Source organism: Streptomyces sp. NPDC002742, assembly GCF_042888885.1.
Classification (GTDB): Bacteria; Actinomycetota; Actinomycetes; order Streptomycetales; family Streptomycetaceae; genus Streptomyces.
Genome location: NZ_JBIAQF010000003.1, coordinates 1 through 57,671, shown reverse-complemented (window position 1 = coordinate 57,671; position 57,671 = coordinate 1). Strand labels below are relative to the sequence as shown.

41 protein-coding genes (1 of these 41 running past the window's edge) are annotated in these 57,671 nt (G+C 71.2%); 24 read left to right on the top strand and 17 right to left on the bottom strand.

The features are described 5' to 3' along the window. The 8 genes from ACFYW8_RS05540 to ACFYW8_RS05505 form a co-directional block, all read left to right on the top strand. Nucleotides 1-971 carry the 3' portion of an ABC transporter substrate-binding protein gene (locus tag ACFYW8_RS05540; RefSeq protein ID WP_389068246.1) on the top strand. Its footprint begins 445 nt before the window's first position, so only the last 971 of its 1,416 coding nucleotides appear in the window; its start codon lies beyond the left edge, outside the window; the stop codon is at nucleotides 969-971. A 7-nt stretch (nucleotides 972-978) separates the two neighbouring features. After that, nucleotides 979-2,319 carry a carbohydrate ABC transporter permease gene (locus ACFYW8_RS05535; RefSeq protein WP_389068244.1) on the top strand — a complete coding sequence of 447 codons (1,341 nt, stop codon included), beginning with the start codon at nucleotides 979-981 and terminating at the stop codon, nucleotides 2,317-2,319. After that, nucleotides 2,316-3,227 (top strand): carbohydrate ABC transporter permease, encoded by a 912-nt coding sequence (locus ACFYW8_RS05530; protein WP_365870262.1) that lies wholly within the window; start codon nucleotides 2,316-2,318, stop codon nucleotides 3,225-3,227. The genes ACFYW8_RS05535 and ACFYW8_RS05530 overlap by 4 nt, the downstream gene beginning before the upstream one ends. A 151-nt stretch (nucleotides 3,228-3,378) precedes the next feature. Beyond that, complete coding sequence (locus ACFYW8_RS05525; RefSeq protein WP_389068240.1) at nucleotides 3,379-5,685, top strand: CDP-glycerol glycerophosphotransferase family protein; 2,307 nt, start codon at nucleotides 3,379-3,381, stop codon at nucleotides 5,683-5,685. A 123-nt stretch (nucleotides 5,686-5,808) separates the two neighbouring features. Continuing rightward, nucleotides 5,809-7,968 (top strand): CDP-glycerol glycerophosphotransferase family protein, encoded by a 2,160-nt coding sequence (locus ACFYW8_RS05520; RefSeq protein WP_389068237.1) that lies wholly within the window; start codon nucleotides 5,809-5,811, stop codon nucleotides 7,966-7,968. Nucleotide 7,969: 1 nt separating this feature from the next. Next, a complete protein-coding gene (locus ACFYW8_RS05515; protein WP_389068235.1) occupies nucleotides 7,970-10,180 on the top strand; it encodes a CDP-glycerol glycerophosphotransferase family protein in 2,211 nt (736 codons plus the stop codon). A 158-nt stretch (nucleotides 10,181-10,338) separates the two neighbouring features. Further along, nucleotides 10,339-11,595: a hypothetical protein gene (locus ACFYW8_RS05510; RefSeq protein ID WP_389068800.1), complete on the top strand. Its 1,257-nt coding sequence runs from the start codon at nucleotides 10,339-10,341 to the stop codon at nucleotides 11,593-11,595. An 84-nt stretch (nucleotides 11,596-11,679) separates the two neighbouring features. Further along, on the top strand, nucleotides 11,680-13,365 hold the full coding sequence (locus ACFYW8_RS05505; RefSeq protein WP_389068232.1) for a hypothetical protein: 1,686 nt from the start codon (nucleotides 11,680-11,682) through the stop codon (nucleotides 13,363-13,365). A gap of 33 nt (nucleotides 13,366-13,398) precedes the next feature. On the opposite strand, the gene ACFYW8_RS05500 is transcribed toward ACFYW8_RS05505, so the two are convergent. Further along, a complete protein-coding gene (locus tag ACFYW8_RS05500) occupies nucleotides 13,399-13,812 on the bottom strand; it encodes an organic hydroperoxide resistance protein (protein ID WP_365870268.1) in 414 nt (137 codons plus the stop codon). Nucleotides 13,813-13,936: 124 nt separating this feature from the next. Between ACFYW8_RS05500 and ACFYW8_RS05495 the strand changes: the two genes are divergently transcribed. Beyond that, nucleotides 13,937-14,434, top strand: coding sequence for a MarR family winged helix-turn-helix transcriptional regulator (locus ACFYW8_RS05495; protein WP_389068230.1), 498 nt, complete (start codon nucleotides 13,937-13,939; stop codon nucleotides 14,432-14,434). Here the strand turns inward: ACFYW8_RS05495 and ACFYW8_RS05490 are convergent. Beyond that, nucleotides 14,328-15,917: a hypothetical protein gene (locus tag ACFYW8_RS05490; RefSeq protein WP_389068228.1), complete on the bottom strand. Its 1,590-nt coding sequence runs from the start codon at nucleotides 15,915-15,917 to the stop codon at nucleotides 14,328-14,330. The genes ACFYW8_RS05495 and ACFYW8_RS05490 overlap by 107 nt on opposite strands. Before the next feature lie 93 nt (nucleotides 15,918-16,010). Here ACFYW8_RS05490 and ACFYW8_RS05485 point away from each other — a divergent pair, with 93 nt between their 5' ends. The 4 genes from ACFYW8_RS05485 to ACFYW8_RS05470 all read left to right on the top strand — a co-directional run bounded on the left by ACFYW8_RS05485 (nucleotide 16,011) and on the right by ACFYW8_RS05470 (nucleotide 21,128). Beyond that, on the top strand, nucleotides 16,011-17,291 hold the full coding sequence (locus ACFYW8_RS05485) for a glycosyltransferase 87 family protein (protein WP_389068225.1): 1,281 nt from the start codon (nucleotides 16,011-16,013) through the stop codon (nucleotides 17,289-17,291). Between the two features lie 44 nt (nucleotides 17,292-17,335). Then, nucleotides 17,336-18,931: a glycosyltransferase family 2 protein gene (locus ACFYW8_RS05480; protein ID WP_389068223.1), complete on the top strand. Its 1,596-nt coding sequence runs from the start codon at nucleotides 17,336-17,338 to the stop codon at nucleotides 18,929-18,931. 139 nt (nucleotides 18,932-19,070) lie between these two features. Continuing rightward, nucleotides 19,071-20,063: a UDP-glucose 4-epimerase GalE gene (gene galE, locus ACFYW8_RS05475; protein WP_389068221.1), complete on the top strand. Its 993-nt coding sequence runs from the start codon at nucleotides 19,071-19,073 to the stop codon at nucleotides 20,061-20,063. Nucleotides 20,064-20,168: 105 nt separating this feature from the next. After that, entirely contained in the window at nucleotides 20,169-21,128 is a 960-nt protein-coding gene (locus ACFYW8_RS05470; RefSeq protein ID WP_389068219.1) for an ADP-ribosylglycohydrolase family protein, read from the top strand. A 40-nt stretch (nucleotides 21,129-21,168) separates the two neighbouring features. Here the strand turns inward: ACFYW8_RS05470 and ACFYW8_RS05465 are convergent, their stop codons facing one another. Next, the gene (locus ACFYW8_RS05465) at nucleotides 21,169-21,825 is read right to left on the bottom strand and encodes a TetR/AcrR family transcriptional regulator (RefSeq protein ID WP_389068217.1); all 657 of its coding nucleotides are present in this window, start codon (nucleotides 21,823-21,825) and stop codon (nucleotides 21,169-21,171) included. A 175-nt stretch (nucleotides 21,826-22,000) separates the two neighbouring features. On the opposite strand from ACFYW8_RS05465, the gene ACFYW8_RS05460 reads away from it, so the two are divergent. Next, nucleotides 22,001-22,921 (top strand): ABC transporter permease, encoded by a 921-nt coding sequence (locus ACFYW8_RS05460; protein ID WP_365870278.1) that lies wholly within the window; start codon nucleotides 22,001-22,003, stop codon nucleotides 22,919-22,921. 1 nt (nucleotide 22,922) lies between these two features. Continuing rightward, nucleotides 22,923-23,747, top strand: a complete 825-nt coding sequence (locus ACFYW8_RS05455; RefSeq protein WP_389068798.1) for an ABC transporter ATP-binding protein — start codon at nucleotides 22,923-22,925, stop codon at nucleotides 23,745-23,747. A gap of 114 nt (nucleotides 23,748-23,861) precedes the next feature. Here ACFYW8_RS05455 and ACFYW8_RS05450 read toward each other — a convergent pair whose 3' ends face one another. The 4 genes from ACFYW8_RS05450 to ACFYW8_RS05435 form a co-directional block, all read right to left on the bottom strand. Next, on the bottom strand, nucleotides 23,862-25,013 hold the full coding sequence (locus tag ACFYW8_RS05450; RefSeq protein ID WP_365870279.1) for a glycosyltransferase: 1,152 nt from the start codon (nucleotides 25,011-25,013) through the stop codon (nucleotides 23,862-23,864). Then, nucleotides 25,010-28,045, bottom strand: a complete 3,036-nt coding sequence (locus tag ACFYW8_RS05445) for a CDP-glycerol glycerophosphotransferase family protein (RefSeq protein ID WP_389068215.1) — start codon at nucleotides 28,043-28,045, stop codon at nucleotides 25,010-25,012. The genes ACFYW8_RS05450 and ACFYW8_RS05445 overlap by 4 nt, the downstream gene beginning before the upstream one ends. Nucleotides 28,046-28,082: 37 nt before the next feature. Further along, the gene (locus ACFYW8_RS05440; protein ID WP_389068212.1) at nucleotides 28,083-28,592 is read right to left on the bottom strand and encodes a GtrA family protein; all 510 of its coding nucleotides are present in this window, start codon (nucleotides 28,590-28,592) and stop codon (nucleotides 28,083-28,085) included. Between the two features lie 256 nt (nucleotides 28,593-28,848). After that, complete coding sequence (locus ACFYW8_RS05435; protein WP_389068209.1) at nucleotides 28,849-33,789, bottom strand: NAD-glutamate dehydrogenase; 4,941 nt, start codon at nucleotides 33,787-33,789, stop codon at nucleotides 28,849-28,851. Nucleotides 33,790-34,414: 625 nt separating this feature from the next. Between ACFYW8_RS05435 and ACFYW8_RS05430 the strand changes: the two genes are divergently transcribed. Then, on the top strand, nucleotides 34,415-34,981 hold the full coding sequence (locus tag ACFYW8_RS05430; protein WP_261709550.1) for a DJ-1/PfpI family protein: 567 nt from the start codon (nucleotides 34,415-34,417) through the stop codon (nucleotides 34,979-34,981). A gap of 154 nt (nucleotides 34,982-35,135) precedes the next feature. On the opposite strand, the gene ACFYW8_RS05425 is transcribed toward ACFYW8_RS05430, so the two are convergent. Both ACFYW8_RS05425 and ACFYW8_RS05420 read right to left on the bottom strand, forming a co-directional pair. Continuing rightward, a complete protein-coding gene (locus tag ACFYW8_RS05425) occupies nucleotides 35,136-35,801 on the bottom strand; it encodes an HAD family hydrolase (protein WP_389068207.1) in 666 nt (221 codons plus the stop codon). Nucleotides 35,802-35,858: 57 nt separating this feature from the next. After that, on the bottom strand, nucleotides 35,859-36,374 hold the full coding sequence (locus ACFYW8_RS05420; protein WP_389068205.1) for a DUF6912 family protein: 516 nt from the start codon (nucleotides 36,372-36,374) through the stop codon (nucleotides 35,859-35,861). Nucleotides 36,375-36,720: 346 nt separating this feature from the next. Between ACFYW8_RS05420 and ACFYW8_RS05415 the strand changes: the two genes are divergently transcribed. Continuing rightward, a complete protein-coding gene (locus ACFYW8_RS05415) occupies nucleotides 36,721-37,470 on the top strand; it encodes an Rv3235 family protein (protein ID WP_389068203.1) in 750 nt (249 codons plus the stop codon). Nucleotides 37,471-37,616: 146 nt separating this feature from the next. Here the strand turns inward: ACFYW8_RS05415 and secA are convergent, their stop codons facing one another. Next, nucleotides 37,617-40,460 carry a preprotein translocase subunit SecA gene (gene secA, locus ACFYW8_RS05410; RefSeq protein WP_365882320.1) on the bottom strand — a complete coding sequence of 948 codons (2,844 nt, stop codon included), beginning with the start codon at nucleotides 40,458-40,460 and terminating at the stop codon, nucleotides 37,617-37,619. A gap of 245 nt (nucleotides 40,461-40,705) precedes the next feature. Between secA and ACFYW8_RS05405 the strand changes: the two genes are divergently transcribed. Next, nucleotides 40,706-41,272 (top strand): GNAT family N-acetyltransferase, encoded by a 567-nt coding sequence (locus ACFYW8_RS05405; protein WP_389068199.1) that lies wholly within the window; start codon nucleotides 40,706-40,708, stop codon nucleotides 41,270-41,272. A gap of 191 nt (nucleotides 41,273-41,463) precedes the next feature. Then, nucleotides 41,464-42,717, top strand: coding sequence for a winged helix-turn-helix domain-containing protein (locus tag ACFYW8_RS05400; protein ID WP_389068196.1), 1,254 nt, complete (start codon nucleotides 41,464-41,466; stop codon nucleotides 42,715-42,717). A 93-nt stretch (nucleotides 42,718-42,810) separates the two neighbouring features. Here ACFYW8_RS05400 and ACFYW8_RS05395 read toward each other — a convergent pair whose 3' ends face one another. The 7 genes from ACFYW8_RS05395 to mtnA all read right to left on the bottom strand — a co-directional run bounded on the left by ACFYW8_RS05395 (nucleotide 42,811) and on the right by mtnA (nucleotide 51,770). Beyond that, on the bottom strand, nucleotides 42,811-43,557 hold the full coding sequence (locus ACFYW8_RS05395) for a response regulator transcription factor (RefSeq protein ID WP_365882326.1): 747 nt from the start codon (nucleotides 43,555-43,557) through the stop codon (nucleotides 42,811-42,813). A gap of 205 nt (nucleotides 43,558-43,762) precedes the next feature. Next, the gene (gene hpf / locus ACFYW8_RS05390) at nucleotides 43,763-44,455 is read right to left on the bottom strand and encodes a ribosome hibernation-promoting factor, HPF/YfiA family (protein ID WP_389068194.1); all 693 of its coding nucleotides are present in this window, start codon (nucleotides 44,453-44,455) and stop codon (nucleotides 43,763-43,765) included. A gap of 315 nt (nucleotides 44,456-44,770) precedes the next feature. Then, complete coding sequence (locus tag ACFYW8_RS05385; RefSeq protein WP_389068191.1) at nucleotides 44,771-45,697, bottom strand: ComF family protein; 927 nt, start codon at nucleotides 45,695-45,697, stop codon at nucleotides 44,771-44,773. Nucleotides 45,698-46,006: 309 nt separating this feature from the next. Continuing rightward, nucleotides 46,007-47,851 carry an LpqB family beta-propeller domain-containing protein gene (locus ACFYW8_RS05380; RefSeq protein ID WP_389068795.1) on the bottom strand — a complete coding sequence of 615 codons (1,845 nt, stop codon included), beginning with the start codon at nucleotides 47,849-47,851 and terminating at the stop codon, nucleotides 46,007-46,009. After that, entirely contained in the window at nucleotides 47,841-49,925 is a 2,085-nt protein-coding gene (gene mtrB, locus ACFYW8_RS05375) for an MtrAB system histidine kinase MtrB (protein ID WP_389068188.1), read from the bottom strand. The genes ACFYW8_RS05380 and mtrB overlap by 11 nt, the downstream gene beginning before the upstream one ends. A 1-nt stretch (nucleotide 49,926) precedes the next feature. Continuing rightward, nucleotides 49,927-50,616 (bottom strand): two-component system response regulator MtrA, encoded by a 690-nt coding sequence (gene mtrA, locus ACFYW8_RS05370; protein WP_315903753.1) that lies wholly within the window; start codon nucleotides 50,614-50,616, stop codon nucleotides 49,927-49,929. 8 nt (nucleotides 50,617-50,624) lie between these two features. Next, nucleotides 50,625-51,770 carry an S-methyl-5-thioribose-1-phosphate isomerase gene (gene mtnA, locus ACFYW8_RS05365; protein ID WP_365882335.1) on the bottom strand — a complete coding sequence of 382 codons (1,146 nt, stop codon included), beginning with the start codon at nucleotides 51,768-51,770 and terminating at the stop codon, nucleotides 50,625-50,627. Between the two features lie 140 nt (nucleotides 51,771-51,910). On the opposite strand from mtnA, the gene ACFYW8_RS05360 reads away from it, so the two are divergent. Genes ACFYW8_RS05360 through ACFYW8_RS05340 form a run of 5 tightly spaced genes read left to right on the top strand, consistent with a single transcriptional unit; the run spans nucleotide 51,911 to nucleotide 57,485 of the window. Further along, nucleotides 51,911-53,227 carry a hypothetical protein gene (locus ACFYW8_RS05360; RefSeq protein ID WP_389068184.1) on the top strand — a complete coding sequence of 439 codons (1,317 nt, stop codon included), beginning with the start codon at nucleotides 51,911-51,913 and terminating at the stop codon, nucleotides 53,225-53,227. Between the two features lie 4 nt (nucleotides 53,228-53,231). After that, nucleotides 53,232-53,990, top strand: coding sequence for a DUF4129 domain-containing protein (locus tag ACFYW8_RS05355; RefSeq protein WP_389068182.1), 759 nt, complete (start codon nucleotides 53,232-53,234; stop codon nucleotides 53,988-53,990). Next, on the top strand, nucleotides 53,987-55,177 hold the full coding sequence (locus tag ACFYW8_RS05350; protein ID WP_389068179.1) for a DUF4350 domain-containing protein: 1,191 nt from the start codon (nucleotides 53,987-53,989) through the stop codon (nucleotides 55,175-55,177). The genes ACFYW8_RS05355 and ACFYW8_RS05350 overlap by 4 nt, the downstream gene beginning before the upstream one ends. Beyond that, a complete protein-coding gene (locus ACFYW8_RS05345) occupies nucleotides 55,177-56,175 on the top strand; it encodes an AAA family ATPase (protein ID WP_389068177.1) in 999 nt (332 codons plus the stop codon). The genes ACFYW8_RS05350 and ACFYW8_RS05345 overlap by 1 nt, the downstream gene beginning before the upstream one ends. Then, entirely contained in the window at nucleotides 56,175-57,485 is a 1,311-nt protein-coding gene (locus ACFYW8_RS05340; protein ID WP_389068175.1) for a DUF58 domain-containing protein, read from the top strand. Before ACFYW8_RS05345 ends, ACFYW8_RS05340 begins: the two co-directional genes overlap by 1 nt. Nucleotides 57,486-57,671 lie beyond the last annotated feature (186 nt).

Here is a 57,671-nt window from a genome sequence, read left to right as displayed (position 1 = left end):
AGCCCGTCGGTCCGGACGCGCAGGCGCAGTTGACGAAGAACTACGCGCAGGGCTGGCAGGACCTCGGCAAGGTCGGCGGCAAGCAGTACGCCGTGTACTACAAGGCCGCCAACAAGTCGCTGGTCTGGTACAACACCAAGGTCTTCGAGAACGCGGGGGCCAAGGAACCCAAGACCTGGAAGGAGTTCCTGGCCACCGCGCACACGGTCTACGACTCCGGCGTCACCCCGGTCTCGGTCGGCGGCGCCGACGGCTGGACCCTCACCGACTGGTTCGAGAACATCTACCTCTCCCAGGCGGGACCCGAGAAGTACGACCAGCTCGCCCAGCACAAGATCAAGTGGACGGATCCGTCCGTGAAGGACGCGCTGACCACGCTGGCCCAGTTGTGGGGCGACAAGAACCTCATCGCGGGCGGCCCGGACGGCGCGCTCCAGACGGAGTTCCCGGCCTCGGTCACGCAGACGTTCACCGGCGGCGACCAGCCCAAGGCGGGCATGGTCTTCGAGGGCGACTTCGTGGGCGTCAACATCGCGGAGACCAAGGCGAAGATCGGGACGGACGCGAAGGTGTTCCCGTTCCCGGCGGTCGGCGACAAGGCGCCGGTGGTCAGTGGCGGTGACGCGGCCGTCGTCCTGAAGGACTCGAAGGCGGCCCAGGCGCTGCTGACCTTCCTCGCCTCGCCGGACGCGGCGACCGTCCAGGCCAAGCTCGGCGGCTATCTCTCCCCGAACAAGAACGTGGCCGACTCCGCCTATCCGAACGCCGTCCAGCAGGCCATGGCCAAGGCGCTGATCGCGGCCGGCGACGACTTCCGCTTCGACATGTCCGACCAGGCCCCGCAGGCCTTCGGCGGAACGCCCGGCAAGGGCGAGTGGAAGGATCTCCAGGACTTCCTGAAGAACCCGAAGAACGTGGCGGGGACGCAGGCGAAGCTCGAATCGGACGCCGCAGCGGCCTACAAGGGCTGATCCGGACATGACGTCGGCAACGGCCGGAGGCACCGCACCGGTGCCCCCGACCCGTACGCGCAAGAGCGTGACCGGGACCCGCAGGACCGTGGTGGCGCTGTTCCTGCTGCCCGCTCTGGTGCTGCTCGGCGCGCTCGTGGTCTACCCGATCGGGTACTCGGTCGTCCGCAGCTTCTACGACCAACAGGGCGACGGGTTCGCCGGGTTCGACAACTACAAGGCGCTGTTCACCGACGACGGCATCCGCACCGCGCTCAAGAACAACATCATCTGGGTGGTGTTCGCCCCGACGGTCGCGACCGCGCTGGGGCTGGTCTTCGCGGTGCTCACCGAACGGGTGCGCTGGGGAACGGCGTTCAAGCTGGTCGTCTTCATGCCGATGGCGATCTCGATGCTCGCCGCCGGCATCATCTTCCGGCTGGTGTACGACCAGGACCCGGACAAGGGAGTCGCGAACGCGGTGTGGGTGGGGGTGCACGACACGTTCGCCCCGGCGTCGGCGTTCCCGAAGGCCCACCCCGGCCGGGAGTCGCCCCTCACGGCCGACAAGGGCGGGTTCATCACCCGGGACGCCGTGCACACCGGGCGGTCCGTCGCCCTGCCGCTGGTCGGCGTCGCCCCGGACCGGATGCCGGACAGCGCGAAGAAGGCGGTGCGGGCGGCCACGGATCCCGGCCGGGTCAACGGCACGGCCTGGCAGGACTTCACCCGCGGGAAGGGCGTCGGCAGGCTCGGCCAGGTCGACCCGAGCGAGCTGGGCTACTCCGGGATGAAGATCGAGGCGGTCAAGGACGGCACGGTCGTCGACTCGGCGAAGGTGGGCGACGACGGCACGTTCTCGCTCTCGGGCAAGGCGGACGGGGCACGGCTGCGGCTGCCGGCGAGCAACTTCGCTGAGCCGTACAACGGGGTCGACTGGCTGGGCCCGTCCCTGGTCACGCCGGCCATCATCGGCTCGTACGTCTGGATGTGGGCGGGCTTCGCGATGGTGCTGATCGCGGCGGGGCTCGCGGGTGTGCCGCGTGAACTCCTGGAAGCGGCCCGGGTCGACGGGGCGAACGAGTGGCAGGTGTTCCGCCGGGTGACCGTGCCGCTCCTCGCGCCGGTGCTCGCGGTCGTCGCCGTGACCTTGATGATCAACGTGCTGAAGGTCTTCGACCTGGTGTTCATCATCGCGCCCGGCTCCTCCCAGGACGACGCGAACGTGCTGGCCCTGGAGCTGTACCGCAAGGGCTTCTCGGAGGGCAGGCCGGGCGTGGCGAGCGCCATCGCGGTGTTCCTGCTCCTGCTGGTGATCCCGGTGATGGCCTTCAACGTGCGTCGGCTCAGGCGGGAGGTGCGGCGATGAGCACGCATGCCGGACAGTTGGCGAAGACGGTGCCCGCGACGGCCGTGAACAGGGCGCGGCCCTCGCTCGGTTCACGGATCGCGAGCGGGCTCGGCAGCAGTGTCGTACGCGTCTTCCTGGTGCTCGTCGGCCTGTTCTGGCTGGTGCCGACGATCGGGCTGCTGCTGTCCTCGCTGCGCAGCCCCGAGGACATGAGCGGCAGCGGCTGGTGGAAGGTGTTCAGCGCGCCCTCGCAGCTCACCGTGGACAACTACCAGAAGCTCCTGGAGAACAGCGACATCACCAACTCGCTGCTCAACACGGTGCTGATCACGGTTCCGGCGACACTGCTGGTCGTCGTGATCGGCTCGCTCGCGGGCTACGCCTTCGCCTGGATGGAATTCCCGGGCCGCGACTGGTGGTTCCTCGGCGTGGTCGGTCTGCTGGTCGTGCCGGTCCAGGTGGCGCTGATCCCGATCGCCGAACTCTTCGGGAAGATCGGCGTCTTCGGGTCGATCACCGGCGTGGTCCTCTTCCACGTCGGATACGGCCTGCCCTTCGCGGTGTTCCTGCTGCGGAACTTCTTCGCGGAGATCCCGCGGGAGCTCCTGGAGGCGGCCCGGCTGGACGGCGCGGGTGAACTGCGCCTGTTCACGCGGGTCGTGATGCCGCTCGGTGGTCCCGCCATCGCCTCGCTGGGGATCTTCCAGTTCCTGTGGGTGTGGAACGACATGCTGGTCGCGCTGGTGTTCTCCGACTCGGGGAGCCAGCCCATCACGGTCGCGCTCCAGACGCAGGTACGCCAGTTCGGCAACAACATCGACGTGCTGGCGCCCGGCGCCTTCATCTCGATGGTGATCCCGCTGGCCGTGTTCTTCGCGTTCCAGCGGCAGTTCGTCTCCGGAGTGATGGCGGGCGCGGTCAAGTAGAGGGCCCCCGGCGGCGTTTGAGGGGCGGGCCGGACACCGGCCCGCCCCGCGCCGTTCACCCGGCATCCCCCGGATGCCACATCTGGCGTAACCAAGTCACCCCTTCGGCCGTTTCCGGGCAGGTATGCCCGCGCCGACCCATGGATGTCCGTTGCCCAGGTTCAGTGTCATCGTCCCCGTGTACAAGGTTCAGGCGTACCTGCACGAGTGCCTTGAATCAGTGCTCGAACAGTCCTTTCCGGATCTCGAACTCATCGCGGTCGACGACTGTTCGCCCGACGCGTGCGGGGCGATCATCGACGAGTTCGCGGCCCGCGACGCCCGAGTCCTGGCCGTACATCTGCCGGAGAACGTGGGGCTCGGACGCGCCCGCAACGCCGGTCTCGAACGCGCCACCGGCGACTACCTGATCTTCCTGGACAGCGACGACACTCTCACTCCGCACGCGCTGCGCGCCATCGCCGACCGGTTGAAGGGGACCGGCGAACCGGACGTCCTGGTCTACGACTACGCCCGTACGTATTGGTCGGGCGAGGTCGTACGGAACCAGGTCTCGGCGCAGCTCTCCGAGGAGGGCCCGGCACCGTTCAGGCTGGACGAGCGGCCCGGACTGCTCCGGCTGCTGATGGTGGTGTGGAACAAGGCGTACCGCCGGGAGTTCGTCGAGCGCGCGGGCCTCACCTTCCCGCCCGGCTACTACGAGGACACGCCCTGGACGTATCCGGCGCTGATGTCCGCCGGGACGATCGCCACCCTCGACCGGGTCTGTGTGCACTACCGCCAGCGGCGGCACGGCAGCATCCTCGGCACCAGCAGCCGCAGGCATCTCGATGTGTTCGAGCAGTACGACCGTGTCTTCGCGCATGTCGACGCCCACCCGGAGCTGGACCGGTGGCGCCCGGTGCTGTTCCGGCGCATGGTCGACCACTTCGGCACGGTGTTCGCGAAGCGGGGCCGGCTGCCGCGCGCGGCCCGGGCCGAGTTCCTGCGCAAGGCCCGTGAGCACTACCGCCGTTACCGCGTACCGGGCGCGCCGGCCGACCCGCGTACCCGGTTGCGGCACGCGCTGGTCGGGCTCGGCACGCATCGCACGTACCGGCTGCTCTCCTTCCTGTCACGGGTCCGCAAGAGAGCCGTGCGACCGGCCGCCGGGCTGCTGCGCGCGGTGCGCGGCGCCGCGCTCCAGTTCCACTACCGCGTGCAGCTACGCCTCCCGCTGCGCGCCGACCGTGCCGTCTTCTCCAGCTACTGGGGCCGGGGCCACGGCTGCAATCCGGGGGCCCTGGAGTCCGCGTTCCGCAGTTTCGCGCCGCACATCCGAACGGCGTGGGTCGCGGACCTCGAACACCACCACACCGTCCCGGCCGCGACGGGCCGGCTGCGTCCCGGCACGGCGGCGTACTGGACGGCGCTCGCCCGCTCCAAGTACCTGGTGAACAACGTCAACTTCGACCGACGGCTGGTCAAACGCCCCGGCCAGATCATGATCCAGACACAGCACGGGACGCCGCTCAAGCGGATGGGGCTCGACCTCCAGGACCGTCCGGCCGCCGCGCGCGGCACCGACTTCGCCGAACTGCTGCGCGGCGCCGACAAGTGGGACTACTGCCTGTCCGCCAACCGCCACTCCACGCTGGTCTGGGAGCGCGCCTTCCCCTCCTCGTACACGACGCTGGAGTACGGGCTGCCGCGCAACGACGTGTTCCAGCGGGCGACTTCGGCCGACGTGGACCGGCTGCGCGAGTCGCTCGGCGTCCCCGCGGGCGCGATCGCCGTGCTGTACGCGCCGACCTTTCGCGACTACCGGCGTACCCAGCGCCACGTCCTCGACCCGGAGCGGGTGCTGCGCCGGCTGGGCCCGCGCTACGTGCTGCTGACCCGCGCCCATCACACGTACGGGGCACCGCTGACGGACACGGCGGGCGGCCGGATCGTCGACGTGTCGGGGCATCCGAGCGTCGAGTCGCTGTGTCTCGCCTCGGACGTGCTGGTCACCGACTACTCGTCCCTGATGTTCGACTACGCGGTCCTGGACCGGCCGATCGTCGTCCTGGCGGACGACCGGGAGGCGTACGAGGCGGCCCGCGGCACCTACTTCGACCTGCGCGCCTTCCCGCCGGGCGCCGTCGCGCACAGCGAGGACGAGCTGATCGACATCTTCGCGTCCGGGCACTGGCGCGGCTCGCGCTCCACCCGGCTGCGGGCCGCGTTCCGCGAGCGGTTCTGCCCGTACGACGACGGGCGCGCCGCCGAACGTGTCGTACGGCGGGTGGTGCTCGGCGAGACGGCCGCGCTGCCGCCGTTCGTCCCGCTCGCCGAACGTCGGCCGGTCCCCCCGGCCGCGGCGGCCCTCCCCCGTGTTCCGGGCTCCGCCCCGCCGGTGAAAGCCCCCGCGCCCGCGCCCCTCGGGAGCATTCCGGCCCAGGGTGCCGGCGTCCCCCTGGCCGAGACCCTCTGAACCGGAGTCCGCGTGCCCTCCAGTCCTTCGCGGCCCACGCCCACCCGTCCCTCCACCTGGCGGCCGACCGGGCGCCCCGGGCGATGAATCCGCCGTTCGGCGCCCTTTGAGAGAAAGAACAGAATGCCCCGCTTCAGCGTCATCGTGCCCACCTTCGAAGTCGCCGGGCGGCTGGCCCGCGCGCTGGACTCGGTCCTGGCCCAGTCCTTCGGCGACTTCGAGCTGATCCCGGTCTGCGACGAGCCGGACTCGTCGGCCGCCGCGGTCGCCGCCGCGTACGCGGAGCGGGACTCGCGGGTGGCCCCGGTCCATTCGCCGCCTTCGGGCGGGCTGAGCGCGGCGCGCAACGCCGGGATCGCGGCGGCGACCGGCGCGTATCTGCTGTTCCTCGACGGCGACGACGACCTGGTGCCGGGCGCGCTGGCGGCCCTGGACGCGGGTCTCCCGGCCGGTGTGGACGTCCTCTACTTCGGCCATCAGCGGGTGCACTGGTGGGAGGGTGAGCCGAGCACGCCCCCGCTCGACAAGGCCCCGGAAGTGCTGGGCGTGCACGTTCCGGCGTGGAGCGCCGCCTACCGGCGCGGCTTCCTCGCCGAGCACGGACTCGTCTTCCCCGAAGGGCACTTCACGGACGCGGGCTGGGGCGGTCTGGTGACGGTGGCGGCCGAGCGGTCGGCCCTGCTGCGCACGGTCTGCGTACGGCATCACCTGCGCCGCCAGGGCAGCCGGCTCAACGCTCCGGGCGAGCACCACTTCGAACTCCTCGACCAGGTCGAGCGGGTCCTCGTCCGGGCCTCGGAACAGACCCTGCCCGCGGCCCGGTCGAAGGCGCTGTTCGGCCAGCTCTTCTCCCAGGTCCTGAAGACGGCGGCCCACCCCGCCCGGGTGCCCGCGCGCCGCCGCCGCGCCTTCTTCCGCCGGGCGGGAGGGCTCTACCGGCGCCACCGCCCGGCCGGGTTCCGGGTACCGGCGGGCAGTCTCGGGGTGCAGCACCGGCTGCTCGCGGCGGGCGCGTACAGCGCGTTCCGCGCGCTGCGCGGCACGAACCGGGCCACCTCCGGGGTCCTGAGGCGGGTACCCCGCGCGAGGACGCTGCGCACCCGCGCGCGCTACGCCGTCCAGCTGCGCCGTCCGCTCGACGAGAACCTCGCGGTCTACTGCGCGTACTGGGGCCGGGGTTACGCCTGCAACCCGGCGGCGATCCACGCCAAGGCCCGCGAACTCGCCCCGCACATCCGCTCGGTGTTCCTGGTCGAGCCGGAGGCGGTGGACGCGTTGCCGCAGGACGTCGAGCACGCGGTGATCGGCAGTCGGCGCGGCTGGGAGGTGCTGGCCCGCGCCAAGTACCTCGTCAACAACGCCAACTTCGCGGACGGGGTGGTCAAACGCCCCGGCAGTGTGCACGTCCAGACGCAGCACGGCACACCGCTGAAGAAGATGGGCGTCGACCAGTCGACGTATCCGGTGGTGGCCGCCGCGACCGGAAGCTTCGCCAAGCTGCTGTCCCGGGTGGACCGCTGGGACTACAACCTCTCCTCCAACCGGCACTCCACCCAGATGTGGGAGCGGGCCTTCCCCGGCGGCTACGAGTCCCTGGAGTACGGCTATCCGCGCAACGACGTCTACTGCACGGCGACCGCCGCGGACGTGGCCGAGGTCCGCGAACGGCTCGGGGTGCCCGAGGGCAAGACGGCGCTGCTGTACGCGCCCACCCACCGCGACCACAGCACCGGTTTCGAGTCCCGGCTCGACCTCGAGGCCTTCTGTGAGGAGATCGGCGAGGAGTTCGTCGTCCTGCTGCGCGCCCACTACTTCTACGACGAGGGCCGTGGGCGCGGCTCCGGGCGGATCATCGACGTGACCGGGCACCGGTCCTCCGAGGACGTCTGTCTGGCCGCCGACGCGCTGATCACGGACTACTCGTCGATCATGTTCGACTACGCCAACCTCGACCGCCCGATCGTCGTGTACGCGGACGACTGGGAGGTCTACCGGGAGACGCGGGGCGTGTACTTCGACGTGCTGGAGGAGCCCCCGGGCCGGGTGGCGCGCACTCCGGGCGAGCTGGCCGCGCTCTTCGCCGACGGCTCCTACGCGGATCCCGCCGCGGCCGCGCTGCGGGCCCGGTTCCGTGAGCGGTTCTGCCAGTTCGACGACGGCAGGGCCGCCGAGCGGGTGGTGCGCAGAGTGCTGCTGGGCGAACCGCCCGAGGCGATCCCGCCCGTCCTGCCGCTCGCCGAACGTGTCCCGGCTCCCGCCGCGTCCACCCTCGTAAGGAGCTGACGTGCCCCGCTTCAGCGTCATCGTCCCCGTCTTCAAGGTGCAGGGCTTTCTGCGCGAGTGCCTCGACTCGGTCCTGGAGCAGTCGTACACGGACCTGGAGGTCATCGCCGTCGACGACTGTTCCCCGGACGGCTGCGGCGCGATCCTCGACGAGTACGCGGCCCGCGATCCGCGCCTGCGGGTGCTGCACCTGCCGGAGAACGTGGGGCTCGGCCGGGCCCGCAACGCCGGAATGCCGCTCGCCGGCGGTGACTACCTCCTCTTCCTCGACAGCGACGACACCCTCACACCGGGCGCGCTGCGCGCCGTCGCCGACCGCCTGGAGGAGACCGCCGACCCGGACGTGCTGGTCTTCGACTACGCGCGCACCTACTGGTGGGGCGGCACCCGCAGGAACGCGCTCGCGCGGGTGCTCGCGGAAGCCGGCACCGGCACCTTCTCGGCGGCCGAACACCCGGAGATCCTGGACCTGTTGATGGTGGTGTGGAACAAGGTCTACCGCCGCGCGTTCGTCGAACGGGAGGGCTTCGCCTTCCCGCCCGGGTACTACGAGGACACGCCCTGGACGTTCCCGGTGATGCTGAGTGCCGGACGGATCGCGGCCCTTGACCGGATCTGTCTCGCCTACCGCCAGCGCCGCCAGGGCAACATCCTGTCCACCACCAGCCGCAAGCACTTCGACATCCACGACCAGTACGAGCGGGTCTTCGCGTTCGTCGGCTCCCGCCCGGAACTGACGCACTGGGGCCCGTACCTGCACCGCAAGATGGGTGAGCACTGCCTCGACATCCTCTCCAAGGAGGACCGGCTGCCGCAGGAGGACAAGGCCGAGTTCTTCCGGCTGACGGCCGCGCTCTTCCGCAAGCACGGGAGCGGTCCCGTGCCGTCCGAACTACGGCTCCTGGAGGGTGGCTTCACGCGGTACCGGGTGCGGCGGCAGGCGGACCGCGCGGGCCGGGAGCTCGCTCTGCGCGGGCAGCAGGCACGCCGGATCCTCGCCACGCGGGCCAAGCACGTCTGGTCCGCGGCGCACGAACACCGGCCACTGGACCCGCACTTGGCGGTGTACTCGGCGTTCTCGCACCGGGGGGTCCTCGGTGATCCCGCGGCGGTGTACGCCGCCGCCCGGGAGCTCGCCCCGCAGCTGCGCGGGGTGTGGGTGGTACGCGACGAGGAGCAGGCCGCGCTGCTGCCGCCGGGGACCGAGCACGTCCTCCCGGACTCGCCGCGCTACCGCCAGGTCACCGCGCGGGCGACGTACTTCGTGAACAACGTCAACTGGCCCGGCTCCCTGGTCAAGCGCCCCGGCAGCGTCCACGTCCACACCCACCAGGGCACCCCGCTGAAGTACATGGCCGCGGACCTGCTGCACAAGCCGGGTGCCCGGCACGGCCTGGACGTGCCGCAGATGCTGCGCCGCGCCGACCGCTGGGACTACAGCCTGGTCGCCAACCGGCACTCGGAGCTGGTCTGGGACCGCGCCTACCCCTGCCACTTCACCTCGGTGCGCACCGGCAGCCCGCGCAACGACGTCCTCGTGCGGGCCCGGCCCGAGGACGGGGCGGCGGTCCGCGCCCGTCTCGGGATCCCGGCCGGGAACCGGGTGGTGCTGTACGCGCCGACGCGCCGCGACTATCTCCGCGGCGGCCATGTCGACCGTCTCGACCTGGCCCGGTTCGCGGACGATCTCGGCGTGGACCACACCCTTGTCGTACGGCTGCATCCCTCGCTCGCGGACGGTCCGCCGCGCGGGATGGGGCTGGCCGAACTCCACCGGCGCGGTGTCGTGTTCGACGCGACCGACGAACCGCGCGTCGAGGACCTGATGCTCGCCTCGGACGCCCTGGTGACCGACTACTCGGCCCTCATGTTCGACTACGCCAACCTGGACAGACCGATCGTGCTCCTCGCGGACGACTGGGGCGCGTACGCGGCCAGCCGGGGCGTCTACTTCGACATCACGGCCGACGCACCGGGCCATGTGGCGCGTTCCCAGCAGGAGTTGGTTTGGACGTTCGCGTCGGGGGCCTGGCGGGACGGTGAGTCGGCGCGCCTGCGGGCGGGATTCCGGGCGCGGTTCTGCGAGTTCGACGACGGCCGGGCCGCCGAGCGGGTGGTGCGAACGCTGATGCTCGGTGAGCGGGCCGAAGAGCCGGCCGCGGTGGTCCCGATTCCCGCGCAGTCGCGCCACGACGTGCTCGCCAACTCATGAGCGGGCCAGTGAACGACACCAGGAGCGGCCCCGTGGACGGCACCACGAGCGGGCCGGTGAACGGCTCCGGAAGCGGCACCGTGAACGGCTCCGTGACCGCGCGCCCCCGACGGACCCGGGTGCGGTCCCTGCGCGCACCGCGTTCGGCCCGCGCCCGGGTGATCCTGATCGCCGTCGTCTTCGCCGTCCTCCAGCTCGCCGGCCTCACCTCCCGGGACACCCCCGACACCAAGAACTACCTGTCGTACGCGCTGAGTCTGAGCGGCGCGAGCAAGCAGGAGGCCGCCGCGCGGACGATCGACTACGTCTGTGCGAGCAAGGCGTCCGTCGCACGGCGCAACCAGGCCGTCGACGTGGTGCGCTTCCACCGCGCGAGTCCGACCCGGCGGGTCGTCGCGCAGTGCCGGCGCGACGAGTGGCGGGGCGTGTCCGCGCGGCTCTCGGCCGGGCGGACGGCGGGACACACGGTGCCGTTCATGTCGGCCCGTTTCATGCGGATCTTCGAGGCGCGGCCGGGGTATCCGGTGCTGCTGGTGCCGTTCGTCACGGTGCTGGGGGTGAAGTGGGGCCTGTGGGCGTCGGGTGTCACGGTGACGGTGGCCGGGGGCGTGCTCGTCTTCCTGCTCCTGCGCACCCTGCGTGTCTCCACCGGGGCGGCTCTGACCGGGCAGGCGCTCTTCTACGTCCTGCCGTGCGGTACGACGGCGATGCGCCCGATGACCGAGGGCCTGATGATGGCCGTGACCCTCGCGGCCCTGTGGGGCTGCGCCCTGGTGCTGGAGGGCCGTGCGCGGGCCGGGACGTGGCTGGCCGGCGGCTCCCTGGCGGTGCTCTTCACCGTGAAGCACTCGCAGGCGCTCTTCCTCGGGCTGTGCCTGACCGCCGCCTGCGCGGTGCTCCTGGCGCGCCGGCGGCGGTGGGGCGGGCCGCTGCGGACCCTCGGGGTGGTGACGGGCTGCGGTGTGCTGGCCACCCTTCTGCTCGCCAGGGCGCTGCACTACCCGTCCGAGTCGGAGAGCGTGCAGGACCTGCTCACGGGGCACTACGCCCGCCCGGACCGCGCCCATCCGTGGCCGGAGTTCCTCCATCTGGAGGTCGCCTTCTGGGTGGAGTGGGCGCGCCGCCAGTTCTGGGAGCCGCTGTTCCTGACCGCCGTGGTCGCGGCCGGCTGGGGGGCACTGCGCCGGCGTCCCGCGTTCGCCGGTTTCCTGCTGGCGGCGGCGGGCACCGGGGTGCTCAACCAGGCCGCGCACCCCGACATCGACGTCTGGGGCGGCCGGCTGATCGTGCTGCTGTGGCTGCTGCCCGTGGTGGGCCTTCCGTTGCTCCTCGACGCGGTCGTCCGGCCGGAGGTCAGGGCTCTCGGCGGCACGATTCCGGGGCCGACGCGCCGGGACACCCGGGTCGCCCGATGAGGTGATCCCGGGCTGGGCGGCCGATCAGGACGGGCATATACGGCAGATGCCGAAAACCGTCGTCCTCGTCTCCCCCACCGCCCGATGAGCGCCGATGTCGTCGTCCGGCGGGGTGCTGTCCGCGGTGCGACCGCGGTGCGCGGCAAGGCCACCTGGCGTCCGACGCCGTACCAGGTCTTCGGCGGCCTGTTCTGGCTGGTGATGACGCTCGCCCACTGGCGGATCCCGCTGTGCTGCGACGCGGGACAGCACGCGGCGGTCGTCGAACGCCTGCGGGCGGACCTGCTCCACCCGCGGCACCCGATGGCGGACCTGCCGGGCGCGGGCAGCCCGTACTACTCGCCGTACGCGGTGGCGCAGGGAGCCTTCGCCCGGCTGACCGGTCTCGGCGGCTGGGCGGTGGTACGCCTGTCGGGACCCGTCAACCTGCTGGTGCTGCTGACCGGCATCGGCCGCTTCACCCGGGTGCTGACACCTCGCCGCTGGGCTCCGGTCCTGTGCCTGTTCGCGATGGTGCTGTTGTGGGGAACCGAGCGGGCCTGGTGGAGCGGCTACCTCGGGCTGATGTCGATGACCGGCAACCTCGGCTATCCCTCGACGTTCGCCATCGGACTGGCCTTCTGGGCCTGGGCGTTCACGGGCACGCGCGCGGCGGGCACCGGCGGCCTCGTCCGGTACGTGGGCCCGAGCGGCCTCAGGAGCTGGTGGGGGTACGCGGCCCTCGGCGCGCTGTACGGACTGATCCTGCTCGTGCATCCGATCACCTCGATCGCGGCGGTGCTCGGTGCGGTCGCGTTCGTGGCGGGCGGACAGCGGGGGTGGCGGCCGGCCGTGACGGGCCGTTGGCTGCTGACGGGCGCGGTGGCGCTGTTCGTCGCGTACGGCTGGCCCTACTTCGACGTCTTCGCGCTGGCCGGGGACCGCAGCGTGGACGCCATGCACGAGCGGCTCTACGAGGGGATGCCCGGACACTTCTGGCTGGCGCTGACCGGGGTGCCCGTCCTGTGGCTGCGGGCCCGGCGCGCCCGGCGGGACGAGGGGCACGGGTGGCGCGATCCCCTGGTGCTGATGTTCGCGCTGGAGTGCGCCGCGGTGGCGTACGGCTGGGTGAGCGGGCACTACACGTACGGCAGGATCCTCGGGCTCACGCTCGTGCCGCCGCAGTTCGCGCTCGGGGTGGAGCTCGCGGCGCCACTGCCGTGGGGACCGGGGCGGCGGCTGCTGGGCGGCACCGCGGCCGCCTGCGCGCTGACGGGCTTCCTCACCGTGCAGGCCGGGGCGGTGGTGCCGCGCTCGCTCGACCCGGTCGGCTTCGGCCAGCCGCCGCGCTGGCCGACGTACGACTGGGCGGCGCGGCACATCCGGCCCGGCGAGGCGGTCATCGCGGACGGGTACTACTCCGTCCACCTGATCGCGGGCTACGGCCCCGATCTGGCCGCGCCCGCCTGGCCCGACCCCGCGCTCGACGAGGGCGAGCGGCTGCGTCGGCTCGCGGCGGTCCGCGCCTACCTCGACCCGTCCTCGACCCGCGCCGGACGTACCGCCGTCGCCCGCCGGTACCACGTGCGCTGGCTGCTGCTGACGCGCTGGCGGCGGGTGCCCGAGGAGGCGACGGTGGTGGCGTGGAGCCGGGAGACCGGGGAGGTGCTGGCCCGGATCGGCGCGGGGCCCGGCACCCGCACCGGTGCGGCGGCCGGTGCAGGAGCCGGCGCGAAGGGTGGTGCGGGTGCCGGGGCGAAGGCCGGTGCGGTGGTCCGTGCCGCTCGATGACGAACCGTCCCGCACCGGCCTGCTCGATGCCGGTTACTCGATGACGAGCTCGACCGGGATGTTGCCGCGGGTGGCGTTGGAGTAGGGGCAGACCTGGTGGGCCTGCTCGACCAGCTTGCGGCCGGTCGCCTCGTCCACGGTGTCGGGCAGCTCGACGCGGAGCGTGACGGCCAGTCCGAAGCCCTCGCCGACCTTGCCGATGCCGACCTCGCCGGTCACGGCGGCCTGGGTGACGTCGACCTTCGCGGCGCGGCCGACCAGGCCGAGGGCGCTCGCGAAACAGGCGGCGTAGCCCGCGGCGAACAGCTGCTCGGGGTTGGTCCCCTGGCCGCTGCCGCCCATCTCCACCGGAATGCCCAGCTGGAGGTCGAGCGTGCCGTCGGAGCTGACGGCGCGGCCCTCGCGGCCGTGGGTGGCGGTGGCGACAGCGGTGTAGAGCGCGTCCATGGGGACCATCCCTCTCAAGTCGAAATCCTGGCGGGGCTGCCGGTCCGGCGGCCCCACGACCAGAATTAGAGCACGCAATTTAGTTGTGCACAACTAAATTGCTCACTAGAGCTATCCTGAGGGCATGACCGCAACGCCCGCCCCGAGCGCCCAGGCCCCTGCTGCGGGGGACTTCCTCCGCCTCGACGAACAGATCTGCTTCTCGCTGAACGCCGCCTCACGCGCGTTCGGCGGCGTCTACCGGGTGCTCCTGAAGGACCTCGGGCTCACCTACCCGCAGTACCTGGTGATGCTGGTGCTCTGGGAGCACGGCGAGCTGCCGGTGAAGAAGGTCGGCGAGCATCTGCGGCTCGACTCGGGGACCCTGTCGCCGCTGCTGAAGCGGCTGGAGGCGGCGGGGCTCGTACGGCGCGAGCGCAGCGCGCGTGACGAGCGGTCCGTGCAGGTGGGGCTCACCGAGGAGGGCGCCGCGCTCCGGGAACGCGCGTTGTCCGTGCCGCGCCGGATCGCGGCCGCTACCGGGGCGGACCTGGAGGAGATCCGAGAGCTCCGGGCCCGGCTCGACCGGCTGACGGCGGCGCTGGACGAGGCCGCCCTCCCGGAGGCGCCGGGATGTACGTAGGCCGGCGCACGTAGAGGCGCAGCGTCACACCTGCGCGGACGACCTGCTCCAAGGGCACGAAGCGCTCGTCGATCATGGCGAGCTTGAGGCGCTCGGTCGCCTCGCCCGGATGCCAGGCCCGGCGCGTCGCGAAGGGCGCGGCGACCAGCCACACCCGGTCGAGCCGTTCCAGCCTGCGGCGCAGCTCACCGGGGTCCGCCTCCAGTCCGTAGAGCGTGCCGGAGGCGGGCGCCGGGACGCTCAGCGCGATGTCGCGGATCCCGCGGAAGCCCTTCGGGTAGGCCAGTGCCGCGCGCCGCGCGATCGACGGCAGGAACAGCACCGGGTCGCCGGGGCGCAGTTCGCGGTGGGCGGCGGCGGAGACGGCGGCCAGGTTGTCGGGGCGGCGGTCGGGGCTGCGGTCCTGGCGCAGCAGCGGGAGCTGGAGGGCGAAGACGAGGGTCACGGCGAGGACGCCGGTGAGGACCGCGTGGGGCAGCTGCCGCGGCAGCCTCGTCGCGAGGTACTCGGCTCCGGCGGCCGCGAGCAGCGGGGCCCCGGCGAGGGCGTAGAAGACGTAACGCTCGTCGTAGAGCGGCCTCCAGTGGGACACCGTGAGCAGCACCGCAGGGGGCACCGTCACCAGGGGCAGGGCGACGGCCGGCAGCGGGAGCGTGCCGCGCCCGGTCGCCGCCGGCCGCAGCGCGAGGGCGACGAGGAGCAGGTACGGCACGGTCACGAGCCGCGCCGGGCCGGTGAACATCCCGAGCAGGCGCTCCGCGCTCCCGAGGCCGGTGCGTGACAGCCAGGCGACCTGCGCGGACTGCTCCCGCGAGACCAGGACCAGGGGCACCAGCACCAGCACCACGACCCCCGCGGCGAGGGCCCAGGCCCGCCAGACCCGCGCCGGTACGCGGGCGAGCGCCAGCGTCGCGGCATGGGCGAGGAGCAGGAGCAGGGCCATTTCGTGCAGCAGACAGGTGGCGGCGGCCGTCGCTCCGTAGGCGCACCAGGGTCCGGGCCGGGTCGACCGGGCGGCCCGCGCCAGCAGCAGGGTCGCTCCGGCCGCCCCGGCCGCGACGAGCGCGTAGGAGCGGCCCTCCTGGGCGAAATGGCCGGTCATGGGCGTGACGGCGTACAGCAGGCCCGCCCACAGACCGACGCGCGGGCGGCACAGGCGCACGCCGAGGGCGGCCACGAGCCCGGCGGTCGCGGCGGCACCGCAGACGGAGGGCAGGCGCAGCGCGATCTCGCCGGGGTGCGGGGCGAGGACGGCGTGCATGAGGAGGTAGTACAGGCCGTGCACGGCGTCCACGGTGTGCAGCAGATGCCAGATCTGGGGCACCGAGCGCCGCGCGACCTGGAAGGTCACCGCCTCGTCGCGCCACATGGCGCCGCGATCGAGCCCCCAGAGCCCGATCGTGAGCATCACCAGGGCGGGCAGGAATACGGCCACCGCCTCCGGACGCCGGGCCGCCGACCGCCTCACCCACGCATACACCATGGGGGCTATTTTTTGCTATTAAACAACCTTTGACGGGTATTGACGGCGTATCGCGCCGTTCGTCCCATCCATGCGGCTTACGATCCGGACTTGATGAGCGTCTTCCGGAATCCCCGCCCGCTTGCCCTCGCCGCCGCCTGGCTCGCCACCCGCGCCCTGATGCTGTGGCTCCTCGCCCATGACCAGCTGGCCCCGCTCGGCCGGGGCGGGGTGTCCAGGGAGGTGGATCAGCTGTACTTCCGCTGGTACGGCGTCCTGTCGCGGGGCGCGTTCCCGGTGGGCGACCGGCTGTGGCAGTACCCGCCGGGCGCCGGGCCGGTACTGCTGGCGCCCGCGCTGCTGCCCTGGCTGACGTACTTCACGGCGTTCGTGACGCTCACGCTCGTCGCCGACGCGGTGATCACCGTCGTCCTCACGCGCGCGGGGCGGCGCCCCGGCCGCAGCCCGCGCGGCGCCCGGCTGTGGGTACTGGGGCTGCCCCTGCTGCTGCACATCCCGCTCGCCCGCTACGACGTGCAGGTCACCGCCTTCGCCGTGGTCTCCCTGCTGACGCTCTCGCGCCGCCCGCGCGTGTCCGGCGCGTTCGCCGCGATGGGTGCCCTGGTGAAGGTCTGGCCCGCGCTGGCGCTGATCGGCACGCCCCGGGGCCGCACCACCCGGGAGGTGTGGACATCGGCGGCGGTCACCGCGGCCGCGCTGCTCGCCGTCCTCGCGGCCGTCTTCGGCGGCCCCTTCGACTTCCTGCGCCAGCAGAGCGGCCGGGGTGTGCAGATCGAGTCCCTCGGCGGCACCGTGCTGGGCTTCGCGCGCCGCGCCGGATGGCCGGGGACGGTCCGCTACCAGTACGGCGCGATGGAGTTCGTCGGGCCGTACGTCGGCGTGGTCGCGGCCTGCTCGCTCGCCCTGACCGTCGCCGCGTTCGGGCTCGTGCTGCTGTGGCGGGTCCGGGCCCGGCACTGGACGACGGCCACGCCGTACGACGCGGCGCTCACCGCCGTCCTGCTGTTCACCGTGACGAGCCGGGTGATCAGCCCCCAGTACATGGTGTGGCTGCTGGGCCTGGCCGCCGTCTGCCTGACCTCGCGGCACACCACGCAACGCCCGGTCGCCGCCCTGATCGTGGCGGCGACGGCCGTCAGCTCGGTGGTGTACCCGGGCCTCTACGGCGAGGTGGTGCGCAGCACCTGGACGGGCTGCCTGCTGATGCTCGTACGCAATGGCCTGCTGGCGACGGCGGCGGGAGTGTCGCTCCTACGGCTGTGGCGGTCGGGCCTGTCCACGGCCGCCGCGGACCGCACCACACCGACCGGGGAGGTTACGCGGTCCACACCGAATTCCCGCCGCGCTCCGAACAAGACAGTGTCTGCCTCTTAACGGAGAATTACCCGCAATCCTTACGATTCCGGCTCGTGGACCACATGAACCCTCACCATGCGAAGGTCAGCGTCGTCGTCATCGGGTACGACGACGCCGCCCATGTCGCGGACGCCGTGCGCTCGGCGCTCGCGCAGGGCCCGGCCGTCCATGAGGTGATCGCGGTGGACGACCGCTCGACGGACGGCAGCGCGGCCCTCCTCGACGCCCTCGCCGACGCGGAGCCGCGCCTGACGGTGATCCACCGCCCGGCCAACAGCGGAGGCTGCGGCAGCCCGCGCAACGACGGCATCGACGCGGCCACGGCCCCGTACGTGATGTTCCTGGACAGCGACGACGTCCTGCCTCGCGGCGCGGTGGACGCGCTCCTCGGCGCCGCCGAGGAACACCACGTCCAGGTCACGGCGGGACTGTGCGTGCGCCGCGAACTCCCCTCGGGCCGCGAGGTCCCCTGGGAAGGCGCGCTCTACGCGCGGCCCGCCCTGATCCCCCACCCCTCGCACCGCCTCCGTCTCACCCACGACACCCTCTGCGTCAACAAGCTGTACCGCACCGACTTCCTGCGCGAGCACGGCATCCGCTTCCCCGAGGGCCACTACCCCTATGAGGACTTCGTGTTCACCGCGCGGGTGCTGGCCGCCGCGCCGCGCATCGCGCTGATCCCCGACACGGTCTACGTCTGGCACGTCCGGCGCACCGCCGACCGCCTGTCCATCTCGCTCGACCGCGCCGACATCGGCAACTGGCGGGCACGGATCGAGGCCAACCAGGCGGCGTACGAGACCCTCCTGGGCGCGGGGGAGAAGAAGCTCGCGTGGGCCGTGCACGCCAAGTTCCTCGACCACGAGCTGCGGATGTACACGCGCGAGCTGGAACTGCGCACTCCCGAGTACCGCACTGCCTGGTGGGACCTCACGCGCGACTACCTGTCGAAGTTCGACGCGGCCGACTTCACCGTCAACCCGGCCGCCCCCGGCCGTCTCGTCGCCCGCGTGCTCCTCGCCTGCCCCGCCCCGCGCGACCTGCCCCGCCTCAAGGAACTGGCGGCCCGCCCGGCACGGCTGCTCCCGCCCTACACCCGCGCCTCCGACGGCACCCCCGTCTGGTCCTCCGACCTCCCCCAGGTCACCCTGGACCACTTCCTGGACCGGCCGGCCCACCTCCTGCCCGCGGCCGTCGACGCGGAACTGCGGCCCCGCGCGCGGGGCACCCGGCTGCGGCTGCGCCTGCACGAGCTGTACGGGCGGATGGCGGAGGCGGGTCCCGCCTCGGTGGACGTGGAGTTCGTCGACCGCGAGGAGGGACGCGTGGGCCTGACCGGCACAGCGCCCCTGGTGGCCGACCGTTACGGCGACACCTGGTCGGCGGAGACACCGGTGAACCTGTCGGCGCTGGGCGCGGGCACCTGGGATCTGCGCCTGGTCGTGCTCTTTCACGACGGCACGAGCCGGGAGGTGTCGGCGCACGCGCTCGGCGGCCCCGGTCTGCTGAGCCGCCGCGCGATTCCGGACGTCCACCAGGGTGTTCTGCTCGTGCAGCCCTACCGGACGCACGCGGGGGCGCTCGGCCTGCGGACGGCGTCCGGTTGGCGAGGAATGACCGAAGTGGTGTCCCGAAGGCTCCGCCGCCTGCTTCACTGATACGCGGACGCGGAGACTCGACGCGCGAACGCGGACACCGCGGGCGCGCCCCGCCCGTCCCCGGCCGCAGCACACCGCAGCACACCGGACCGAACATGCGACAGCACCACGAGCTCACTGACGAGGGGAACGGCCGCACATGACCTGGCTGATCACCGGCGGCGCCGGCTACATCGGGGCGCACGTCGTCCGCGCGCTGCGCGAGGCGGGCGAACAGGCCGTGGTGTACGACGACCTGTCCACGGGGATCGCGGAGCGGGTGCCCTCGGACGTTCCGATGGTGGTCGGCTCGACCCTGGACGGCGAGCTGCTGGCCCGGACGCTCGCGGAGCACTCCGTCACCGGTGTCGTCCATCTGGCGGCGAAGAAGCAGGTCGGCGAGTCCGTGGACCTGCCCCTGCACTACTACCGGGAGAACGTCGAGGGCCTGCGCGTCCTCCTGGAGGCCGTGACCGCGCCCTCCGCGTCCTCCTCCGTGTCCGCCTTCGTCTTCTCGTCCTCGGCCGCGGTGTACGGAATGCCGGACGTGGAGCTGGTGACGGAGGAGACACCGTGCGTGCCGATGAGCCCGTACGGCGAGACGAAGCTGGCCGGCGAGTGGCTGGTGCGCGCGACCGGCCGCGCCACGGGTCTGTCCACGGCCTCCCTGCGCTACTTCAACGTGGCGGGCGCGGCGGCCCCCGAACTGGCCGACGTGGGCATCTTCAACCTCGTCCCCATGGTCTTCGAGAAGCTGACGGACAACGCCCCGCCGCGCATCTTCGGCGACGACTACCCGACACCCGACGGCACCTGCGTCCGCGACTACATCCACGTGGTCGACCTGGCCGAGGCGCATGTGGCCGCGGCCCGCGCCCTCCGGTCCTCCCCCGGCACCGCCCTGACCCTCAACATCGGCCGCGGCGAGGGTGTCTCGGTTCGCGAGATGATCGACCGCATCAACGCCGTCACCGGCTACGACCGGCCCCCGGTCACCACCCCACGCCGCCCCGGCGACCCGGCCCGCGTCGTCGCCTCCGCCGAGCGCATCTCCGTCGAACTGGGCTGGAAGGCCCGTTACGACGTCGAAGACATGATCACCTCGGCCTGGTCCGGCTGGCTCCGTCACCACCCGGGCGCAAGCCGGACCTGACACGGCCCGGCCCCCGGCCACCGACCCCTTTCCCATCCCAGCCGCCCTCTCGCACTCGCCCAAACCCGCTCGCCCCCTACCCGCTCACCGCCTTACGCTCGCCCCATGACCGCCATCGGCACCATCCTCGGCTCCGCCGTGGGCGACGCGCTGGGCGCGCCGTTCGAGTTCGGCCCGGAAGGCGCGTTCACGCGACGCTTCCCGGCACCCGGGCAGGGCGGGGAGATGTGCGGGGGCGGCGGCTGGGACCCGGGTGAGGCGACCGACGACACACAGATGACCGTCCTGGTCGGCGAGTCGCTGATCCGGCACGGCCGCCTCGAACTCCCGGACATGTTCGACCGGTTCCGGCGGTGGGCGGCGGCCGACCCCAAGGACATCGGCCTGCAGACCGAAGCGGTCCTGACGAGCGGGGACCCCTGGGACATGGCAGCCGCCCTGCACTTCCAGGTCAACCAACGCGCCGCCGGGAACGGCTCGTTGATGCGGGCGTCGACGTCCGCCGTGTTCTTCGCCCCGTACGGCCGGGACGCCACGATGTCCGCCGCCCGCCGCATCGCCGCACTCACCCACGGCGACCGCGCCGCCTGGGAGGGCACGGCGATCCTCCACGAACTGATCCGCGTCGCCCTGCTCGGGCACGACCCCCTCATCGCGCTCCCGGACACCCTCGACGCCGTCCACCCGGACCACCGGGCCCGCTACGCCACGGTCCTCGCCGCCGACTGGCATCCCGACAGGGCAACGGAGTTCAACGGCGCGGTGTGGCCCTGTCTCGGCTCGGCCGTATGGGCGCTGCGGACCACGGACTCCTACGAGGACGCCGTACGCGCGGCGATCGACCTCGGCGGCGACACGGACACCGTCGCGGCGGTGACCGGCGCACTCGCGGGAGCGGTACACGGGGAGGGCGCCTTGCCCGAGCGGTGGACCGAGGCGCTGCACGTACCCCTGCCGGGTTGGGGCGAACGGGTCTTGCGGGCAGCCGAACTCGCTGACCTGGCACGCCGGTTGACGGCGGAACGGCCGACCGGGAACCGGCCCGCCCGGGATGACCGGCCCTGAGCCGGGGGCATCGGAGGTCCCTGAGCGGGGGCCTTCGAGGTCAGAGTGCCTTCAGCGCCGCCGCTGTCGCGCGGGCCAGGCTGGCCAGGTAGCCCTTCGGGACCTTGGGGCCGCGGACCACCACCGCGCGCCAGTAGAGCGGGCCGGACATCAGGTCAAGCGCGAGTTCGACATCGACCCCGTCACGGATCTCGCCCCGCGCGACGGCCGACGCTACGATCCCGTTCGACACCGACTGCTGGCCCTGCCGCAGCGCCTGCTGCATGGCGTCCGCGATCTCGGGATTGCGGGCCGCCTCGGCCTGGAGGTCGGGGATGATCTGGCCGGCGACCGGGTGCCGCAGGGCGCGCGAGGTGACCTCGTACAGCAGCCGCAGGTCGCCCTCCAGGGAGCCGGTGTCAGGAGCGGGAAGCCCCTGGACCGCGACCGCCGAGACCAGGTCGAGCACGAGATGGAGCTTGGAGCGCCAGCGCCGGTAGACCGCGGTCTTGCCGACGCCCGCACGGCGGGCGATGCCCTCGATGGACATCCGGGCGTAGCCGACGGACGCGAGTTCCGCGAAGACGGCGGCGCGGATGGCCTCGGTGACGTCCTCGCGCAGGACGGCCGCGCCGGCGGGAGCCCGGCGACGCGGGGCCTTCCCGGCGGCAGGCGCGGGCGTGGCGGCACTCGCGGCTGTGTCGGCGTTCGTCGTCATACGGACCAGCATAGGGCGTTACGACGAAACGGTTGCGTTCCGACGTCGACTGGGCCTACTCTCGCGTTACGACGATACGGTCCCGTTCCGACGCAAGAAAACGGCAAGAAACGCCGTTGGAATCGTTCGGGACGGACCGCGCGCGCCCCCCACCCCCCGAGCGAAAGCAACGGATGTGAGCCAGGTTCTCAACACACCGCCCCCGACAGCGTCACCGGCCTCCCCCGCCGAGGACGCCGCGGCCCTCGCCGCCCGGTACGGCCTCACCGTCAGCGGCGCACGCCCGAGCCTGCCCGCGTACGTCCGCCAGCTGTGGGCACGGCGCCACTTCATCACCGCCTTCGCCACCGCCAAGCTCACCGCGCAGTACAGCCAGGCGAAGCTCGGCCAGGTCTGGCAGGTGGCGAACCCGCTGCTGAACGCGGCGGTCTACTACTTCATCTTCGGTGTGCTGCTCGGCACCAAGCACGGCGTGCCGGACTTCGTGCCGTTCCTGGTCACCGGCGTCTTCATCTGGACCTTCACCCAGAGCTCGATCATGGCGGGCACCCGGGCGATCTCCGGCAGCCTCGGCCTGGTCCGCGCCCTGCACTTCCCGCGTGCCGCGCTGCCGGTGTCGTACGCCATCCAGCAGCTCCAGCAGCTGCTGTTCTCGATGGCCGCGCTGGTCGTCATCCTGCTCTGCTTCGGTGTGCCGGTGAGCGCGTCGTGGCTGCTCGTCGTGCCCATCCTGACGCTGCAGTTCGTCTTCAACGCGGGCGTGGCGATGGTCATGGCACGCATGGGCGCCAAGACGCCGGACATCGCGCAGCTCATGCCGTTCGTACTGCGCACCTGGATGTACGTCTCCGGTGTCATGTGGAGCATCGCCTCGACGCTCAAGCACAGCCACACGCCGCACTGGGCGATGGTCGCCCTGGAGAGCAACCCGGCCGCCGTCTACATCGACCTGACGCGCTACGCGCTGATCGACAGCTTCCACGCCCACCAGCTGCCGCACCACGTGTGGGCGCTGGCGATCGGCTGGGCCCTGCTCGCCGGAGTCGGCGGCTTCATCTACTTCTGGAAGGCCGAGGAGACGTACGGACGTGGCTGACATGGCTGACACCCTCACGCAGGACGCGCGGCCCCAGGGCGCGACCGGTACCGCCGACGCGCTCGTCCCCACCGTCGTCGTCGACCACGTGGACATCGTCTACCGGGTCAACGGCACCGGCGGGGGGCGGGGCAGCGCCACCGCCGCGCTCAACCGCATGCTGCGGCGCAAGGAGACCGAGAAGGCCGCGGGTGTACGCAAGGTGCACGCCGTCAAGGACGTGTCCTTCATCGCCTACCGCGGCGAGGCCATCGGCCTGATCGGCACCAACGGCTCGGGCAAGTCCACCCTGCTCAAGGCGGTCGCCGGCCTCCTTCCCGTGGAGAACGGCAGGATCTACACCGACGGCCAGCCCGCGCTGCTCGGCGTCAACGCGGCCCTGATGAACGACCTCACCGGCGAGCGGAACGTCTACCTCGGCGGCCTCGCGATGGGCATGTCCCGCGAGCAGATCAGGGGGCACTACCAGGAGATCGTCGACTTCTCGGGCATCAACGAGAAGGGCGACTTCATCACCCTGCCGATGCGGACCTACTCCTCCGGTATGGCGGCCCGGCTGCGCTTCTCCATCGCGGCGGCCAAGGACCACGACGTCCTGTTGATCGACGAGGCTCTCGCCACCGGTGACGCCTCCTTCCAGAAGCGGTCCGAGGCGCGCATCCGCGAGCTGCGCAAAACCGCGGGCACGGTGTTCGTGGTCAGCCACAACAACAAGTCGATCCGCGACACCTGCGACCGCGCGCTCTGGCTGGAGCGCGGCGAGCTGCGCATGGACGGTCCGACCGAGGACGTCCTCAAGGAGTACGAGAAGTTCACGGGCAAGTAGGCACGTGAACTTCTGAGCACGTGAACTTCTGAGCACGCGGACCCAGTGCGCGACGACCTGAGGCGGAGCCGGAAACCGGCTCCGCCTCAGGTCGTCGCTCGCGCCGGTGGCCGCTCAGCGCTCCAGGAACGCGAACAGTCCCTCCCACCTGCGGACGACCTCGTCCGTCGTGAAGCGCTGGATGTTCGCGCGCGCCGCCTCGCCCATGGAGTCCCGCAGGGCCTTGTCGGACATCAGAGTGTCCAGCCGGCGGGCCAGTTCACCGGTGTTGCCGAGGGTGGCCAGCAGGCCGTCCTCACCGTCCCGGATGATCTCGTGGACGCCGGGCGCGCAGTCGAAGGCGGCACACGGCAGACCTGTGGCCATGGCTTCCATGAGGGCGAGCGGGAAACCCTCGCCCCGCGAGGAGAGCACGAAGACCGAGCCGCTGCGCAGCGCACCCGGCACATCGCTCGTCCGCCCCATCCAGTCGACGCAGTCGTCGAGCCCGAGGGCCGTGCACTGCTTCTTCAGGATCTCCTCGTCCTCGCCGGAGCCGTAGATCCGCAGCCGCCAGTCGGGGTGGCCCGGGGCGGTCTCGGCCCAGGCGTCGAGGAGCATGTCGATGCCCTTCTGGTCGTGCAGCCGGCCGACGCTGACGACGACGTTCCCGGTGCGCGGCGAGGGCACCTCGGGCATGAACGGAAGGGGGTTCGGCATGAAGGACGCGTTGTTCATGCCCTGCCCGATCCACAGGTCGGCGTCCTCGCGGGTGAGGGCCAGCATCCGGTCGACGTCCTTGTAGTGCTTCAGGACCCGCCTGAAGCGTGAGGTCTTCCGGGAGTACTCGAAGGACTCGTGGCTCATCCCGATGACGGTCAGCCCGTCGGTGTCGGCGAGCGCCACCCATTCCATGGCCCACACCTGGGTGACGATCACGACGGCGCCGGGCCGGGCGGCCCGGAACAGCGCGGTCAGCTCGGCGGCCCGCTCCCGCATGCCCGCCGCCCGCTCGGCCCGCAGCCTCCGCCTGTTGAGGTCGAGCCGCCCCTTGAGTCCGCGCGCCGGTCCGACGCTCGGCGGATGGACGTCGTACAACGTCGTGGTGGGGTACGGCACTTCGCCCAGATCCTGGGGGACGGCGGGCTCGGTGACGCCCACGACGTGCACACGGTGACCGCGCTCGGTGAACAGCCGGGCCATCTGGTGCGACCAACTGGTCACCCCGCCGAGCTCGTCGACGCTGTTCGAGACGAAGAAGATGTCCCGCTGCGCATGGCCGGTCATCCACGCCTCCATTTTCCGAAGAACTCGTCGACGACACTCCGGGCCGCCGTCCCCTTGTCGTACTCGCCGAACTCGGCGGTGAACTGCTCGCGTCTGGGCCCGTACTTGACGGTCTGTTCCTCCAGCGACGCGAGCACCGCGTGCAGTTCGTCCTCGGTCCGCACCACGGGTCCCGGCGCCCGCTCCAGCAGGTCGAAATAGGTTCCGCGGCCCTCGTGCACATACGCGTCGTAGTCGTACACGAAGAAGAACAGGGGGCGGTCGAGAAGGGCGTAGTCGAACATCACGGACGAGTAGTCGGTGATCAGCCCGTCGGCGAGGGCCAGCAGCGGGGTCACGTCGTGGTGCGCGGTGACGTCGACGACACGGCCGCGCACGGAGGGCGGGAGCACGACGTGGTTCAGGTAGTGGGAGCGGACGAGGAGGACATAGCGGTCGCCGAACGCGTCGGCGAAACGCTCGACGTCGAAGGGCAGCTCGAACCGCCGCTGTCCGCTGCCGCGACTGCGGAAGGTCGGGGCGTACAGGAGGATCTGCTTGTCCTCGGGGATGCCCAGCTCGGCGGCGAGCGGGCCGCGTTCACGCCGCCCGCCGGTCTCCTCCCGCTGTCTCGCCTGCACGAGCGCGTCGTTCCGCGGGTAGCCGACCCGCAGCAGGGTCCGCTCCTGGAGCCGGAACGCCCGCGCGAGGGTGCGCACATCGTGTTCGGAGCGGATCAGGAACCGGTCGAAGCGGTCCAGCGTGCGCTGCTGTTCGGCCTGCTCCTCACGGGACTTGAGCTTCCACTCGGGCTCGTCGAAGCCCATCCGCTTGAGCGCGGAGCCGTGCCACGTCTGGATGTACGTCGTGTCCGGCCGCTTGGTGAGCTTCAGCGGGTAGCTCTGGTTGTCGACCCAGAACTCGGCCTGCGCGAGCGCCCTGAGGTAGGGCAGGGACCAGCGGCGTACGAGGGTGGCGTCGTCCGGGAAACCGGCCGGAGTGCCGGCGTGCGCCCAGACCGCCTGGAACTCCACGCCCTGGCGGCGCATCTCCTCGTAGATCGCCCGGGGGCTGTCGCTGTACTGGCGGCCCAGGTGGCTCTCGAAGACGACGAGCCCCTTCCGGACGGGCAGCCGGCTGAACACCTCGTGGTAGAGGCGGATCTTCGTCTCCCCCGAGGTGAGCTTCTTGCGCAGGGAACGGGCCTTGCGGTAGCTCGTCTTGGCGAGCGTGCCGGCCCGGCCGTGCACACCGCGCTGCACGAGGACGTTCGTCTTCTTGTCGGGGACCAGCCGGAAGGACAGGTGCCCACGCGAGGAGACGACCGGCTCGATGCGGTCGGCGACCAGCCGGGTGAGCCGAGGCCGGACGGGCAACTGTCCGGCGGCCAGGTCGGGTTCGGCCGCGGTGAGCCGGGTGGTGGTGCGTACGCCGTCGACGTCGAGGTGAAGCCGTACGTCCCACACCGCGTCCACGATGCCCAGCGGCCGCACGGCCGCGAGGTCCGCCGAGGTCTCCCAGGCGACGGACTCACCCGCGTGCCGCACGCTCGCCACGGGGAAGCGGAAGGTCTGGAATCGCACTCCGGGACGGCGGGCGTAGAACTCCAGTTCTCCGGTGAGCCGGGCGCCGGGCGGGATCACACCGAGCGGGTTGGTGATGCGCCCGGCGAGCCGGACCGTTCCGCCGGTGCTCCCGTACGAGGTCAGCGCGTTGCGGAGGAACATCTTGTCGACCGGCTTGACGTGGTGACCGAGGTCGGTGACGTCCAGGACGTGCCGGCCGAAGGGGTCGTCGAGATGCTCGGCGCACCAGTACACCCGGCCGTCGCGCTCGACGAGCGGCGAGGAGATCTTGTCGCGGTTGGCGAGCGTGTCCACGGCCGGCAGCAGGTTTTCCCAGTCGCTCACCTGGAGGAGATAGGCGCAGATGGCGTGGACGGGCTCGGCCTCGTCGAAGGCGGCGCGGTCGATCGACTCCAGATACTGCCGGGCGATCGCCGCGAACTCCTCACGGAAGGCGGCGTCACGGAAGGGCAGTTCGCGCATGTGCAGCACGAGGTCGTGCTTGAGGAACTTGACGTCCTTGGCGAACTTCAGCTCCAGGAGTCCCTTGTCCGCGAGGAGTTGGTCGACCCGCCGGTGGATCTCCATGCGGTGCGTGAAGTTGGCGATCTCGTCACGCCGGTTGCTGATGGATTTCGCCTCGGCCTTGTCGGCGACCCGCCAGTCGTACACCCGGTTGGGGATGAGGGTGATGCGGCGGGCGGTGGCGTACGCCTGGGCGGAGAAGAGCAGGTCCTCGTAGTGGATGCCGACCGGGAAGCGCAGCCCCTCGTCGAGCAGGAACCGCCGGCGGTAGCACTTGTTGGTCGACAGGGTGTCGAAGACCAGCAGGTCGGGCAGCTCGGAGATCGACTCCAGGGTGCGGGTGCGCTCGTACAGCCAGGGGTACCACTTGACCTCCTTGCCGGCGCGCGAGTCGACGTGCACGCGCACGCAGAGGCCGGAGACCAGGTCCGCGCCGGTGTCCTCGGCGGCCTCCAGCATGTTGCGGCAGGCGTTGGGCTCAAGGACGTCGTCGCTGTCGAGGAAGATCAGGTAGGTGCCGCGAGCCTCGGTGATACCGCGGTTGCGGGGGGCGCCGCAGCCGCCGCTGTTCTCGGGCAGCTGGTAGGCACGGACCCGGCCGGGGTGGGCCGCGGCCAGTTGGCGCGCCACCTCGTACGAGCCGTCGGTGCTGCGGTCGTCGACGACGACGACCTCGACGTCGTGCAGCGTCTGGTCCAGGACGGAGCGCACGGCGGTGGTCAGCCGAGCGGCGTCGTTGTAGACGATGACGACCACGGAGACGGCCGGCCGGTCCGGCCCGGATCCGGCGGACCCGGCCGCGGAGGCGGCGGGCTCGGGCGCGCACTCGGACGGCTCCCTCCCCTGCCCGGGAGGCTCCGCCCGGTGCTCGGACGGCCCGGGCCCGCTCGGGGAGGGGTCCGCCCCGGGGTCGACGGGCTCGGTCCCGTGTTCGGCATACGCGCTACGTTGATCCACATTCATCCCAATAATCGTAGACATCGCGCCCCACTCAGGGACGCTATCGACCGTTCTTTGCGTGTTGGAAGACCCAAGTCCGGTACACGACGAAACGGAACGCCGAGGCCAGCACGATCGACAGCGCCTTGGCGACGTTCGAGCCGAGCGGACCGCTCATCCCCAGGCCGTGATAGCCGAGATAGAACAACACGCTCTCCATGACGACACCGAGTCCGCTGAACGCGAAGAAGAGGGCGATCTGGCGCCGGGTGCGTGAGGCCCGGTCCCGGTAGGCGAAGAAGCGGAAGCCGAGGTAGTTCGTCCCCATGGCGACACAGCTGGCGACCACCGTGGCGGCCATCGGCGCCCAGTTCAGGCCGTGCAGCGCCAGGTTGAAGACGAGGATGTTGACGACGACCCCACTGCCGCCGACGACCGAGAAGCGGACCACTTCCAGGACCAGGCGGCCGCCCTTCCGGGCCTTGGCCTCGGGAGCCTTGGGAGCCCTCCGAGGACCGATGACGGGCGGCGTCGCCGCAGGGGCCCGCCTTTCGGTGAGGTGCGCAGTCACGGGTCCGGTTCCTCCACACGTCTGTCCGTCGCTGAGCCGGCGGTCGGGCCGTCAGTCGAGCCAACCTTAAGCTAAATGTCCTATTTACCAGGTATAGGTAAATTACGAGCCGGAGTTTCGCCAGAGATCGGCAAGAAAGTGTGACTGCAGCCCCACACGCAACAGGGGCGCCCCGGGTCGATATGACCCGGGGCGCCCCTGTTGCGTGTAGTTCCCGGGCAGCAACGCCCGGGAACTACCTCTTGGGAACCACCGTCTAGGAGTGCGTACGCAACAGTGTCCGCATCGTCCGCATCGCCACCGACAGGTTGGCGAGGTCGAACGAGTCCGAACCCTGGATCTCCTCCAGCGTCGTGCGGGCCCGTCCGAGGATCGCCGTGTTCTTCTCCTGCCAGGCCTCGAAGCGCTGCTCGGGAGTGGAGGTCCCGTTGCCCACCGCGAGAACATCGGCGGTGAGGGCCGCGTGGGCCGCGTACAGGTCCTCGCGGATCGACGCGCGGGCCATGGACTGCCAGCGGTCGGCACGCGGCAGCTCGATGATGCGGTCCATGAGCTGGGTGATGCTCAGACGGTCGGCGAGGTCGTAGTAGACCTCGGCGACGGCCATCGGGTCCTTGCCCGTGCGGTCGGCCACCGAGACGATGTCCAGCGCCGGGAACGCGGAGGAGAACCCGGCGACGCGGGTGGCGAGTTCGTCCGGCACGCCGGCGCTCGACAGCTCGTCGTAGATCTGCTGGTACCACTCCAGGTCCGCGCCACGCAGCAGCTTGGGCAGCTCCGACCACACGTGCTCGACACCGTCACTGAAGAAGGTGATCGTTTCGGCGAGCTGGAGCGGCTGCGGCCGGTTGTTGAGCAGCCAGCGCGTGCCGCGCTCGACGAGACGGCGCGAGTGGAGCCGGATCCGGGTCTGGACGTCGGCGGCGACCACATTGTCGAGCGCCTCCACCGCGTCCCACACCGCGCTGGAGTTGAAGATCGCGCGGGCCGCGGTCTGCGCCCGGACGATCTCCTCCAGCGAGGCGCCCGTCTCCTCGCGCAGGCGGTGCAGGAAGCTCGTACCGCCCGTGTTGACCGTGTCGTTGACCAGGACGGTCGTCACGATCTCGCGGCTCAGCGCGTGCCCTTCGATCTGCTCGCGGAACTTGTCGCGCAGCGCCGTCGGGAAGTACGCGTGCAGCAGGCTCTGCAGATACGGGTCGTCGGGCAGCGAGGTGGCGAGCAGCTCGACGGAGACCGTGATCTTCGTGTAGGCGAGGAGGACCGCCGTCTCCGGACCGGTCAGACCCTGACCGGCGTTGAGCCGCTCGCGGATCTGCCGCTCGCTGGGCAGGAACTCCAGGGCCCGGTCGAGGTGCCCCTCACGGACCAGATGGCGCAGGAACCGCTGCTGGGCGTGGAGCATGCTCGGGGACTGGGCCAGCGCGTTGGAGATCGCCACGTTCTGCGCGTAGTTGTTGCGCAGCACCAGGGCGCCGACCTCGTCGGTCATCTCGGCGAGCAGCTTGTTGCGCTGCTTGACGGTCAGATCGCCGTTGGCCACCACCGCGTTGAGCAGGATCTTGATGTTCACCTCGTGGTCGGAGGTGTCCACGCCCGCGCTGTTGTCGATGGCGTCGGTGTTGATCCTGCCGCCGTGCTGGGCGAACTCGATCCGGCCGAGCTGGGTCAGCCCCAGGTTGCCGCCCTCGCCGACGACCTTGACGCGCAGGTCGCCGCCGTCGACGCGGATCGCGTCGTTGGCCTTGTCGCCGACGTCCGCGTGCGACTCGGCGGACGACTTCACGTAGGTGCCGATGCCGCCGTTCCACAGCAGGTCGACGGGCGCCTGGAGGATCGCCTTCATCAGGTCGGCCGGCGTCATCTTCGCGGCGCCGGAGTCGAGACCGAGGGCCTCACGGACGTGCGCGTTGACCGGGATGGCCTTGGCCGTGCGCGGGAAGACGCCGCCGCCGGCCGAGATCAGCTCGGTGTTGTAGTCGGCCCACGAGGAGCGCGGCAGCTCGAAGAGGCGGCGGCGCTCGGCGTACGAGGTCTCCGCGTCCGGGGTGGGGTCGATGAAGATGTGCCGGTGGTCGAACGCGGCGACCAGGCGGATGTGCTCGGAGAGCAGCATGCCGTTGCCGAACACGTCGCCGGACATGTCTCCGACGCCGACCACGGTGAAGTCCTGCGTCTGGGTGTTGACGCCGAGCTCCCGGAAGTGCCGCTTCACGGACTCCCAGGCGCCGCGGGCGGTGATGCCCATCTTCTTGTGGTCGTATCCGGCGGAGCCGCCGGAGGCGAACGCGTCACCCAGCCAGAAGTCGTACGCCTGGGCGACCTCGTTGGCGATGTCCGAGAACGTCGCGGTGCCCTTGTCGGCGGCGACCACGAGGTAGGTGTCGTCCTCGTCGTGCCGGACGACGTCGGTGGGCGGGACGATCTCGCCGGCCACCATGTTGTCCGTGATGTCGAGCAGCGCGGAGATGAAGGTCCGGTAGCTGCGGATGCCCTCGGCCAGCCAGGCGTCGCGGTCCACGGACGGGTCGGGAAGCTGCTTGGCGACGAAGCCGCCCTTGGCGCCGACGGGCACGATGACGGTGTTCTTCACCATCTGCGCCTTGACCAGACCGAGGATCTCCGTACGGAAGTCCTCACGCCGGTCGGACCAGCGCAGACCACCGCGCGCGACCTTGCCGAAGCGCAGGTGCACTCCCTCGACACGCGGCGAGTACACCCAGATCTCGAACGCCGGGCGCGGCGCCGGGAGGTCCGGGATCGCCGTCGGGTCGAACTTCATGGAGACGTACTCGTGCGGCTTGCCGCCGACCGCCTGCTGGAAGAAGTTCGTGCGCAGGGTCGCCTTGATCAGGTTGAGGAATGACCGCAGGATCCGGTCCTCGTCCAGCGAGGCGACCTGGTCGAGCGCCGCGTCCAGCTCCTCCAGCAGGGCGTCGGTCAGCTCGACACCGGCGCGCTGGCGCTCCGGCGACATCCGCGCCTCGAACAGCGAGATGAGCAGCCGGGTGGTGTGGACGTTGTTGCGGAGGGTGTCCTCCATGTAGTCCTGGCTGAAGGTGGAACCGGCCTGGCGCAGGTACTTCGCGTAGGCGCGCAGCACCATCGACTGCCGCCAGGTCAGTCCGGCGCTCAGCACGAGGGCGTTGAAGCCGTCGTTCTCGGCCTGACCGGTCCAGGTGGCGGCGAAGGCCTCCTGGAACCGCTCGCGGCCGTCGTCGCCGAGGTAGTCGCCGTTGCCGTTCAGAGACTTGGGCAGGCGCAGCCCGAAGTCGTAGATCCACGCCGTCGTACGGTCCGAGCAGCGCAGTTCGTACGGCCGCTCGTCGGTGACCTCGACGCCCATGCGGTTCAGGGCGGGCAGCACCGCGGAGAGCGAGACCTGCTCACCGGTGCGGTAGATCTTGAAACGGCGCTCGCCGGGCGCCGCGCCCACCGGCTCGTAGAGGCTGAGCGCGAAGTCCTTGCTGAGCTCCTGCCCGAGCGCCTGGAGGTGGACCAGGTCGGCGACGGCGGAGCGCGGGGAGTGGTCGGCCTTGTAGCCCTCGGGGAAGGCGTTGCCGTACCGGCGCAGCAGTTCGGCGGCGCGCTCCTCGCCGCATTCGGCGGTCAGCGCCTCCGCGAAGCCGTCGGCCCAGGAGCGGGCGGCCTCGACGAGTCGCGCCTCGATGCGCTCCTTGTCGGAGTCGGAGAGCTGCGGCAGCTCGGTGCCCGGCTCGACGCGGACCACGAAGTGCAGCCGGGACAGGATCGACTCGGTGTTCCAGGCCGTGAAGTCGACGCTGGTGCCGTTGAGCTCTTCCTTGAGGATGTCGATGATCCGCAGGCGCACACCGGTGGTGTAGCGGTCGCGCGGGAGGTAGACGAGCGCCGAGTAGTAGCGCCCGTACTCGTCCTGGCGCAGGTAGAGCCGCAGCCGGCGCCGCTCCTGGAGGTACAGGACGGACGTGACGATCGCCCGGAGCTCGTCGGCGGGGGTCTGGAACAGCTCGTCGCGCGGGTACGTCTCCATGATCTGGAGGAGGTCGCGCCCGTCGTGGCTGTTGGGCGAGAACCCGGCGCCGCGCAGGACTTCCTCGACCTTGCGGCGGACTACGGGCACCCGGCGCACGGACTCGGTGTACGCGGCGGAGGAGAACAGGCCCAGGAAGCGGCGCTCCCCGATGACGTCACCGTTCTCGTCGAACTTCTTGACCCCGACGTAGTCCAGGTACGAGGGCCGGTGGACGGTGGCCCGGCTGTTCGCCTTGGTCAGGATCAGCAGCTTGTGCTCGCGGGCCTTGGCGCGGGCGTCGGCCGGCAGCCGCTCGAAGGACGGGCTGACCGGGTGGCTGTCGTCGCCGCCGTGCGGCGGGTCGGAGCGCAGGATGCCGAGCCCGGTACCGGGGACCGCGGCCAGCGAGTCGTCTTCGCGCAGCTGGTACTCGCGGTACCCGAGGAAGGTGAAGTGGTCGCCGGAGAGCCAGCGCAGCAGTTCCCGGGCCTCCTCGACCTCCTGGTCGCGCAGATCGTCGGCGGTCGGCTCCTTGGGGAGCTCCTCCGCGATCCGCAGCGCCGCGTCGCGCATCTTCTCCCAGTCCTCGACGGACTCACGGACGTCGGACAGGACGCGCAGCAGGTCGATGGTGATCTGCTTCAGATCGGCCCGGTCGGTCTCCCGGTCGATCTCTACGTGGATCCACGACTCGACGTGCGCGTCGTGCGGCAGTTCCTCGGCGGAGGGCCGCGCGGGCAGCACGTCGATGAGCTTGCCGGTGAGGTCCCGCCGTACGACGAACTGCGGGTGGATGACGACGTGGATGCCGCGCCCCTGGCGGGACAGCTCGTTGGTCACCGAGTCGACGAGGAAGGGCATGTCGTCCGTGACCACCTCGACGACGGAGTGGCTGCAGGTCCAGCCGTTCTCCTCGACGGTGGGTGTGTGCACGCGCACGTTGGCCGTGCCCTGCGGGCGGTTCTCGGCCAGTCTGTAGTGGGAGAAGGCCGCTCCGAAGACGTCGACCGGGTCGCGGTCGGTGAGGTCCTCCGGGGCCGTGTGCAGGTAGTAGCGCTGGAGGAACGCGAGCACGGTGTCCCGGTCAGGGGTGCCCTCGTCCGTCGTCCCAGTCGGTAGGTGCCCCCCGACCGGGCTGTTCTCAGCTACCCGGGCGGCCCGTTCGAGCAGCTCGGCCTTGGCTTCGTCCAGCTTGGTCTGCATTGTCCTCTGGCTCCTGTCGCGCGCCGTTGCGTGACGTTGAAGGAAGTACGGTCTCGTCGCTTCCGACGCAACGCCGCGACGCGGGGTGTCCGGTCTGCTTCGACGCTATGCCGCAAGGTGAGATGGGCGGAGGGGTATCGGCCATTCTCGACGCCCCCGGAGACTGTGACGCTGCTCTCGGCGACGTCCGTGCCCGGGGTGCCATCGACGTACGGAGTGCGTGGCCGTGGGCGCTCGCCGCGTTTCCGCTCGCGCATACGGCCGTCGCCATGATCCCGTCCCGCCCGTGAAGATCAGCGATTGCCGCCCGGTCACGGATGTCGTCCGTGCGCTCCGGGCGCGGGGCAGGGGCGACGATGCCCCCGCGAGATATCGCGCTGATCACGCCACCAGGCTATCGCCCCCGACCCGGGGGTCGTCATGAGCCGTATGTGTACAAAACCAGGGGTGGAACTTTGACACTATGCACAGGGACGAATGGGGCGATGGCGTGCAGTGCGGGCCGACTGCGAGCTACCGTCGTCCTACGGGCAGTGTTCTGCCCCTTGGCAAGCACCTCCCCCGGAGGCAGGTTGACCGGGACGACCACGGAACGCGCAAGGACGGCCGACGGGAGCGCAGCACCATGGCAGCGAAGATCCTCATTGTCACCGGCGACGCGGCGGAGTCACTGGAAGTCCTCTACCCCTACCAGCGCCTGCGCGAGGAGGGCTACGAGGTCCACATCGCGGCCCCCACCCGCAAGAAGCTGCAGTTCGTGATCCACGACTTCGAGCCCGGCTTCGACACCTACACCGAGAAACTCGGCTACACCTGGCCCGCGGACCTCTCGTTCGCGGAGGTCGACCCCGGCGCGTACGTCGCCCTGGTCATTCCGGGGGGACGCGCCCCGGAGTACCTCCGCAACGACCTCGAACTCCGCAAGATCCTGAAGGCCTTCTTCGACGCGGACAAGCCGGTGGCCCAGATCTGCCACGGTCCCCTGCTGACCGCGGCCGTCGACAGCCTCAGCGGCCGCCGCGTCACGGCGTACCCCGCGCTGGAACTCGACATGCAGGCGGCGGGCGCGACCTTCCAGGACGCGGAGGCGGTCGTCGACGGCACCCTGGTCTCCGCCCGCGCCTGGCCGGACCACTCGGCCTGGATGCGCGAGTTCCTCAAGGTGCTGCGCTCGAAGGCCCCGGTGAACTGACGCGCCGCGACCGCGCGGGGGCCGGCACACGGCCCCCGCCCGGCTCCCGCACCGCCCCTCGGCCGGGTCCCCCTGAGACCCTGCGCCAAGTCGCCGCCCAGACCCCGACGCCGGGCCCCTGGGCAGACCAGCCGGCAAGCTCCTGGGGAGACCTTCAGGCCGCCAGTCGCCCGGCCTCCTCGACCGCCTCCTCCAGGCTGTCCACCACGGGCACACCGACCTCCTCCAGACTGGCGCGGCTGTGGGAACCCCCGGTGTAGAGGACCGCCCCGGCGCCGACATGCCGTGCGGCCATCGCGTCGTCCGCGGCGTCGCCGATCACCACCACGCGGGCCGGCTCGACACCCGCGATCGCCGCGAGGTGTCGCACCATGTGCTCGGCCTTGCTGCCGCCGGAGGGCCCGGTCCGCCCGTCGACCCGTACGAAGTGCGGCTCGATCCCGAAGCCCCGCACCAGCGGGACCAGCTCCTCGTGCCCGTACAGGCTCAGGAGGGACTGGCTGCGACCCGCCGCCTCCCACCCGGCGAGCAGCGCGGGCACCCCGGCGGTGAGCTCGCACGCCCTGCGGTGCTCGGCGTAGTACCGCTGGAAGGTCTCGTCCATGACCTGCCACTCGGCGTCCGTGGGCAGCCGCCCCATCAGCCGCTCGTAGAACCTCGGCACGGGCACGCAGTACAACGCCCGGTACCGCTCCAGCGTGATCGGCTCAAGCCCCAGTTCCGCGAATGCCGCGTTCGTCGCTCCGATGATCGCGTCATTGTCGTGGAACAGCGTGCCGTTCCAGTCCCACACAATGTGGGCGTTTCCTTGCTTCCCCATGCCAAGAACGTACCCGCCGCCGCTGACAACGCTTCATCGCGCCCGGAAAGCGGGCGGTTACTCCCCGAGTCCGACCAGGTTGGGGATCTCCTGCGTGGCGAACCACAGCAGTACGTGGTCCTCGGCCCCGTCGACCACGAACTGTGCGTCGTCGTCCCCGACGTCCGCCGCGCCCAGCGCGGCCGCGGCCGCGGTCACATCCGCCTCGGCGTCCACCGAGTCGACGTGCACGGCGGCCGCCTTGGACAGCGGCACGTCCTGGGAGACCCGCACCTCGCCGAGCGCCGCGGGATCGAGTCCCCGGTCGGGGTCGGCGGCCGCGGCCCGGTCCGGAACGTCGACCGCGACGACGACCCGGCGCCGAACGGCCCCCGGATCGACTGCCAGGAGCCGCAGCGAGGCCAGCGCGGCGCGGCTCAGTGCCGCGTACTCCAGTTCCTCGATGTCGTCGGAGAGGTACCACTCGCGCAGGGCGGGCGTGACCGCGTACGCGATGAAGGGCCCCGCCACCAGCTCCCCCGTCTTGTACGCCTCGGCGAGACCGGAGAGGGTCAGGGGGACGTAGACGCGCATGGCTGGCCGCTTTCGTAGTCGTGGCTCCGAGGGTCACGCGGTCCGGGCACTCCGGGGAGGGGGGTCCCGCGCCTCCGGGGAGGGCCTTCAGGATACGTGCGGGCGTCCCCTTTCGAGTTCCGGGCCGCACCCTCCGTGGCGTCCACTCCGCGCCCGCGATTCACCCGGTACTCCCCTTCGCCGCCAAGGGCCACGCCACTCGCGGCAACCCTGATAGGTGAATTCCCCGGCCACCGCGACACGCGCCCACCGTCGTTGCGCGGGCCCGCTCCCGCCTCGTACAAGATCCCCAGCACGAAAGTTACCGACCGGTATCAATCGGCCCAACGACGAGCGGGGACGACATATGAACAAGGTGATGACCAGGACAAGGCGCCACCCGGGCACCCGTCCGCCCGGCCGTCAGGACACCCGGCGCCCCGGCGGCACCCCGCCCCGCACCCCGGGCAGGGGCACTCCCGCCGGGCCCCCGGGCGGCAGCCCGCCGCAGGACACGGGCTCGTCCCCCACGCGCCCCGCGAGCGCCCTGTCGGCCCCGCGCACGGACACGGGCCATGCGGCGTCCGCGGTGGCACCGGCGGCGGCCGGAAGCCGGTCGCCGGCTGTACCGGCACCGGCCACCGGCGCTGCCGCGGTGGCACGACGCACGGGTCACCCGGCCACGGGACCCGGCGGCAGCCGGTCCCCGGCGACGGCGCGAGGCGGAGCCCGGCCGTTCGCCACGGCGTCCGCCGAAGCGCCTCGGAGCCCCGCTCCCCAGCCCCGCCCCACCGATGTCTTCGCCGAGCGTCTGCTGGCCGTACTGAGCGGTGCGCGCCCCGTCCACTGCATGCTGCGCCACACCGCGGGCCGCGCCTACGACGAACTGGCCTGGCTCGCCGAACGCGGCCCCCTTCGCACCCGCGGCACCCGCCCCGTCGTGCGGGACATCGGCTACTACGTCGCACGCCCCGGCGCCGTCGAGGCCTTCGCCCGCATCGGCGCCGGGGACCAGCTCCGCGCCATGGCCTTCCGGCTGGAGCAGGGCCCCGACCTCCGCTGGCGCTGCACGGCGATCGAACTCGGCGGCCCCCGCATGCCCCGAGCGAACGACTGAACGACCCCGGCCCCGCGGCCCGCAACCTGCGGCACATGCGAAGGGCCGGGGGCTCCGGCGAACACGAAGGGCCGGGCACCAGGTGCCCGGCCCTTCGCTCTACCGGTCGCGCGCGGCGGCAGTCACCGGCCGCCCGCGACCCTCACTCACTTCTTGCGGCGACGCGACGCGCCCTTCTGCGCCTTGCGGCGCTCCGCGCGCGTGAGGCCGTCCGCCTCCGAGCGCACGGGCTCGTCGTCGCTGGCGAAGTCGCCCTCGATGACGCCACCCTCGCCGTCCACGGTCGGCGCGGAGAAGTGCAACCGGTCCGGCCGCTGCGGGGCGTCGAGCCCCTTGGCGCGGATCTCGGGTCGCATCCCGCCCGCGGGGACCGCTTCCTTCTTGGCGAGGGACGGCGCGGAGTCCTCGACCAGGACCTCCTCGACCTGCTGCTCGACCTGGACCTCCAGGTTGAACAGGTAGCCGACGGACTCCTCCTTGATGCCGTCCATCATGGCGCTGAACATGTCGAAGCCCTCGCGCTGGTACTCGACCAGCGGGTCCTTCTGGGCCATCGCACGCAGGCCGATGCCCTCCTGGAGATAGTCCATCTCGTAGAGGTGCTCGCGCCACTTGCGGTCCAGGACCGACAGCACGACCCGGCGCTCCAGCTCACGCATGATCTCGGAGCCGAGCTGCTCCTCGCGGGCCGCGTACTGGTCGTGGATGTCGTCCTTGATGGAATCGGAGATGAACTCGGCGGTCAGACCGGCACGGTCGCCGACCGTCTCCTCCATCTCGTCGACAGTGACCTTCACCGGGTAGAGCTGCTTGAAGGCGCCCCACAGCCGGTCGAGGTCCCACTCCTCGGCGAAGCCCTCGGCGGTCTCCGCCCCGATGTAGGCGTCGATGGTGTCGTCCATGAAGTGCTGGATCTGCTCCTCGAGGTCCTCGCCCTCCAGGACGCGACGGCGCTCGCCGTAGATGACCTCGCGCTGCCGGTTGAGCACCTCGTCGTACTTCAGGACGTTCTTGCGGGTCTCGAAGTTCTGCTGCTCGACCTGCGACTGGGCGGACGCGATGGCACGCGTGACCATCTTGTTCTCGATCGGCACGTCGTCCGGCACGTTCGCCATCGACATGACGCGCTCGACCATCTGTGCCTTGAACAGGCGCATCAGGTCGTCGCCCAGGGAGAGGTAGAAGCGGGACTCGCCCGGGTCGCCCTGACGGCCGGAACGACCGCGCAGCTGGTTGTCGATACGCCGCGACTCGTGGCGCTCGGTGCCGAGTACGTAGAGGCCGCCGAGGTCCTTGACCTCTTCGAACTCCGCCTTCACGGCCTTCTCGGCACGCTCCAGGGCGGCGGGCAGCGCGGCCGCCCACTCCTCGATGTGCTCCTCGGGGTCGAGGCCGCGCTGGCGCAGCTCCGCCTCGGCGAGGTCGTCGGGGTTGCCGCCGAGCTTGATGTCCGTACCGCGGCCGGCCATGTTCGTGGCGACCGTGACGGCACCCCTGCGGCCGGCCTGGGCGACGATCGTCGCCTCCCGGTCGTGCTGCTTCGCGTTCAGCACCTCGTGCTGGATGCCGCGCTTGGAGAGCTGCTGCGAGAGGTACTCGGACTTCTCGACCGAGGTGGTGCCGACCAGGATCGGCTGACCCTTCTCGTGCTTCTCGGCGATGTCGTCGACGACCGCCTCGAACTTGGCGACCTCGGTGCGGTAGATCAGGTCGGACTGGTCCTTGCGGACCATCGGCCTGTTGGTCGGGATCGGGACGACGCCGAGCTTGTAGATCTGGTGGAACTCGGCGGCCTCGGTCATCGCCGTACCGGTCATGCCGGAGAGACCCGGCATTTCCTTGCCGTTGTGGTCGTGGCGCTTGTAGAGGCGGAAGAAGTTCTGAAGGGTGATCGTGGCGAGCGTCTGGTTCTCGTCCTTGATGTCCACCCCTTCCTTCGCCTCGATCGCCTGGTGCATGCCCTCGTTGTAGCGGCGGCCGGCGAGGATACGACCGGTGTGCTCGTCGACGATCATGACTTCGCCGTCGATGACGACGTAGTCCTTGTCCTTCTTGAACAGTTCCTTCGCCTTGATGGCGTTGTTCAGGTAACCGACGAGCGGGGTGTTCACCGACTCGTAGAGGTTGTCGATGCCCAGCCAGTCCTCGACCTTGGCGACGCCGGGCTCGTGGATGGCGACGGTGCGCTTCTTCTCGTCGACCTCGTAGTCGCCGGTCTCCTCGATGCCCTTCAGGGAGTTGCCGGGCTCACCCTTCTTGAGGCGGGTGACCAGCTTGGCGAAGTCGCCGTACCACTTCGTGGCCTGGTCGGCCGGGCCGGAGATGATCAGCGGCGTACGGGCCTCGTCGACCAGGATGGAGTCGACCTCGTCGACGATCGCGAAGTTGTGGCCGCGCTGGACGAGCTCGTCCTGGGACCACGCCATGTTGTCGCGCAGGTAGTCGAAGCCGAACTCGTTGTTCGTGCCGTACGTGATGTCGCACGCGTACTGCTCGCGGCGCTGGGCCGGAGTCATGTTGGCGAGGATGCACCCGACCTCGAGGCCGAGGAACTTGTGGACGCGGCCCATCATTTCGGAGTCGCGCTCGGCCAGGTAGTCGTTGACCGTGATGAGGTGGACGCCGGCTCCGGAGAGAGCGTTCAGATACGCGGGCAGGGTGCCGACGAGCGTCTTGCCCTCACCGGTCTTCATCTCCGCGACATAGCCGAGGTGGAGCGCGGCGCCACCCATCATCTGCACGTCGTAGTGACGCTGGCCAAGGGCGCGCTTGGCAGCCTCACGGACGGTGGCGAAGGCCTCGGGCAGCAGGTCGTCGAGGCTTTCGCCGTCGGCGTACCGCTGCTTGTACTCATCGGTGAGGGCCCTCAGCTCGGCGTCGGAGAGGTTGACGAAGTCCTCTTCGATGGAGTTGACCTGGTCCGCGATGCGGTGCAGTTTGCGCAGGATCTTGCCTTCGCCTGCACGCATGATCTTTGAGAGGACGGACACGGGGGTTTGTCTCCTTGCCGGTCGGGCCTGGGACGGTCGGTTTCAAATGACAGTTTCAAATCACAGCTTGAGCAACGGCCATCGTAAGCGAGGACCACACCGCGCCGGGAGGTCTGCAAGTGACAGCCACCAGGACAACGGGCAGGGCCCGCCTAAGGTGCCGCGTCCACACAGCGAAAAGTAGCGAACCGCTCACTCAGGGCAAAGGAATGGCGTCCTTCCGGATGCCCGAGCAGAATCGGCCGATGGACCCCGTCACGCTGACCACCGACCGTCTCGTCCTGCGCGCCGTGGGCGTGGACGACACAGACGCCGTCTACGAGGCCGCCCAGGATCCCGACATCCAGCGCTGGACCACGATCCCGTCGCCCTATCTGCGCGAGCACGCGACGGGCTTCACGGACCAGATAGTGCCCGAGGGCTGGGCGGACGGTGCCGCCTTCGCCTTCGGCGTCTTCCTCCCCTCCGGGCAGTTGGTGGGCATGCTCTCGATCACCATGCGCTCCCTGGGCGTCGGCGAGGTGGGCTACTGGGCGACGAAGGAGCACCGCGGCAACGGCTACATCGCCGAGGCCACCGTCGCCGCCTCCCGCTGGGCCTTCACCGACCTGTCCGTCGACCGCGTCGAATGGCGCGCCGAGGTCGGCAACACCGGTTCCCGCGCGGTCGCCGAACGCGCCGGCTTCACCATCGAGGGGACCCTCCGCTCCGCCATCAACAACAAGGGCGTACGCAGGGACTGCTGGGTGGGCTCGCTGCTCCCGTCGGACCTGGGCCTCCCCTCGACGGCGCCGTACCTGCCGGCCAGGTGAGGGCCGTACCGGGTTGACACCGGGCTCCGGACGTCGCCCCGAGCGAGGTGAGGACCGTACCGGGGTGGATACCGATCCCGGGACGTCGGCCCCGGCTGCTGACATCGATTCCCGGCACCGGTTCGGGCACCCGTTCCGGCACGATCCCCCCGCCCGTCCCCGTTGTCAGTGGCAGCGCCTAACGTGTGGGCATGACGAGTCTTCCGCGTCCCACCACCGAACTCTCCGCGGACGAAGCCCGCCGCATCGCCCTGCGGGCCCAGGGTTTCCTGGGCGCCCCGGACCGCAGGGCGGGCGTCCGCGGAGTCCTGCGGCACCTCGGCGCGGTCCAGCTCGACACGATCTCCGTCCTCGCCCGCTCCCACGAACTGATTCCGTACGCCCGTCTCGGCGCCGTCGGCCGCAAGACCGTCGAGCAGGCCTACTGGACGTCCGCACCGCCCGCCGACACACCCCCGGCACCGCACGCGTTCGAGTACTGGTCCCACGCGGCCTGCATCCTGCCCGTGGAGGAGTGGCCCCACTTCGCGTTCCGCCGCCGCGCCTACCGCGCCCGCCCGCACTGGAACCACGACCTGCCCGACGGCGCCTACGACCAGGTCGTCAAGCAGCTGCGCGCCGAAGGGCCCCTCACGGCCACGGACTTGGGCGGGGCGAAGAAGACCAGCGAGTGGTGGGACTGGTCGGGCACCAAGGTCGCCGTCGAGCGCGCGCTGATGTACGGCGAGGTGGTGTGCGTGGAGCGGCGCGGCTGGAAGCGGGTCTACGACCTCGCGGAGCGCGCCGTCCCGAAGCAGCTGCTCCACGACGAGCTGGACGACACGGAGTGCCTGCGCCGTCTCGTCCGCCTGGCCGGGCAGTCCCTCGGCGTCGGCACCCGCGCGGACATCGCCGACTACCACCGCCTCAGGCTGGAGCAGGTCGACGCGGTGATCGCCGACTCGGGCCTGGTCCCCGTGACGGTGGAGGGCTGGGGCAGGCCCGCGGCCGGAAAGGGCGGCGCCAAGGCCGGCGGGGCAAGACCGGCGGGAGACGCGTGGGCGGACCCGGTGGCGCTGGAGACGGTGCCGCGCGGCCGCCACCGTACGACGCTCCTGTCGCCGTTCGACTCCCTCGTCTGGGAGCGGGCGCGCACGGAGCGGATCTTCGATTTCACGCACCGCCTGGAGGCGTACACGCCCAAGCCGAAGCGGATCCACGGCTACTTCGCGATGCCGGTCCTCGCCGGCGGCCGGCTCGTCGGCCGGGTGGACCCGGCCCGGGAGGGCCGCACGCTGGTCGCCAGGCAGATCACCCTGGACGACGCCAAGGCCGTCCCCGCGGTGGCCGAGGCCCTGGCGGAGGCCGCGAGCTGGGTGGACTGTACGGATGTACGGGTCGAGCGGGTGGACGCCCCGGCCCTGCGCGAGCCGGTCGTGGCGGAACTCGCCCGCATCCTGGGGTGACACGGGGCAGCGTCCTCGGGTGACGCCTCGCGAGGTCCTCGGGTGACGCCCGGCGGCGTCCTCGTGACACCGGGCGGCATCTTCGGGTGACGCCTAGCGGATCTCGAGGATCTTCTCCCGCATCGCGTACACCACCGCTTCCATCCTGGAGTGCAGCTGCAGCTTCTCCAGGATGTTGCGTACATGGTTCTTCACGGTGTTCTCGGAGATGAACAGTTCCTTGGCGATGTCCCGGTTGTTCATCCCCGTGGCCACGAGCTTGAGGACCTCCAGCTCGCGATCGGTGAGCCGCGGCGCGGGCACCAGCCGGCGCTCGTCCGTCCGCTGGATCATCGACTTGAACTCGGTGAGGAGTTTCGAGGCCATCGAGGGGCTGATCTGCGACTGTCCGTCGGCCACCGCGCGAATGGCGGTGGCCACCTCGTCCGTGGAGATCTCCTTGAGGAGATACCCGGTCGCGCCCGCCTTGATCGCGTCGTAGAGGTCGGCCTCCTCGTCGCTGATCGTCAGCATGATGATCTTCGCGCTGGGGGCCACCTCCTTGATGGAGGTGCACGCCTCGATGCCGCCGCGCTTGGGCATCCGTACGTCCATCAGCACGATGTCGGGCAGCAGGTCGGCAGCCTTGTCGACCGCCTCCGCCCCGTCGCCCGCCTCACCGACGACCTGGATGTCCTCCTCGGCCGCGAGCACGATCTCCAGACCGCGGCGGAAGAGGGCGTGGTCGTCCACGACAAGGACCCTGATGGGCTCCTTGCGTGAAGAGCCCACGTCCAGGCCGGTGGCGACGACTCGGTCGTCGGCATCACCGGCACGCATCGGTCCGAAGCTGTCCGCCATCGTTCCTCCCCCTGAAGGCCGTGGCCCGTGTTTCCGTGCCATCGCCAACCCAAGGCAACGGCCCACCGGTTGGGCCGGTCCGGCCATGATTCCATGTCCGGCCGTCGGCGGGGTGTCGGAGCGGGACGTGAAGTGGTCGCACACCGGTGCCCCTGGGGGCGCACTCGCGCTCCAGGGGCACCGGCTCAGCCGTCACCGGGGATGGTCAGCCGCCGAGCGCGCCACCCGGCGCGTCCGCTCCGCCCTGGGTGACCATCGGGTCCGTGCTGAGGTGGATGACGCCGTAGTCGTACGCGTGCCGCCGGTAGACGACACTGGGCTCCTTTGTCTCGGAGTCGACGAAGAGGTAGAAGTCGTGCCCGACCAGCTCCATCTCGTAGAGGGCCTGGTCAAGTGTCATCGGCGCGGCCACGTGGGTCTTCTCGCGGACGACACAGGGGCCTTCGCCCATGATCTCGAGAGAGCCGATCTTCTTGGTGGGCACGGCGTCCGGCTCATCGTCGTGGACGACACTCCCGTTGCCGTTCAGGGTCGCGGCACCCGGGACGACGTCGGCGACCTCGGCTGCCGAGATCCTGCCGTTGCCACGGCGGGTGTAGCGCTTGTCGTGCTGCTTGCGCAGCCGGGCCTCGAGCTTGTCCGCGGCCAGGTCGAGTGCTGCATACGCGTCGCTTGCCGCTGCCTCCGCCCGGATCACCGGTCCGCGGGAGTGGAGCGTGATCTCCACTCGGTCACTGCGGTCGGCCTGTCGGGGGTTGGGCTCCTTGGACACCTCGACGTCGAGGCTGATCACCTTGCCATCGAGCTTCTGGATCTTCTCCAGCTTCAGCTTCTCGGCCACGTGCTTGCGGAACCGCTCGGGCACCTCGGTCTTGCGGCCCTTGACGACGATGTCCACGCAGAACTCCGTTCCCGGATAGCCCCGCTCCACTGGCGGAGCATCTCCCTTTTGCACCAGGCCCCGGTGAGCACCGGAACCTCGGACTCGGTGACTGTCACCTCCTCCTCCCCCAAGGACAAGATCTCCACCCCACCGATGCGGGTGATTGCCGGAAACCCGCGGTTCGGTACTCGGGTGCGCGAGGTACGGCCTGCGCCATTGCCTCACAACCGAACATATCTCGCCCGGACGGATGTCGTCACCCTCTACTGATACGTACCTCCGTTCAGGTGAATTGACCCACTTATTACCTGCAACGATGCAAGTTCTCGGTCAGTTCCGGTTTATTTCGAAGGCGTCCAGCGGTGCGGCGACCACGGCCGCGCAGACCGTGTCACCGCTCGTACCTCCGGCCTGCTCCCTACCCGCCTTTCGCCCGTACACCTCCGCAGGTCCCGTCCTCTCACCCGTCCATCGCAGCGCCCGCGCACCCGACTGCGCCGCCCGCACGGCCCGCGCCGCCTCCGCCAAGGACGCCCCCGTAGTCATCAGGTCGTCCACCAGCACGACCGGCCCCCCTCGGGCCAGCAGCCGCTCACCCCCGGCGACGACCTCCAGGGCGCCCGCCAGATTCTCCAGCCGCTGCCGGGAGTTCAGCCCCGACTGGTCGGCCACGGCCCGCCGCTGCCGCAGCACACCGAGCACCCGGGCAGGCGTTCCCGCGCGCCGCAGCTCGCCCGCCGCCGCCAGCGCGATCCGTCGCGCCGGATCATGCCCCCGCGCCCGAACCGCCCCTCGCGCCGACGGAACGGGTACGAGCAGCACGGGCCCGTATCCCGTCCCGGTCACCCGGACCGCCGCACCATCGGCCTCCCACCCGTCCCGCTCGCCCCACGCTTCCCCCTTCCCGAGCCTCAGCCGCCCCTTGGGGGCCGTCGGCCGCCCGGCCGGACCAGGACGTCGCACCGGCCCCAGACCTGACCTCACAGCCCCCGCGAGGGCCGCTCCCAGAGGGGCCGCCAGGGCCAGCGCACCCCGTTCCTTGTGGGCGAGGAGCGCGGCCCGCACCTCGTCCTCGTAGGGAGCCGCCGCGTGCACCACGGACAGCCCCGCCGGCTCGGGTACCGGTCGCACCCGGCACGGAGCGGCCCCGCTCAGGGCGGCACGGCACTCAGGGCAGAGCACCGCGCGAGGCCGTCCACAGCCTCCGCACTCGGCCGGCAGCACCAGATCCGTGAGGTCCTGCCACCACCCCCGCATGGCCACCACTGTGCCAACGCCCGGCCCGCTCGGCCACCCCTGTGGACAACGGCCTGTGGACAACCCCGGGAGCGGCCGTGCGCGGGCGTACGACAGGGCGCAGGACGCGCGGGACAGGGGACGGGGGCCTCGAGGGGACGCCGGACGCGCAGGACGCGCGGGACGAGGGACGGCAGGGCAGCAGGACCGCGGGGCCGAAAAACAACCGGACTGCGGCACGGGGTCGGCGGCGAGTGCGCGGCCCGAACCCGAAACGGCGGTGGGCCCGCCCGGAAACCGGACGGGCCCACCGTGGAGAAACACGCGGCGCTACCCGGGATAGACCGGCGCCGTCCCGTCCTGGACCAGCTTCTGCCACTGCTCCCCCGCCGACAGCCGTACGATCCCGTCCGTCTCCGAGTGCGCCACGAGCGGCAGCTGCTCGTCCTCGGACGCGGCGATCTCCTTGACGTTGGCGAGCGCGGAGGGCGAGGTGCCCAGCGGGGTGGAGCCGTCGACCTGGACGTACCGCATCTGCTGCACTCCGCCCTTCTCGCTGCCGACCACCACGAGTCGGCTGTCCCCGGCCCAGGACATGGCCGTGACCTCCTCCAGCTGGGGTGCCACGGAGCGCAGTTCGAGGACGGACGCGCCGCGCGGCTCGCCGGGCTCGGACCGCTCGATGCGACCGATCTGGAGCGATCTCCTGCCGTCCTTCTCGACGATCAGCGCGACGCGCACGCCGTCGGCGGCCACCCGCACCGCCTCGACGCGCCCGTCGATCTCCGGCGCCTGCACGACGATGGGCTCGCCCTCGCCCTTCTGCAGCAGTAGCAGCCGGGGGTTCTTCAGGTCGCGGTCGGCCACCCACAGGTCTCCCCGCGCGTCCCAGCTGGGCGTCGTCAGGCGGTCGCCCGCCGTCTGGCCCTGGCTGCGCAGCACCGGCTCGCCGAGCGAGCCGCCGGACACCAGCGACCCGACGTACAGGTTCCGGCCGTCGGCCGACACTCCGGCGGCGCTGCTCTCGTCCCGCGACACCGCGGCCGCCCGCAGCTTCTTGCCGCCCTCGCCCAGCGCACCGGGCACCGGCTCGGGCTTCTTGTCACCGTTGCCGCCGGGCATCCGTACGAGCCGCTGGTCGTGATCGATGAAGTACTGGTACTCCGGGTGCTCGCCCGTACCGTGCGTAGCGACGCCCTCGGCCCGGACCTTGGTCAGCACGCACAGCTGCGAGCCGTTCGACCTCTGGAGCTCCACCTCGTCGACTCCGGTGGGGGTCAGATCCCGGAGGGTGAGGAGGAGCTGGGCCGCCATCTGCCTGCACTGGGAGCTTCCGACACGGTCGGCCTTCGCGTTCAGCGGCACGGTGACGCTGTTGCGGTCGTCCGGCGACAGCGACACATCACTGTTCTTCAGTTCCGTGCCCGAGGGGAAGCTGGACCTGACCACCGGGTCCAGCCAGCTCGTGGGCCCCTTCAGGAGCGCGCGCACGATCTGCGTCATCGGGTCCACCTGCGCGCGCACGTAGACCGGGTCGGCGACGGTCCCCAGCGGACGGCCGGTCCCGGAGGTCGCGTCCGACGCGTAGAAGTACTTGTTCACGGACACGTAGTTGCGCTGGAAGTCGGACGTGCCCATCACCACGCCCTGCGGCAGTCCGTCGATGCGCCACTGCTTGTTGCTCTTCAGCCTGGTCAGATGAACCGATCCGCTGTACGCGCCGGAGTCGGGCCCGTACGCGTGCCGGTCGTCCACCGTGGCGACCTTGCTGCCGCTCAGCCGGAAGAGGACGTCACGACTGCCGTCCTTGGTCCCCGAGGGCATTCCCACGGGCTCCGGCGCGTCCGCGAGGACCGTCGTCGACCGGTACGGATCCCACGTCTTGCGCGCACTGTCGGTGAGGTACTTGCCGGCCGTCTCGTACTTGGCGTCGTCGCTGGTCAGCGCCTCCAGAAAGCCCTGGACGATCTCCGCCGCCGAGGCGCCGGGATGCGGCGGCATGGCGTAGACACGGACCTGCGAGTCCTGACGCGGCGTGGACTCCACCCCGCGCAGATCCCCGCTGTCCGGCATCGAGGCGCACCCCGTCAGCAGCAGGGCTCCACAGCCCAGATACACCACGACGCGCACCGGACGGCGTCCGCGGACGCCGATCCCCCCGCGGTCAGCGCCCACGAAATGCCTCCCCATGTCCGAGCTCCTCCGGCGTCTCGCCGTCCCGCCCCCGCTCCCGCGCGGTCCGTTCCCGGCCGGTGCCGGATGTCTCCTCCTGGCGGCGCAGCGCTCCGGCCGGCCGGGGCACCACGCGAGCGCCGTTTCCGGGCAGTGCCGTCGGGTCGGCCGTGGGCGAGGCCCCGGCCAGCCGTGGCGTCATGGCCCCACGCGGCGGTATCGGAGGCGTCGCGGCCCCTGGCTGCTGCACGGGAACCGTGGCGAGCTTGGCACCGCCGCCGTGCGGCAGACCGGCGTCGTCGAGTCCCCGGTTGCGCCGGGAATCCTTGGGCTCCAGCGGTATCGGCGATCCCCTGAGCGGCTCGTCGGCCGTCCGCGGCAGGGTCAGCCGGAACTGCGAGCCGCCGCCCGGCTCGCCCCAGGCCTGCAGCCAGCCGCCGTGCAGCCGTGCGTCCTCCAGGGCGATGGACAGCCCGAGGCCCGTGCCGCCGGTGGTACGCGCGCGTGCCGGGTCGGCCCGCCAGAAGCGGCTGAACACCCGGGTCGCCTCGCCGGGCTTGAGCCCGACGCCGTAGTCGCGGACCGCGATCGCGACCGCTCCGCCCGCCGCGGCGAGCTTGACGACGACGTCCTTGCCCTCGCCGTGCTCCACGGCGTTGACGACGAGGTTGCGCAGCACGCGCTCGACCCGCCGGGCGTCCGCCTCGGCGATCAGCGGCTGCTGGTCACCCTTGATGCGTATGCGCGTGCCCTTGCGCTCGGCGAGCGGCTCGGCTCCGCCGACCACCCGGCGTACGACTTCCCTGAGGTCGATCGCGTCGGCCTCCAGCGCCGCCGCGCCCGCGTCGAACCGGCTGATCTCCAGCAGGTCGGCGAGGAGCGTCTCGAAGCGGTCCAGCTGGTCGGCGAGGAGCTCGGCCGACCGCGCGGTCACGGGGTCGAAGTCCACGCGCGCGTCGTGGATGACGTCGGCGGCCATCCGCACGGTGGTCAGCGGGGTGCGCAGCTCGTGCGACACGTCGGAGACGAACCGCCGCTGCATCCGTGAGAGGTCCTCCAGCTGCTGGATCTTCAGCTGGAGGTTCTGCGCCATCTTGTTGAAGGCCTCGCCCAGACGGGCGATGTCGTCCTCGCCGGTGACCTTCATACGTTCCTGGAGGCGTCCCGCGGAGAGCCGCTCGGCGATCCCGGCCGCCATCCTCACCGGTGTGACGACCTGGCGCACCACGAGCCAGGCGATGGCCCCGAGGAGTACCACGACGAACAGTCCGGCCGTCGCGAGCGTGCCCTTGACCAGGCTCAGCGACTTCTCCTCCTGCGTCAGCGGGAAGAGGTAGTAGAGCTGGTACGCGTCACCGTTGGGGTCGTTGACCTGCTTGCCGATGACCAGCGCCGGCTGGGATTCCCGGCCGTCCTTGTAGACGACACGGGTGTAGCTCTGCGCCGCCGCCGTGGTCCTGTCGACCCGGGCGCGCAGGTCCTCGGGCACGCTGACCGTCGGATCGACCTGGTCCGAGTACCGCGGGGCGAGGCCGGCGTTGCCGCCGCCCGACGCGGCGGAGTTGAGGGTCACCACGTCGAACGCGCCCTGCCCACCACTGGACAGCGACACGACGAGGTCGGTCATCCACTGGCTGACGTTCTTCGACGGGCGGCCGTCGGCGCCCGTACCGTCGTCGCCGTTCGCCGTCGCCGCCGAGTCCGCCTTCTGCTTGGCCACCGAGAAACCACCGGTGGCCTGGCTCTGCGAGGCCTTCACCTTGGCGTCCAGCAGGCCGTTGCGCACCTGCCCGATCACGACGAAGCCGAGCAGCAGGACGACGCCCATCGACATCAGCAGCGTCGTCGCGACGATCTTGAGCTGGATGTTGCGCCGCCACAGCCGCATGACGGGCAGCAGCGGACGACGCACCCAGCGTATGAGCAGCCGAAGGACCGGGCTGCCCTGGACTCCGCCCTGGAGCAGCCCGCCCTCGAAGAATCTTTCCCAGCGGGAGCCCGTCATTTTCCGGCCGACAGGCCGCCCCGAACGGTCCCCCTGCTCAGCGGGCGCCGAAGCGGCACTGTCCCGTGACATGTCAGCTCGGCCCTGCCTTGTATCCGACGCCTCGGACGGTCACCACGATCTCCGGACGCTCCGGGTCCTTCTCGACCTTGGAGCGCAGCCGCTGGACGTGCACGTTGACCAGCCGGGTGTCCGCCGCGTGCCGGTAGCCCCACACCTGCTCCAGGAGCACCTCACGCGTGAACACCTGCCACGGCTTGCGCGCCAGAGCGACCAGCAGGTCGAACTCCAGCGGCGTCAGCGCGATCGACATGCCTTCCCGTTTCACAGAGTGACCGGCGACGTCGATGACGAGATCGCCGATCGACAGCTGTTCGGGCGTCGGCTCCTCCGAACGACGCAGCCGCGCCCTGATCCGCGCCACCAGCTCTTTTGGCTTGAACGGCTTCACGATGTAGTCGTCGGCGCCCGATTCGAGGCCGACCACGACATCGACGGTGTCGCTCTTCGCCGTGAGCATCACGATCGGCACCCCGGACTCCGCCCTGATCAGGCGGCACACCTCGATGCCGTCCCGTCCGGGCAGCATCAGGTCAAGGAGCACCAGATCGGGCTTGGCGTCGCGGAAAGCGGCCAGCGCCTTGTCGCCGTCGGCTACGAAAGACGGCTCAAAACCTTCACCACGCAGCACAATGCCGAGCATCTCGGCCAGTGCGGTGTCGTCATCGACGACAAGGACTCGTCCCTTCATAAACGACATCATCCCATTAACTAAATCGTTACCTGGCGTGACAAGTCACACAGCTCGGCGAGAGCCTCAGCCGTCACGGGCGAAACAACGCCCTCTTCGGTGACGATCGCCGTGATCAACTCCGGCGGCGTCACGTCGAACGCCGGGTTGTACGCCTGGGTCCCCAGGGGTGCCACAGGTATACCGCCTCCGGGCTCCACCCCCGCCATCGGGACCTGCGGAGCTGTGATCTCCGTCACTTCATGACCGGCGCGCTGCTCGACCTCGATGGACGCTCCGTCGGGCGTGTCCGGATCGATCGTCGTCACCGGCGCCACCACGATGAACGGCACATGGTGGTACCTGGCCAGCACCGCGAGCGGATAGCTCCCCACCTTGTTGGCCACCGAACCGTCGGCCGCGATGCGGTCCGCGCCGATCAGCACCGCGTCCACCTCCCCGGCCGCGAACAGCGAGCCCGCCGCGTTGTCCGTGAGCAGGGTGTACGCCATTCCGCTGCGAGCCGCCTCGTAGGCCGTCAGGCGAGCACCCTGCAGCAACGGCCGCGTCTCGTCCACCCAGAGCCGCCGCAGCTGCCCGGCGCGGTGCGCCGCGAGCGCCACGGCGAACGCGGTGCCCTCCCCGCCGGACACCAGCGCCCCGGTGTTGCAGTGCGTGAGCACACGGTGTCCGCCGCCCGGCAGCAGTTCGTGGAGCAGCGCCAGACCACGCTCGGCCATGCGTGAGCTGGCCTCGGCATCCTCCCGGTGCAGCGCCCGCGCCGCCGCGAGCGCCGCCGCGGCGGCCGCCACCTCGTCGCCGCCCGAGGAGAGCACCGCGCGGTGTGCCGCCTGCGCCCTGCGCACGCCGACGCCGAGGTTCACGGCGGTGGGCCGGGCACCGGCCAGCGAACGGGCGGCCTCGTCCACGTCGAAGCCACGCACGGCGGCCAGCGCGACTCCGTACGCCCCGGCGATCCCGAGCAGTGGCGCTCCCCGCACGGCGAGCGTACGGATCGCCTCCACCAGCGTGGACGCGTCCGTGCACACCAGCTCGACCTCCTCGGCGGGAAGCCGCGTCTGGTCGAGAAGGACCACGACAGGGCCTTCGGGCGGCTCGTGCCAGCGGATCGCGGGTATCTCCGTCGGCCCGCTGTCCTCGCGGGTTTGCGCGTAGTGATCGGCCATCCGCCCAGTCTGCCCCGTATCCGGCAGACAATTGAAGGTGTGCAGCCCATACAGGGCCGGTCCCCCGCCGGGCACGCCGTGACACGATGGCTGCCAACCTGCCGCCGCGACCGCGGAACGGGCACCGTGAAGGAGCGACGATGAACGACACTCCGGGCTGGGCGTCGCCCGGATCCGCACCCTCCGGCGAAGAGGTGCCGGACGCGTCCGGCACCCCGCAGCCCGCGGAGGGCGGAGCGAACCAGCCCGAGCAGCCATCGAAGTGGTCCAAGGAGCAGCCTCCGCCCGGCCAGTGGTCCGCCCCCGGCACACAAGGTCCCGGCCAGGCCCCGCCGCCCGGTCCGGGCTGGGGCGGTCAGCACCCCGGTGGCCAGGTCCCTGGACACGGCGGCTGGGGAGGCCCCGGACAGGGCGGCCCCGGCGGGCCCTCCGGCTGGGGCGCCAACTGGGGCGGACAGCAGTCCGCCGCCAAGCCCGGCGTGATCCCGCTGCGCCCGCTCGGCGTCGGCGAGATCCTCGACGGCGCCGTCTCGACCATGCGCACCTACTGGCGCACGGTGCTCGGCATCTCGCTGGCCGTCGCCGTCGTCACGCAGATCGCCGTCATCCTGCTCCAGGGCTTCCTCCTGGACAACAGCACCGACACGGCCGCCCTCAACGACCCGAGCGCCACGGTCGAAGAGCTGAGCCGGGCTCTGGGCGACACCTTGCTGAGCTCAGGCCTCGTCCTGCTCATCACGCTGCTCGGCACCATCGTCGCGACGGCCCTGCTCACGTCGGTGACCAGCCGTGCCGTGCTCGGCAAGCCGGTGACCACGAGCGAGGCCTGGCGGGACGCCCGTCCCCAGCTGCCCAAGCTGTTCGGCCTGACCCTGCTGCTGCCGCTCATCGCCACCGCCGTCCTGGGCGTCGGCGTACTGCCCGGTCTGCTCATGGTGGCGGCCGGGTCGAGTGACTCCGGTGCCGTGCTCGCCGGCCTCGGCTTCCTGGCCGCGGGCTTCGTGGCCCTCTGGCTTATGGTCCGCTTCTCGCTCGCCTCTCCCGCCCTGATGCTGGAGAAGCAGGGCATCCTGAAGTCGATGAGCCGCTCCGTGAAACTCGTACGCGGCTCCTGGTGGCGGGTGTTCGGCATCCAACTGCTCGCCACGATCATCGCCAACATCGTGGCGTCGATCATCGTGATCCCCTTCGCCCTCATCGCCGCCGCGCTGAGCGGCGACGGCTTCGCCGGCTTCCTCGACAACGCCGGGGGCGACCTCGGCTGGACCTTCCTCATCGTCAGCGGTATCGGCTCGGTCATCGGATCCATGGTCACCTTCCCGATCACCGCGGGCGTCACCGTGCTCCTGTACATCGACCGGCGCATCCGGCGCGAAGCCCTCGACCTGGACCTGGCCCGAGCCGCCGGCGTCCCCGGCTACGGCACCGAGGCCTCCGGCACCACACCAGGGAGTTGATGCGGTGAACGGGGCGGGGGGAGTTCTCACGGCGGTACTCGCGGGGCCGCACACCGGTGCGACAGCCGTCCTCGCGGTCTCGCGCGGCGACACACCACCGGTGACGACGCCGCGCGATCCCGCACGGGAGGCGGCCCGACGTGAGCTGTCCAAGCGGATGTACCACGAGAACGACCCCGGCCTCGTCCAACGCGCCCTGAACGCCTTCTGGGACTGGGTCGACAAACTGTTCGGCGCCGCCTCCGCCGCGACGCCCGGCGGAACCCTCGGACTCGTCGTCATCGTCCTGACGCTCGTGGCGGTCGGGGCCGCCCTGTGGTGGCGTCTGGGCACTCCGCGCCGCACCCCCGCCTCGTCCGCCACGCTCTTCGACGACCGCCCCAGGAGCGCGGCCGAACACCGCGCCGCCGCCGAGGCGCACGCCGCGCAAGGCCATTGGAACCAGGCCGTCCAGGAGCGGATGCGCGCCATCGTCCGCTCCCTGGAAGAACGCGCGCTGCTCGATCCGCGCCCCGGCCGCACGGCCGACGAGGCAGCCGCGGAGGCGAGCCGCGCCCTGCCCTCCCACACGGACCGGCTGCGCGCCGCGGCACGGGACTTCGACGACATCACGTACGGCGGCAGGTCCGGCGACCCGCGCGCGTACCAGCGCCTCACCGAGCTCGACCGCGACCTGCGGCGCACCAAGCCCGTACTCACGGACAGTGCCCACAGCACGGACCGGAACACGGCCCACAACAGCCGCCAGGGGGCCGCCTCATGACCGAGGCCACCCTCTCCTCCACCTCGGCCTCGCCCACCGCCCGCCAGCTGTGGACCCGCGCGCGCGGACTCGTCCTCGCTCTCGTCCTCCTGCTGACGGCCGCCGTCGTGATGGCCGCGGTCCGCTCGGACGCCCGGTACGGTCGCCTCGACCCGCGCTCCGCCGACCCCTCCGGCAGCCGGGCCGTCGCCCGGCTGCTCGCCGGCCAGGGGGTTTCCACGCGCGTGGTCACCACCCTCGACGAGGCGAGTGCCGCGGCCGGCCCCGACACGACCCTGTTGATCGCGGTCCCCGACCTGCTGACCAAGCGTCAGCAGAACCTCCTGCACACGGCGACGGAACGCTCCGGCGGCCGTACGCTCCTGGTCTCCCCCGGACCGCCCTCCATCGGCACCCTCGCCCCGGGAGTCACCGCCGACCCCGCGGTCAGCCTCGACTCGACGCGCTCGCCCGACTGCGGCCTGCCCGCCGCCCGGCGAGCGGGCAGCGCCGACACCGGCGGCATCCGCTACACCACTACCGAACCGGGCGCCGACGCCTGCTACCCCAGCGAGGGCCTGCCCACGCTCCTGCGGATACCGGCACCTTCCGGAAGCGGCGACACCGTCGTGCTCGGCGCCCCCGACATCCTCTACAACGACCGCCTCGACGAGCAGGGCAATGCCTCGCTCGCTCTCCAACTCCTCGGTTCCCGCGCTCATCTGGTCTGGTACCTCCCCACCCTCTCCGACGACTCGGCCACCGACGCGGGCGGCCAGAGCTTCCTCGACCTGCTCCCCTCGGGCTGGCTCTGGGGCACACTGCAGCTCTTCGTCGCGGCGGTCCTGGCCGCGCTGTGGCGGGGACGCCGGATGGGCCCCCTCGTACCCGAGCGGCTTCCCGTCGCGATCCGCGCCTCCGAGACCGCCGAAGGCCGCGCCCGCCTCTACCGCAAGGCCAACGCCCGAGACCGCGCGGCCGCCGTTCTGCGCTCCGCCGCCCGCACCCGCCTCGCCCCTCTCGTCGGCGTGTCCCCGACCCAGGCGCACGCGCCCGAAGCCCTGCTCCCCGCCCTGTCCACCCGTCTCGACGGGGACGGACAGTCCGCGCTCCCGCTCCTCTTCGGGCCACCGCCCCGCGACGACGCGGCCCTCGTCCTTCTTGCCGACCAACTCGACGCCCTCGAAAGAGAGGTACGCATTTCATGATGGACCCGACCACTGACAACGCCGGGTACGCCGGGTACTCCGGGGACGCGGACACCGCCCGCTCGTCCCTGGAAGCTCTGCGCACCGAGATCGCCAAAGCCGTGGTCGGCCAGGACCCCGCTGTGACCGGCCTCGTCGTCGCCCTCCTGTGCCGTGGACACGTTCTCCTCGAAGGAGTCCCCGGAGTGGCCAAGACGTTGCTCGTCCGCGCGCTCGCCTCCGCACTCGAACTCGACACCAAGCGCGTCCAGTTCACCCCCGACCTCATGCCGAGCGACGTCACCGGCTCGCTCGTCTACGACGCACGCACCGCCGAGTTCTCCTTCCAGCCCGGCCCGGTGTTCACCAACCTCCTGCTCGCCGACGAGATCAACCGCACCCCTCCCAAGACCCAGGCGTCGCTGCTGGAGGCCATGGAGGAACGCCAGGTCACGGTCGACGGCACACCCCGGCCGCTCCCCGAGCCCTTCCTGGTCGCCGCGACGCAGAACCCGGTCGAGTACGAGGGGACGTATCCGCTCCCCGAAGCCCAACTGGACCGCTTCCTCCTCAAACTGACGATCCCGCTGCCCTCCCGCCAGGACGAGATCGACGTCCTGACCCGCCATGCCGAGGGCTTCAACCCTCGCGACCTGCGCGCCGCCGGTCTGCGCCCCGTGGCCGGTCCCGCCGACCTCGAAGCCGCCCGCACCGCGGTCGCCAAGACAGTGGTCTCCCCCGAGATCACCGGCTACGTCGTCGACCTCTGCCGCGCCACCCGCGAATCGCCGTCGCTCACCCTCGGCGTCTCCCCGCGCGGCGCGACCGCCCTCCTCGCCACAGTCCGCGCCTGGGCCTGGCTGACCGGCCGCGACTACGTCATCCCCGACGACGTCAAAGCCCTGGCCCTGCCGACCCTCCGCCACCGCGTCCAACTCCGGCCCGAAGCCGAGATGGAGGGCGTGACGGCCGATTCCGTCATCAACGCGATCCTCGCCCACGTCCCCGTCCCCCGCTGATGGCACTCACCGGACGCGCCGCCCTCCTGGCGGCCCTCGGCGCACTGCCCGTCGGCATCTGGGGACCCAGTTGGACGGGCATCCTCGCCGTGAACGCCCCCTTGGCCCTGGCCTGCGCCTGCGACGCCGCCCTCGCCGCTCCCGTACGACGGCTCGGCCTGACCCGCTCCGGCGACACCTCGGTGCGGCTCGGCGAGTCCGCCGACGTCACCCTCACCGTCACCAATCCCTCCGACCGCCCCCTGCGCGCGCACCTCCGCGACGCCTGGCCGCCCAGCAGTTGGGAACCCGGCACCGAGGTCGAGGCCTCCCGTCACCACCTGACGGTCCCCGCCGGCGAACGCCGCCGTCTGACGACCCGTCTGCGCCCCACGCGCCGCGGTGACCGCAGGGCCGACCGCGTCACGATCCGCTCATTCGGTCCCCTCGGCCTGTTCTCCCGTCAGGGCAGCCACGAAGTCCCTTGGGCCGTACGCGTCCTGCCCCCGTTCACCAGCCGGAAGCACCTCCCTTCCAAACTGGCCCGGCTCCGCGAACTCGACGGCCGCACCAGCGTGCTGACACGCGGTGAGGGCACGGAATTCGACAGCCTGCGCGAGTACGTTCCCGGCGACGACACCCGTTCCATCGACTGGCGTGCCACAGCCCGCCGGACCACGGTCGCGGTGCGCACCTGGCGTCCCGAGCGCGACCGCCACATTCTTCTGGTCCTCGACACCGGCCGCACGTCCGCGGGCCGTGTCGGCGACGCCCCTCGTCTCGACGCCTCCATGGACGCGGCCCTGCTCCTCGCCGCCCTGGCCTCCCGCGCCGGCGACCGCGTGGACCTGCTCGCCTACGACCGTCGGGTACGCGCCCTCGTCCAGGGCCGTTCGGCAGGTGACGTCCTTCCGTCCCTGGTCAACGCGATGGCCGGACTGGAACCGGAGCTCGTCGAAACCGACGGCCGCGGCCTGACCGCCACAGCCCTGCGTACCGCCCCACGCCGCTCCTTGATCGTGCTCCTGACGAGCCTCGAAACGGCCCCCGTCGAGGAGGGCCTGCTCCCCGTGCTCTCCGGCCTCACCCAGCGCCATACGGTCCTGCTGGCTTCGGTCGCGGACCCGCACATCGCGCAGATGGCGAAGGCCCGGGGAAACATCGACGCGGTGTACGAGGCCGCGGCGGCGGCCCAAGCCGAAGCCGGGCGTCAACGCACCGCCGAGCAGTTGCGACGCCGTGGAGTCACCGTCGTGGACGCGACTCCGGACAATCTGGCGTCGGCCCTCGCGGACGCCTATCTGGCCCTGAAGTCGGCCGGCCGCCTGTAAACGAAGAACGAAAAAGGTCCCGGCCTTGTGAGGGACGGGATTCCGGAGTCCGGAGCAACAGGGTATGGAATAGCGGTTCTACAAGCAGGGTGGGGAAATGCCCCTGAACGCAGAAAACCCCCGTGACCGGTTTCCCGGTACGGGGGTTTCTGTAATATTTGTTCGGCGGCGTCCTACTCTCCCACA

What these genes read in the sequence shown, in the direction of transcription:
- ACFYW8_RS05535 (WP_389068244.1), top strand. Translation starts at nt 979, where the DNA reads ATGACGTCGGCAACGGCCGGAGGCACCGCACCGGTGCCCCCGACCCGT.
- ACFYW8_RS05530 (WP_365870262.1), top strand. Translation starts at nt 2,316, where the DNA reads ATGAGCACGCATGCCGGACAGTTGGCGAAGACGGTGCCCGCGACGGCC.
- ACFYW8_RS05520 (WP_389068237.1), top strand. Translation starts at nt 5,809, where the DNA reads ATGCCCCGCTTCAGCGTCATCGTGCCCACCTTCGAAGTCGCCGGGCGG.
- ACFYW8_RS05505 (WP_389068232.1), top strand. Translation starts at nt 11,680, where the DNA reads ATGAGCGCCGATGTCGTCGTCCGGCGGGGTGCTGTCCGCGGTGCGACC.
- ACFYW8_RS05500 (WP_365870268.1), bottom strand. Translation starts at nt 13,812, where the DNA reads ATGGACGCGCTCTACACCGCTGTCGCCACCGCCACCCACGGCCGCGAG.
- ACFYW8_RS05495 (WP_389068230.1), top strand. Translation starts at nt 13,937, where the DNA reads ATGACCGCAACGCCCGCCCCGAGCGCCCAGGCCCCTGCTGCGGGGGAC.
- ACFYW8_RS05490 (WP_389068228.1), bottom strand. Translation starts at nt 15,917, where the DNA reads ATGGTGTATGCGTGGGTGAGGCGGTCGGCGGCCCGGCGTCCGGAGGCG.
- ACFYW8_RS05485 (WP_389068225.1), top strand. Translation starts at nt 16,011, where the DNA reads ATGAGCGTCTTCCGGAATCCCCGCCCGCTTGCCCTCGCCGCCGCCTGG.
- ACFYW8_RS05480 (WP_389068223.1), top strand. Translation starts at nt 17,336, where the DNA reads ATGAACCCTCACCATGCGAAGGTCAGCGTCGTCGTCATCGGGTACGAC.
- galE (WP_389068221.1), top strand. Translation starts at nt 19,071, where the DNA reads ATGACCTGGCTGATCACCGGCGGCGCCGGCTACATCGGGGCGCACGTC.
- ACFYW8_RS05470 (WP_389068219.1), top strand. Translation starts at nt 20,169, where the DNA reads ATGACCGCCATCGGCACCATCCTCGGCTCCGCCGTGGGCGACGCGCTG.
- ACFYW8_RS05465 (WP_389068217.1), bottom strand. Translation starts at nt 21,825, where the DNA reads ATGACGACGAACGCCGACACAGCCGCGAGTGCCGCCACGCCCGCGCCT.
- ACFYW8_RS05455 (WP_389068798.1), top strand. Translation starts at nt 22,923, where the DNA reads ATGGCTGACACCCTCACGCAGGACGCGCGGCCCCAGGGCGCGACCGGT.
- ACFYW8_RS05450 (WP_365870279.1), bottom strand. Translation starts at nt 25,013, where the DNA reads ATGACCGGCCATGCGCAGCGGGACATCTTCTTCGTCTCGAACAGCGTC.
- ACFYW8_RS05445 (WP_389068215.1), bottom strand. Translation starts at nt 28,045, where the DNA reads ATGAATGTGGATCAACGTAGCGCGTATGCCGAACACGGGACCGAGCCC.
- ACFYW8_RS05435 (WP_389068209.1), bottom strand. Translation starts at nt 33,789, where the DNA reads ATGCAGACCAAGCTGGACGAAGCCAAGGCCGAGCTGCTCGAACGGGCC.
- ACFYW8_RS05430 (WP_261709550.1), top strand. Translation starts at nt 34,415, where the DNA reads ATGGCAGCGAAGATCCTCATTGTCACCGGCGACGCGGCGGAGTCACTG.
- ACFYW8_RS05425 (WP_389068207.1), bottom strand. Translation starts at nt 35,801, where the DNA reads ATGGGGAAGCAAGGAAACGCCCACATTGTGTGGGACTGGAACGGCACG.
- ACFYW8_RS05420 (WP_389068205.1), bottom strand. Translation starts at nt 36,374, where the DNA reads ATGCGCGTCTACGTCCCCCTGACCCTCTCCGGTCTCGCCGAGGCGTAC.
- ACFYW8_RS05415 (WP_389068203.1), top strand. Translation starts at nt 36,721, where the DNA reads ATGAACAAGGTGATGACCAGGACAAGGCGCCACCCGGGCACCCGTCCG.
- ACFYW8_RS05405 (WP_389068199.1), top strand. Translation starts at nt 40,706, where the DNA reads ATGGACCCCGTCACGCTGACCACCGACCGTCTCGTCCTGCGCGCCGTG.
- ACFYW8_RS05400 (WP_389068196.1), top strand. Translation starts at nt 41,464, where the DNA reads ATGACGAGTCTTCCGCGTCCCACCACCGAACTCTCCGCGGACGAAGCC.
- ACFYW8_RS05395 (WP_365882326.1), bottom strand. Translation starts at nt 43,557, where the DNA reads ATGGCGGACAGCTTCGGACCGATGCGTGCCGGTGATGCCGACGACCGA.
- ACFYW8_RS05385 (WP_389068191.1), bottom strand. Translation starts at nt 45,697, where the DNA reads ATGCGGGGGTGGTGGCAGGACCTCACGGATCTGGTGCTGCCGGCCGAG.
- mtrB (WP_389068188.1), bottom strand. Translation starts at nt 49,925, where the DNA reads ATGTCACGGGACAGTGCCGCTTCGGCGCCCGCTGAGCAGGGGGACCGT.
- mtrA (WP_315903753.1), bottom strand. Translation starts at nt 50,616, where the DNA reads ATGATGTCGTTTATGAAGGGACGAGTCCTTGTCGTCGATGACGACACC.
- mtnA (WP_365882335.1), bottom strand. Translation starts at nt 51,770, where the DNA reads ATGGCCGATCACTACGCGCAAACCCGCGAGGACAGCGGGCCGACGGAG.
- ACFYW8_RS05360 (WP_389068184.1), top strand. Translation starts at nt 51,911, where the DNA reads ATGAACGACACTCCGGGCTGGGCGTCGCCCGGATCCGCACCCTCCGGC.
- ACFYW8_RS05350 (WP_389068179.1), top strand. Translation starts at nt 53,987, where the DNA reads ATGACCGAGGCCACCCTCTCCTCCACCTCGGCCTCGCCCACCGCCCGC.
- ACFYW8_RS05345 (WP_389068177.1), top strand. Translation starts at nt 55,177, where the DNA reads ATGGACCCGACCACTGACAACGCCGGGTACGCCGGGTACTCCGGGGAC.
- ACFYW8_RS05340 (WP_389068175.1), top strand. Translation starts at nt 56,175, where the DNA reads ATGGCACTCACCGGACGCGCCGCCCTCCTGGCGGCCCTCGGCGCACTG.